Here is a 57,671-nt window from a genome sequence, read left to right on the forward strand (position 1 = left end):
GCCACTTCAACCCTGGACAACAGGCGCATGGCAAATTCGGCGACAGCAAGGCCCATCACATCGGTGACCTGCCCAGCCTTGACGCCGATACCCAAGGCGTGGCAACTATCGATTTTGTGAGCAAGGAGTTCAAACTGGACAGAGGCGGCAACGGCATTCTGGGTCGGTCGCTGATCGTGCACAACGATCCGGATGACTACACGACCCAGCCTACCGGCAATTCAGGCGCGCGCCTGGCTTGTGCCGTAATCGAGCGCGGCGCGTAAAGCCGTCGCTCTCGCATGGAAAGAGCCGCGAACGCGCGCCAGCAAGACAAGGTCTGATGGTCGACCAAGCCTTGATCGAGACACAGCGACAAACCTGGACGAGCTCGGCAAAGTCAATGGTTGTCGAGTCCTAGCCCCTCCTTCAGGGGCTTTTTGACGACCGTGAATTGCGGTCATGCCAGATCTTGCGCGCTTCCTCCAAGGCCTGCACGGTGTCCACATCGAGCACACAGCCTATGTCGTCGCAGTCCCAGCGTTGCAGACGCTGATTCTTTGCCGCATTGCGCACGATGGAGGCCGCGCCCTGATCGCCGCTCAGCAGGGCGAGTGCCTGAGCTGCCGCCCGGCTAAAAGCCACTGGATGGCCCTTCCGCCCCTGGTAGAAGGGTTGAATCACATGCAGCTCACGGCTATCCAGCCGCGTTAGCTGCAAGGCCAACTCGTGTAGCGTAGCGGCCTGAACCAAAGGCAAATCTGCTGGCAGGATCAGCCAGCCTTTGGCGCCGGCTGTGGCCTTGACGGCAGCCGCAATGCTGTCGCTCATGCCGGGATGCGGCCCGCATTCCAGATGCCATGGAAGGCCAGAGGCCTGCACTGCAGCCAGAGTAGTTTGCAAAACGGTTTGCTGGCCCAGCATGGCCTGGAGCTTGTGGCTGGAGCCGCCCGATGCGAGAAAACGCTCTCCCCTGCCCGCAGCGAGAACCAGCACACAAGGTCGCTCCGGATCAACCATGGGAGCGGGCAAAACTTCTTGATTCATATTGCTGTCGAGCATAACGCCGGCTTTGGCTGCGCGGCACAATGTGAACATGAGCAGCCTATCTTCATCCATTGCCGATCTGCGCAAAAGCTATGAACGCGCAGAGCTGAGCGAATCCGCTTCCAACCAGAATCCCCTGCAGCAGTTCGACCAATGGCTGCAGGAAGCCGTGAGAGCCCAGGTACCCGAGCCCAATGCCATGACTGTGGCGACCGTGAGCGGCGACCTGCGCCCCAGCACGCGCATCGTGCTGATCAAAGGCTATGACGCGCGTGGCATTGTCTGGTACACCAACTACGACAGCCGAAAAGGTCAGCAACTGGCGGGCAATCCATTCGCTGCCCTGCAATTTCACTGGGTGGAGCTGGAGCGTGTGGTGCGCATCGAAGGTCGTGTGGAAAAAGTCAGCGCCGAGGAAAGCGATGCCTACTTTGCCAGCCGCCCGCTGGATTCCAGGATCGGAGCATGGGCCAGTCCACAAAGCCAGGTCATCAGCGGTCGCAGCGTGCTGGTGGCCAATGCCGCCAAATACAGTGCGCAGTTTTTGCTCAATCCTCCCCGGCCTCCCCACTGGGGCGGTTATCGTCTGGTGCCCGAGCGCTGGGAATTCTGGCAGGGGCGCAAGAGCCGGCTGCATGACCGCCTGAGCTACCGCCAAGAAGGTCAGCACTGGATTCGTGAGCGACTGGCGCCCTGAGTTATCCGTCATGAAAATGTGAGGGCGCTGCGACAGAAAGCGCCCTCTTCGCTGTTTACTTCAGGCTTGTGGTTAAGTGAATATATTTTTGTGGGTAGCAATAACTAATTCATGTAAGTTACATTAAACTCATCACATGCAAGACAGAAACATTCCGGATCAGCAGCCTCCAGATCCATCCACACTGCCAACTGGAAGCCAGCTGTTTCGCGCCTGGCTCGAGCATGAGGGCAGCAAGAGCTGGGATGCGCTGGACACCTCTCCAGACGGTAACTATGAAAAGGTCTGGCAGGCCTGGTTGATGCATCTGTCCGGACAGGCTGCTATCGCAGGCAAGCAGCGCCCTGCCCGCAGGCCGCGTTCTTCAAAGTCCTGGCATCAGGCAACCGAGCTGGATGTGCAGAGTTTCTTGCAGATACGCGATGGCCAACGTGCGCACCACCACCCCGAGCGCAAGATCAGCCCGGTCACCCGCCGCCGCTACTGGCGGCTGCTGGAGCGTATCTACGACCATGCGATGGAGCACGGCTGGATCAGCACCAACCCCGCAACCGGTCTTGAACCAGCCGAACGCCCCCCCTCGGAAGACGGCAAGGGCCATTGCCTGCCTCCCCTGCTCTGGCAGTCACTGCCAAGGCACTTTCCCAGCGCCGACGGTTATCAGGACGCACGCGACCGCGCCATTGTGCTGCTGCTCTACGAGATGGCTCTGGCCCCCGAAGAGGTGCGCTGCCTGCTATGGAAGAACCTGCTTTCAAGCGCAAATCAGGTCTGGGTTGGCAGCTCGGAGAGCATTGCGAATGGAGAGTCGCCCCTGCCCCGCTATCTGCAGATAGAAGGCGGCAGAAATGCTCAGCAAAGGCTGCTTGAGCTGCCCGACTCTGTGGCCCAGGCCTTGCAAAGCTGGAGAAGATTCAGCGCCGCACAGCGCGGGCCGTCGGTGATCGACGGCGACCACATCGTCTTCTATTCGCGCCGTGGCGGCGAGTTGTCGGTACGCATGCTGTTCCATGTGGCCTCGCAGATCATTCAGCGCGCTCATAATGCCCAGCCCGAGGACAGCCAGAAATTTCCGCTGCAGCGCGTGGGGCCGCAGGTCTTGCGCAACACGGCCATCGTGCAATGGCTGCGCGCCGGCGTGCCCGAATCGGAAGTGATTGCCAGGATAGGCGTGGACAGCACTCGTTCCCTGCGCCATCTGCAGCACTATCTATAGCCATGGCATCCAGCCCAGGGCAAACCTGGGCAGGATGTCATTTAGCTCACAAAGAGCTGCTTCAGAAGTCCATTCTCAGACCGACCACCAGATTACGACCCGTCAAAGGTGCAGCACTCTTGATGAACGAGGTTGCAGCGTAGGCCAGACGGTTGGTGAGATTCTGGCCCTTGACATAGAACTGCCACTGGTTGCCACCACTCTTCCAGAGGTAGCTGGCGCCCAGGTTCAGCATGCCGTAGCCCGGCGTCTGGGTTTCGTACTGGGCCGTGCGATTCTGGCGCAGCACCTGGGTCCATTCAGCCATGGTGTCCCAGCCGGCCAGACGCGCGTTCACACGCAAGCCGGCACGCAATGCCGGAATGCGTGGCAGCGCAGAGCCGTCTTCCAGACGCGCACGCACGCCGTCGCCAAACACACTCAGGCTCAACTCGCGACTCAGGCGCTGGCTCAGCTGAGCCTCCCAACCCGTAAAGCGCGCATTGCCCTGGGTGTATTGCAGCAGCTGCAGCCCTTCGTGGGCATCCAGCGTGGCGCCGTAGATATAGCCCTTGATGCGGTAGTGATAGGCATTGAGCTTCCAGGTCGTATCACCGGCCGTCTTGGCCAGGCCCAGGTCCAGCGCCTGCGAGCGCTCGCGGGACAGATTGGGATTGCCGATCTCGTAGGTTGCCGTGGCCATGTGCAGACCGTTGGCAAACAGCTCTTCGGCCGTGGGCATGCGGCTGCCGCTGGTGAACGAAGCCGATGCACTGTAGCCGGGCTGGAACTTCCAGACCGTGCCCAGCGACGCCGAAGTCGCGCTATGGCTGCGACGCTCGTTGCTCAACTCTGCCTCCACACGCTGGCGGTCGTGACGCAAGGCCCCTTGAAAGCTCCAATCCTGCCAGCGGTATTCCTCCAGCAGATAGAGGCTGTGGCGCTGGGTGTCCGTGGGCTGCACATAGGCCTCTTCGCCCGTGGCGCTGAAGCGGCGCTTGAGGGTCTGCAGACCCAGCGTGCCACGCCAGCCGGCGATGGGTTCATGCTCCATCTCCAGGCGCAGGTCATGGGCCTTGTTTCTGAACTGGGTGGCCACGCTGCCGTCCTCGATCTCGTCGTGACGGTAATTGGTCAGGCCACCGCGCAGACGCAGCGCGGCAATGCCGGCGGTGGGCTTGCGCCATTCGCCACGCAGATCCCAGCGCTCGCTGGTCAGATCGACCACGGGCACGCTGCCGCTTTCCTCATGATCATGGTCGTGGTCGTGCCCGTCATGGGAGCCGCAATGCAGATGATCGCCATGTGCGTGGCAGCCTTCGAAGCTGTGCTGATGGCCGGGCAAGCCGTATTTGGCTTGCTGGCGCGTGTAGGCCAGGCCCAGATAGCCCTGATTGCCAACCCAGGAAAGACCCACGCTGCCCGTGTTGCCGCGGCTGAAGCTGCCCGGAACCTTGCTCTGGCCCCAGCCGCTGCCCACGCGATAGTCTCCCGCGTTGCGCGCCACGCCTTCGGCATGCAGCACCAACTGGCCGTTATCGTTCTTCAGCGGTGTGGCCGCGGTCAGGGAGAACGCACCTGCCGACATGCCTGCAGCTGTGCCAGCCTGCACCTCGGCCGAACCTTCCAGGCCCTTCTCGGGCGCCTGGGTCGGAATCTTGCCGTCCAGCACATTCACCACGCCACCCATGGCGCCAGGGCTGTAAAGCAAGGCCGAAGGGCCGCGCAGCACTTCGATCTGCCGGGCCAGCAAAGGCTCGGTGGTCACCGCATGGTCGGGGCTGACGGTCGATGCGTCGAGCAACTCCGAGCCATCGCTGAGCACGGAGACCCGTGCACCATCCATGCCGCGAATCACCGGGCGGCTGGCTCCCGCACCGAAATGGCTGGCATTGATGCCGGGCTCGGCCGCCAGGGTCTCGCCCAGGGTTGCAGCGCGGCGCAGGCGCAGCTCCTCTTCGCCGAGCACCTGAACGGGCGTAGCCATATCGCCGGCGGCCATGCCGGTCGCCGAAACGGTCACCTCAGCCAGGCTGGACTCCTGCTTGGCCGCATCGGACTGCGCAAAGGCCAGGGGTGAACAGGCCAGCAGGCCCAGGCCTGTGCCCAGGGCCAGTCCGCGCCCTGCCGGCTGCAGCGCCTCGATGGCGCGGGCCAGAGCCGACTTGGGAGAGCGGCGCAAGGAATGGGCGGAAGAATTCGAAAAACGTTGAGACATCTCAGTTCCACAAACAACCGTGCGCACGCAGACGATCAAAGAAAGTACGCACGGATATTCAATAAAAACAGCCTTAATCGCTTATCTATAAAGCGCTTATAGCTATCAATTCTGAAGTTTCTGGCCTGGGCGGCAAGCCATGCCGCAGTATGGCTCTTACCTAGGCCAGGGAGCTGAGAGACAGAGGGGGCGCGCGTGCAGCCAGCGGCGCTGCAATAAAGACGGATCTGGGCGCGGGAGCAAAAGGCCGGGGGATGAAGCTGTCCGGTGGCGGCGCACTGAAAGCAAGCACGGCCACAGGCCCGGCATAGCCGTGATTGGCCTGGTCCAGCAGCTGGCATTCTGCCGGTCCATGACCGGCAAACAGCGCATGCACCCAGGACAGGTCCGAGGCGCAGTTGCTGCGGTCGGCCTGGCAATCTCCCGCCACTTCGGCAGAGGCTGCCGATAGCGCGGGTGCCGCATGGCTGTGCGCCGCATAGATCTTGCCCCCGGGCGAGCTGCCCAGGTGAACAGCACGGTGCATCTGGCCCAGCGTCGGCCCCAGCACCATGGCCAGGGCCAGCAGGCCCATCAGCCAGCGCATCACCCAGATTTCGCGCAGACACAGACGACCGTCAGCAGGGGCTGAGCGGGTGGGTCGACGCAGATGGGAGTGAAGTGACACGTTATGGAGCTAGTTCAGCCTCGGACGGTGCGAAAGCGGCCAAGGGTTGCAGAGTGTATCTGCACTCCGGGCCATACGCTGACAGACTGGCTTAATCCTTGAGCCAGCGTGAAAACGCTTTCTGGAACTTCTGCACCTTGGGGCCCACCACGAAAGCGCAGTACCCCTGGCCGGGGTGCTGCAGAAAATAGTCCTGGTGATAGTCTTCGGCAGGCCAGTAATTGGTCAGGGGCTCGATCTGAGTGACCATGGGCGCATCAAATGCTTTTTCGTTCTGCATTTCCTGCAGCAATGCCTGTGCCTCGGCCGTTTGCTGCGCGTCGGTGGTGAAGATCGCGCTGCGGTACTGCGTGCCCACGTCGTTGCCCTGGCGGTTCAGTGTGGTCGGATCATGGGTGCCGAAGAAGATCAGCAACACATCGCGCAGGCTGATGACCGCGGGGTCGAACTCAAGCTTCACCACCTCGGCATGGCCGGTCTGTCCGGTACAGATATCGTCGTAGCTGGGATGATCCAGGTGGCCATTGGCATAGCCGCTCTGCACATCGACAATGCCGCGCACACGGTCGAATACGGCTTCAGTGCACCAGAAGCAACCTCCGCCCAGATAAATGGTTTCCGCTGCCATCACCGGCTCCTCGTTTTTAAGACGCGTCAAGCGTAGCTCAAATCAACTACCCATTTTCACCAATGACAGCGATTGCCGCCCCGCTATGCTGCAGGGCGCCCACTACACTGCTTGCTGCTTTGCAATACAAGCCGTTTACGGCGCACCTACCATGTGGCGCATAGAACAGAAAAACCTGCCTCAGAGGGATACACACCATGAAGCGTTCCGGCCGTTGGGCCTTGAGTCTGGCCCTCATCGGCTTGCTGGTCGTCCTAGGCTGGCGCGCAGTCGTCAATCTGCAGCATAAAAAACAGGCCGCGAACCATGCTGCGGCTCCGCAGGAGCTGCCCATACAACTGGCTGCCCAGGAGGTTCTGACGGCCCAGCCCCTTCAGCTTGCTTTGAGTGTTCCGCTCAACGGTGTGGTTCAGGCGGTGAACTCGGCCGTGGTCAAGGCTTATGTCGCGGGCGAGCTGCGCGGCCTGACGGTGCGCGAAGGCGATAGCGTTCGCAAGGGCGAGCAGCTGGCGCGCGTCGATGCCACGGAGGCCGAGGCACGCTGGCGCCAGGCCCAGCAGCAGGCCGACGCTTCCAGAGCCCAGCTGGCGATTGCCCAGCGCAATCAGGACAACAATGCAGCCCTGGTACAAAAAGGCTTTATCTCCACCACGGCGCTGCTGACCTCTCAGGCCAACCTGGATTCGGCCCGCGCCAATCTGGCCGCAGCCCAGGCCGCCGCCGATGCGGCCCGCAAGTCCGTCACCGACGCCGTCATCACCAGCCCCATGAACGGACAGATCGCCCAGCGCTTTGTCCAGAACGGCGAGCGCGTCGGTGTGGAAGCGCGCATCGTCGAAGTCGTCGACCCAGCCAAGCTGGAAATCATGGCCCAGCTCGCACCCGCAGATTCGGTACAGGTCCAGGTCGGCCAGATGGCCGAGCTGCAAGTGCCCGGAGCCCCCCAGGATATGACCGCCATCAGCGCCAAGGTGGCGCGCATCAATCCCAGCGCCCAGACCGGCTCGCGCACCGTGGCCGCCTATCTGGCGGTACAAGAGAATGAGGCCGCCAAGAACAATAACAGCCAGCGCGCGCCCCAGTTGCGCCCCGGCCTCTTCTTGCAGGGAAGCATAACGACCGGCAAGGACAGCCAGTTGGCCGTGCCTCTGGCCGCCGTGCGCACCGACAAGCCCCTGCCCTATGTGCAAGTGCTGCAAGCCGGCAAGCCGGCCGTGGCCGCAGTTGCACCGGAGCGTGCCCAGGATATGGCCGGCCGCACAGAGCTTCGCGTGATCCACAAGACCGTGGAACTGGGGCGCCAGTCCGCCCATGAAGGCGCAACCTGGGTGCAGATACTCAAGGGCCTGAATGCGGGCGACCGAGTACTGGCCGGCAGCACCGGCGGTCTGCGCGAAGGCACGCTGGTTGAAGCGTCAAGCCCGGCTGCGGTTGCTGCCCAAGGCGCCAAGGCGGCGGATGCAGATCGCCCCGGGAGCCCATAAATGTGGTTCACGCGCATCAGTCTGAAAAACCCGGTGCTGGCCACCATGCTCATGCTGGCCTTTGTGGTGCTGGGCGTTTTTTCCTACCAGCGGCTCAAGGTCGACCAGTTCCCGAACATCGAATTTCCCGTGGTAGTGGTCACGGTCGAGTATCCGGGAGCCTCGCCCGAAATCGTGGAGAGCGAGGTCACCAAGAAGATCGAGGAGGCCGTCAACTCGGTCGCCGGCATCAATGCTCTGACCTCACGCAGCTATGAAGGCACCAGCGTCGTCATCATCGAGTTCCAGCTGCATATAGACGGGCGCCGCGCTGCCGACGATGTGCGCGAGAAGGTCGCCTCGGTGCGCCCCACTCTGCGTGACGAGGTCAAGGAGCCGCGTGTCATCCGCTTCGACCCGGCCAGCACGGCGGTCTGGTCGCTGGCCGTGCTGCCAGACCCCCATGCCCTGCATGGCGAGACCGCCCCCGATGGCCAGAGCGTGACGCCGCCCGATGCGATTGCACTGACCAGCTGGGCAGATCAGGTGCTGAAAAAGCGGCTGGAGAACGTGCGAGGCGTGGGCGCCGTGAACATGGTGGGAGCCACCAAGCGGGAAGTCAATGTCTATCTGGACCCACGGGCGCTTGAGGCCTACTCCATCACCCCCGAGCAGGTTGCCCAGGCGGTGCGGGCCGAGAACCAGGATCTGCCTGTGGGTTCGATCCGCTCCAAGGCCCAGGAACGCGTGGTGCAGATCGATGCCCGCATTCAGCGCCCCGAGGAATTCGCCCGCATCATCGTGGCCCACCGCAATGGCGCTCCGATCCGCGTCGGCCAGCTGGCCCGCGTGCAGGACGATGCGCAGGAGCTGCAGACCCTGGCGCTGTACAACGGCAGCCGTACCCTGCTGATGTCCGTTCAAAAAGCCCAGGACGAAAACACCATCGAGGTGGTCGACGGCCTGAATGCAGCGATCAGGGCCATCGCCCCCGAGCTGCCGCCCGGCGTGCGCCTGCAGGCAATTGCCGACAACTCGCGCGCCATCCGCGTGGGCGTGGACAACGTGCGCCAGACACTGATCGAGGGTGCCTTGCTCACGGTGCTCATCGTGTTTCTGTTCCTGAACTCCTGGCGCTCCACGGTGATCACGGGACTGACACTGCCCATCGCGCTGATCGGCACCTTCCTTTTCATGTACTGGTTCGGCTTTTCCATCAATATGGTCACGCTGATGGCGCTCTCGCTGTGCGTGGGCCTGCTGATCGACGATGCCATCGTGGTGCGCGAGAACATCGTGCGCCATGTGCAGATGGGCAAGAACGCCTACCAGGCAGCCATGGAAGGCACGCAGGAGATCGGGCTGGCCGTGCTCGCCACCACGCTTTCCATCGTCGCCGTATTTCTGCCCATAGGCTTTATGGGCGGCATCATCGGGCAGTTCTTCCATGAGTTCGGCATCACCATCGTGGCAGCCGTGCTGATCTCCATGTTCGTCAGCTTCACGTTGGACCCCATGCTTTCCAGCGTCTGGCATGACCCGGCGATTCATGCCCATGGCGAGCATGGCAGCAAAAGCCTGTACGACCGCACGCTGGGGCGCGTGACGGCCTGGGTGGAGCGCATGAGCGATCGGCTCTCGGACTTCTATCAAGGCATTCTGCGCTGGTCGCTGGCTCACAAGCTGCTCACCCTGGCGCTGGCCTTCATTATTTTCATAGCAAGCATCGCTCTTGTTCCCTTGCTTGGTACCGAATTTGTACCCAAGGCGGACTTCTCGGAAACTTCGATCAGCTTCAACACCCCCGAAGGCTCCTCGATCGAAGCCACCGAAGCCAAGGCCAGGCAGGTGACGGACATATTGCGCGCCTTGCCCGAGGTGCGCTACACGCTGACCACCATCAACACCGGCAATGCCAACGGCAAGAACTACGCCAATATCTACGTGCGCCTGGTTGACCGCCACCAGCGCAGCCGCAATGTGGACGAGATTTCGGCCTATCTGCGCCCCAGACTGCAGGCGATCGCAGGCATCAAGCTCACCCATGTGGGCCTGCGCGAGGCCGTGGGCGGGCAAAAGCAGGTCGAGTTCTCGCTCATGGGCCCGGATCTGGACGAGCTGGCCCGCCTGAGCCAGATCGTGCAGGAGCGCATAACCGACATTCCGGGCCTGGTCGATCTGGACTCCAGCCTCAAGCCCAACAAGCCCATGGTCAATATCGAGGTCCATCGGGATGCCGCGGCCGATCTGGGCCTGTCGATAGGCAATATGGCCGGCGCGCTGCGCACCTGGGTGGCCGGCCAGACCGTGGGCAACTGGCGGGCCAGCGACGACCAGACCTATGACGTGAATGTGCGGCTCGAGCCCGAGGCGCGCACCACGCCGCAGGACCTGGAGCGGCTGCCGTTTGCACTGGCCACCGGAGATGGCGGCATGCGCATCGTGCGCCTCAACCAGGTTGCCAGCGTGGTGGACAGCACCGGCCCCAGCCAGATCAACCGCCGCAATCTCAACCGCGAGGTCGCCATCAACGCCAATGTCTATCTGCGCAGCACAGGCGAGGTCACGGCCGATATCAAGCAGGCGCTGGCCACCATTCCCATGCCGCCCGGCTACAGCTACCAGTTCAGCGGCGCGGCCAAGAACATGGCCGAATCCTTTGGCTACGCGATTTCCGCGCTGATGCTGGCGATCATCTTCATCTACATGATTCTGGCCAGCCAGTTCAAGAGCTTTCTCCAGCCCCTGGCTCTCATGACCTCGCTGCCCCTGACACTGATAGGCGTGGTGCTGGCCCTGATGATGTTCGGCTCGGCCCTGTCCATGTTCTCCATCATCGGCGTGGTCATGCTCATGGGGCTGGTGACCAAGAATGCCATTTTGCTGGTGGACTTTGCCATCCGCGCCCGCGAACCCCGCGTCAACGAGGTCAGCGGCCAGACCGAGCCGGGCCTGCCGCGCAACGAAGCGCTGCTGCTGGCGGCCCGCGTGCGCCTGCGCCCGATCCTGATGACCACGCTGGCCATGATCTTCGGCATGGTGCCGCTGGCGTTTGCCGTCACCGAAGGCTCCGAGCAGCGCGCCCCCATGGGTCAGGCCGTGATCGGCGGCGTCATCACTTCCTCGCTGCTGACCCTGGTCGTGGTGCCTGTGGTTTACTGCTATCTCGATGATTTTGCCAACTGGATACGCCGTAAATGGTCTGGCGCCCCCTCAAAAAGCGCTGAGCCGCCGCACGAAGCCTCCGAGGCTCGTAGAATCGATGGTTTGTCCTGATAAGTCTTTCCCCGGAGATACCATGGCCCTGCCAATGAATGCCCAAGTGGACCCGCGCGATGTGCACGCGCAGGCTCGTTTCAACATGATCGAACAGCAAATCCGTCCCTGGAATGTGCTGGACGAGTCCGTGCTGGAGCTGATGGGCAAGGTCCACCGTGAAGACTATGTGTCGCCCGAATACGCGAACATGGCCTATATGGACATTGAAGTCCCCCTGAAGGGCACTGCCGAAGAAGCTGCCGCCAAAGGCTGGCACATGCTGGCCCCCAGGATCGAAGCGCGCATGCTGCAAGACGTGAAGATCAAGCCCACCGACCGCGTGCTCGAGATCGGCACCGGCTCCGGCTACATGGCAGCCCTGCTGGCCGCCCAGGCCAAGGAAGTCGTGACGCTGGAGATCGACCCCGAGCTGGCCGAAATGGCCCGTGAGAATCTGCTCAGCGCCGGCGTCAAGAATGTCGAAGTCAAGCTGGCCAACGGTGCCACAGCTTCCCTGGCTCAGGGTGCGTTTGACGTGATCGTGCTCAGCGGCTCGGTGGCTCAGGTCCCCGACGCCCTTTACGCCCAGCTCAACGAAGGCGGCCGCATTGCAGCCATCGTCGGTCACATGCCCATGATGCGCTTCACGCTGGTGACCAAGAACGGCAACAACTTCGAAGTCCAGCAACCCTGGGATACCGCTGCCACACGCCTCGTGGGCTTTGAAGAGCCTTCGCGCTTCTCGTTCTAAACGCTTGTTGCGTTCGCCCTGCTTTATGCAACCGTCACTTCGGTGCATCCGGCAGGGCCTGTCTTTCAGTGTCAGGGCCGGCCCGCAGATTCGACGGCCGGCCGCCAGGAGTTTTTATGTTGACCCAGGTCTTGCCCGCCCAGTTCCAGCAATGGCTGGCTTCTCATGCCGCGAACGGCGTCAAGCCCGTAGTGCTGGATGTGCGCGAACCCTGGGAAGTCACCCTGGCCAGCATTCAGCCCGGTGAAGGCTTCGAGCTGCGTTGCATTCCCATGCACGATATCCCCGGCCGCCTGCAGGAGCTGGACCCCGACCACCCCGTCGCCTGCCTGTGCCACCATGGCGCACGCAGCATGAGCGTGGCCGCGTTTCTGCTCAACAACGGCTTTGAGGACGTCAGCAACATCACCGGCGGCATTGACGCCTGGTCGCTCAGCGCCGACCCGGGCGTTCCCCGTTATTGAAAGATTGCCGGGCCTATTGCTCGGACAATCCAGAGCTTTGTTGAGTTTTCCGTTGTGATCGAGACCGCCCAACCCTGACATCTATGACCAAGCTGCCCAGGCCCCTGCAAGCCCCCTCCGCCCACGCTCTGCGTGCCATTTCCTTGGGAGTTTTGCTGGCATGGGCCGGCGCTCAGACACAGGCCCAGACCTTGTCCGAGCTGGTAGCCCAGGCCCGCGGCTATGACGCTTCATGGCAGGCCCAACAAGCCGATGCGAGGGCTGCGGCCAGCCGCGCCGATCAGGCCCTGTCCGGGCTGCTGCCCAACGTGGGTCTGTCGGCGGGTGCCAACCGCACCCATGTGGACATCCATACCTCCGTGCCCCTACCCGGCATGGCCAGCAGCTTCAACAACACGCAGCAGAACGTGCAGCTCAGCGCCCAGCAGCCGCTGTACCGTCCTGCCAACAAGATTGCCTACGAGCAGGGGCAGCGCGGCGTGGATGTCGCCCAGGCTCAGCTGGATGCAGCTGCACAAAACCTGATCGTGCGTGTGGCCCAGGCTTATTTCGATGTACTGGCGGCCCAGGACAGCGTGCAGGTGGCTCAGTCGCAAAAGCAGGCCATCAGCACCCAGCTCGAGATGGCCAAGCGCAATTTCGAAGTCGGCACGGCCACCATCACCGATTCGCGCGAAGCCCAGTCCCGCTTCGATCTGGTCACGGCCCAGGAAATCGCTGCGCAAAATGACCTGCAGGTCAAGCGCGTGGCCCTGGATCAGCTCGTGGGCCGCGTCGGCATTCAGCCCACGCCGCTGGCTGCGCCGCTGACCTTGCCAAGGGTGGAGCCCGACAATATGCAAGTCTGGGTGGACAAGGCCCTGGCCGCCCAGCCCCAGTTGCGCCAGGCCCAACTGGCCCTGGACATCGCCCGACTGGACACGCAGAAGGCCGAGGCCGGCCACAAGCCCACCGTGGACCTGCAGGCCGGTTATGTGGTCAACCGTTATCCCAACGGCTCCATGACTCCATCCATTCCCCTGAGCTATCGCACCAACGCGGCCCAGATCGGCGTGGTCATGAACATGCCGCTGTTTGCGGGCTTTGCGGTTCAGAACCGCATCCGGGAAACCGTGGCGTTGGAGGAAAAAGCCCGTGCCCAACTCGACGATGCCCGCCGCAACGTGGAGCAGACTACGCGCACAGCCTTCCTCGGCGTGCAATCCGGCCAGGCCCAGGTCAAGGCGCTGGAAGCCGCGCTCGCTTCCAGCCAGAGTGCGCTGGAAGCCAACAAGATGGGTTATGAGGTTGGCGTGCGCATCAATATCGATGTGCTCAACGCCCAGAGTCAGGTCTACCAGACCGAGCGCGATCTGGCCAATGCGCGCTATCAGGTGTTACTTGGCCAGCTCAAGCTCAGGCAGGCTGCGGGCGTGCTGACAGATGATGATCTTCGCAGCATTGACAGCCTGACTTTGCCAGCGCCGGTCGTTCAAAAAGCCACGCCCCAAACACCCGCAGTACCTGCACAACCTGTAGCGCACCAACGCAAAGCACGTTAAGTAGCGAAACCGCCAGCTGGAACAACGGTGAAGCAATCGCTACTGAAACAATAGCTGTTAGCGCTTTATACAAACCATAATTTTGCTGTTTCTTATCTGAAATACTTGCTGAATCAGCGCAAGCAGCTCTTATTTCAGGAGTTCATCAGTCGCACAATCGCATCCGCCGTAGCACCGGCTGCGCCGCGATGCTGCGCCATGAAGTCATGTGCTTTGGCGCGGGCGGCTTCCAGGTCGGCACCGTTCTGAACCCAGGCCAGCGCATCCTGCACGGCCTGGGCCATATCGGCACTGCGAATGGCTGCACCGGCCTGCACGGCCAGCTCAGACGCCTGGCTGAAATTAAAGGTATGTGGCCCCAGAATCACAGGCGTGCCACAGGCCAGCGACTCAATCAGGTTCTGCCCGCCCAGAGGCTCAAAACTGCCGCCCATCAACGCCAGATGCGACATGGCGTAGTACAGCGGCATCTCGCCCAAGGAATCGCCCAGCCAGATAGCGTTGGCCAGCGCGGGTGGCTGCGCTCCCCACAGACTACGCCTTGATACCGCAAAGCCCGCATCCGCAATCTGCTGCGCCACTGCCTCAAAGCGCTGCGGATGGCGCGGCACGATCAGCCATTGCACAGCCTGCATTGCTTCCGGCTGACTTTTAAGCTGCCCCAGAAGCTGGGCTTCTTCACCCTCGCGGCTACTGGCAAAGAGCACGACGGGCTTGCTCAAGCGCTGCTTCCAGCTCGCAGCCAGACTCAGCAAATGCTCGTCGGGCTGCACATCAAATTTCAGATTGCCCAGCACGGCGCTGACCTGCGCGCCCACATTACGCAGGCGGCGCGCATCTTCCTCGCTCTGTGCCCAGACGGCTGCCAGTGCACCATAGGTTCGGCGCGAAATCGCCCCCATCTTGAGCGCCCCCGCTTCGGACTTGGCATTGAGCCGCGCGTTGGCCAGCACCAGGGGAATGCCTGCGTTGGCACAGCCTGCAATCAGATTGGGCCAGATCTCGGTTTCCATCAGCACACCCACGGCGGGGTGAAACTGCGCAATAAAGCGCTGCGTTGCACCCAGCGTGTCCCAAGGCAGCCAGACTTGAACATCGCCTGATTGGAGCAGCTTTGCGCCCTCTTCTCGCCCCGTCGCAGTGCTGTGCGTCAGCAGCAGACGCATAGCAGGCATGCGCTCGCGCAAGGCCTTGATCAGAATCGCGGCAGCTCGGGTCTCGCCCAGCGACACCGAATGAATCCACACCCATCGGCCGCGTCCATCGCGCCCCAGATCTGCGGGCTGGTAATGGCCGAAGCGTTCAGGCACGGCCACGCCGTAGCCTGGCTCAGCCAGCGCTCTGCGACGCAGCTTGCGCCGCAGCAGCGGCTGCACTGCCCAGGCCAACGCACTGAACAGCGCACGGGCAAAGCTCATGGGAGCCGGTTTGGCCATGCTTGAGGCTGCTTCGATCAGTGCGCAGAAGCGCCCACCTGGGCGTCAGGCTTGACGCGCTTGAGCAAAGCCAGCATCTGCGCTTCTATGCGCTGCAAGGCTTGCTGTGTATGGCCTTCAAAGCGCAGCACCAGCACCGGCGTGGTATTGCTGGCACGGATCAGACCAAAACCGTCAGCCCAGTCCACGCGCAGGCCGTCAATGGTGCTGACCCGGGCAGGTTCAGCAAACTCCGTGGCAGCGAGCGCCTGCAGCTCGGCCGCCAGACGATGGGGCTCGCCTTCGGCACAGGCCACATTGAGCTCTGGTGTAGAGAAGCTGGTGGGCAATGCGTTGAGCAGTGCGCTGGGGTCGGTTTCGCGGCTGACGATTTCGAGCAGACGGCAGCCGGCATAAGTGCCATCGTCAAAGCCGAACCAGCGCTCCTTGAAGAAGATATGGCCGCTCATCTCGCCACCCAGCGGCGCGCCCAGCTCCTTCATGCGAGCCTTGACCAGCGAATGGCCGGTCTTGTACATCACGGCCTTGCCGCCGGCAGCTTCGATCTCGGGGGCCAGACGCTGGGTGCACTTGACGTCGAACACGATGGAGCCGCCAGGCACGCGTGAAAGCACATCCTTGGCGAACAGCATCATCTGACGGTCGGGGAAGATGTTCTGGCCGTCCTTGGTCACAATGCCCAGGCGGTCGCCGTCACCGTCAAAGGCCAGACCCAGCTCGGCATCGCTTGTCTGCAGGGCCTGGATCACATCGCGCAGGTTCTCGGGCTTGCTGGGATCGGGATGATGATTGGGGAAGTTGCCGTCGACTTCGGAGAACAGCTCGATCACCTCGCAGCCCAGCTGACGGAAGATGGCGGGAGCCGATGCACCGGCCACGCCGTTGCCGCAGTCCACCACAATCTTCATGGGCCGCGCCAGCTTCACATCGCCCACGATGCGGGCGGTGTAATCGGCCAGCACATCGGCGCGGCTGATCTGTCCGGCACCGGTAATCGTCCAGTCCTCGGACTCCATGCGCGCGCGCAAGGCCTGGATTTCCTCGCCATAAATGGCTCGGCCTGCCAGCACCATCTTGAAGCCGTTGTAATCCTTGGGGTTGTGACTGCCCGTCACCTGAATGCCGCTGGTGCACAAGGTGGCGGCGGCAAAGTACAGCATGGGCGTGGTGGCCAGGCCGATGTCGATCACATTCACACCCACCTCGGTCAGGCCCTGCATCAACGCAGCCGACAACGCGGGACCCGACAGACGACCATCACGACCCACCGCCACGGCTTTTTCACCGGCAACCAGCGCTGCCATGCCGAATGCGCGGCCGATGCCACGGGCGACTTCTTCAGTCAGTGTCGACGGCACGATGCCGCGAATGTCGTAAGCCTTGAAGATGGAGGATGCAACTTGCACGACAGCTCTTTCTCGAAGTTTTTCTATTTCATAGCGCCAGGCAACGGACCGCGTGGCGTGATCGGGCGATTTTAGGCTGCAAACAGCAAGGCCTGCGCCTTGATGGTCGCAGGCCTTGAACTATCGATTCGCCGCAATCCCGACACGCCGCCCCTGCGGCGCTAGCTGCGGGAGTGAAGCTCCACAACAACCGTTGCGGAAGTTACAGCCGCTGTTGCACCTGGGCCAGGGCCGCCGGATCTTCCATGGTGCTCAGGTCACCGGGATCACGACCTTCGGCCACGGCCTGCAAGGCCCGGCGCAGCAGCTTGCCGCTGCGTGTCTTGGGCAGAGCCGTGACGAAAATCACACGAGACGGACGCGCAACCGCACCCAGACGCGAATCGACCAGCTTCATCACATCGGCTTCGAGGGCCTTGCTGGAGACCTCGTCTGCCACCAAGGCCGCGTCACGCACCACGGCAAAGGCCAGTGCAGCCTGGCCCTTGAGATTGTCGGCAACGCCAACCACGGCCACTTCGGCAATCTGGGCATGGGCAGAGATGCTCTCCTCGATCTCCCGCGTGCCCAGGCGATGACCCGCCACATTGATCACATCGTCGGTACGGCCGAGGATGAAGTAGTAGCCGTCCTCATCGCGGATGCCCCAGTCGAAGGTGCTGTAGATCAGCCGACCCGGAATGCTCTTCCAGTAGGTGTTGACAAAGCGGTTGTCGTCACGCCAGACCGTCTGCATGCAACCGGGCGGCAGCGGACCTTCGATCGCCAGCACGCCCTTCTGATTCGCCTGGGTCAACTCCTCGCCGCTGGCGTCATCGATGAGCTTGACGTTGTAGCCATAGACCGCCCGTCCCGGACTGCCAAAACGCGTGGCCTGCTTTTGCACGCCGTTGCACAGCGTCATGATGGGCCAGCCGGTCTCGGTCTGCCAGTAGTTGTCGATGATGGGCTTGCTGATGGCCTGGCTGATCCAGGTCGCCGTGGGCTCGTCCAGCGGCTCGCCGGCCAGCCACAGGGCCTTGAGGCTGGAGATGTCGTAGCGCTTGAGGTAATCCGCATCATGCTTTTTGAGCACGCGAATCGCCGTCGGCGCCGAGAACATGTGCGTGACCTTGTATTTCTCGACAATGCTCCACCAGATGCCGGCATCAGGGTTGACCGGCAGACCCTCGTACATCACCGTGGCCATGCCCGCAATCAGCGGCGCATAGATGATGTAGCTATGACCCACGACCCAGCCGATATCGCTGGTGCAGAAGAAGGTCTGCCCGGCCTGGGCATCGAAGATGTGCGGCATGCTGGCCGCCAGCGCCACGGTATAGCCGCCCGTATCGCGCTGCACGCCCTTGGGCTTGCCCGTGGTGCCGCTGGTATAGAGGGTGTAGCTGGGATGGGTTGATTCCACCCAGACGCAATCCACCTGCGCATCCATGTGTCGGGCACGCAAGGCCGACCAGTCATGGTCGCGGCCCGCCTTCATGGGCATTTCGGCCAGTCCGCGGTTGACCATCAGCACGGCAGCGGGCTGGTGACTGGACTGCCTGAGCGCTTCATCCAGCAAAGGCTTGTAGGCCACGACGCGGCCGCCGCGCGAGCCCGCATCGGCACTGATGATGACCTTGGGTTCGGCATCATCGATTCGCGACGCCAGCGCGCCCGAAGCAAAGCCGCCGAACACGACGGAGTGAACGGCACCCAGACGCACGCAGGCCAGCATGGCAAAGCAGGCCTCGGCAACCATGGGCATATAGATCTGCACGCGGTCGCCTTTTTGCACACCCAGCGACTGCAGCACGGCAGCCATGCGATTGACCTCCGCATGCAGCTCGCGATAGCTATAGACCTTTTCGGTGCGGGTTTCGGTGGAAATGGCGATCAACGCATTCTGATCGCCGCGCGCTGCCAGATGGCGGTCAATGGCGTTATGGCAAAGATTCGTTCTGCCGCCCACAAACCATTTGGCAAATGGCGGGTTGCTGTAGTCACAGATCTGCTGCGGCTTCTGCTGCCAATCGATCAGACCGGCCTGCTCTGCCCAGAAGCCGTCGCGGTCATCAATGGAACGCTGATAAAAATCTTCGAAATGCGTGGTCATGAATATGTCTCCTTGACTCTCCGTCTTTTGCAGAGAGCTTTCTGAATTCATAATTATTCATAACGCGCTTGCCGAAAACTGACAGCACTTGACTATCGCACCAACACCGCGTCAGAGCACAGGCCCCGAGCACGCTCAGTTCCTCGGTCCTCCTTGAAGCCCTCTTCCCGGATGTCGTGTCCGCCCCGCCATGGTGTAGAGCGTATGGCTCCTGGCTCCTCTGTGGACGCCCCATGAAGACGGAGTATCAAGCCGGGCCGCAACTCCCGGGACCTGAGTGCCACAAGCCGAAAATGTGACGGTCGATGCGCAGCCCAAAGAAAAAGCGCCCAGAAGGCGCTTGTTTCCTGAATGGCTACCGGCAATTACTTGACCAGAGCCAGCATCTCCTTGAAGGCAGGGTCTTCGCAGGTGCGCAGCCACTCGAACATCACCATCTCGGTGGTCACCAGCTCGGCGCCGGCACCTGCCAGACGGTCAAATGCTGCATCCCGGTTACGCTCGGTACGCGAGCCGCAGGCATCCGTCACCACCCACACATCGAACTCGTCTTCCAGCAGCTCCAGCGCCGTCTGCAACAGGCAGACATGGGTTTCGCAGCCGGCAATCACCACCATATTGCGCTCGGGCGCCTGCTGCTGGGGCTTTTGCAGATGCTTGGGCAGGCTGCGCGCATTGCCGCCCTGGGGCTTGGCGGGAGGACGCAGCCATTCGCCCAGCCCCTCCGGCACGGCGCTGAAATACATTTTCTCCAGTGTCTTCTGGCACAGAGCCTTGAGCTCCGCATTGTTGGCGCCAAGGCGCGAGGGGTTCTGCTCCGTCCCCCAGACAGGCACCTCCAGCAGCTGCGCCATCTTGGCCAGCTTGACCGCATTGGCCAGCGCTTGCGTGCCTTCGTGAATGACGGGCATCAGCTTGTCCTGGTAGTCCACCAGAACCAGTTGCGACTCGGAAGCTTCTAACAACATGGCAAATCTTTCTTAAAACTGTGTCAAGCCTGACGCAAAAAAGGCGCAGCGCTTGCGCAAGACCGTCGTGCGATGGGCTGAGGAAGCGCACCGCATCGGCTGCAATCGATGGCGCTATTGTCGCTGCAAGCGCATGTCGGGGCAGAAAGTCCGTCAATGCAACGCCTTTCGCATGTCAATACCATGAATTGGTGCATTCCCGACCCGCATTCACCAGAATGGGGAAATTACGTACTGTCATACGCTGCAAATTTGAGAGCACCTCACGCAATAAGCTTATGCCCGCAGCTCACTTGCTGTGCCGCATCAAAAACCAAGAGAAAAAATTGGAAATAGAGCCCCCATCCTACAAATGAACGTGTTACCCTCACGCCCCATGTCCCGATGGCTTATTGCACTTCTATTTGTCGGCGTTACCTCAGCGCACGCGGCGCCTAGCGAGCAGCGTGACGACGACATGGCCCAGTTGCTGGTCAACCGCGGCCTCATCACCCAGTTGCGTGAAGCTCGCCACTCCGTGGCCGAGAAGACGACTGACTTCGTGCGCGAAGCACGTCAGAACGTGGCCGAAAAAACCTCCGATCTGGTGGTGACGGCCATGGGCTTCCTTGGTGTTCCCTATCGCCTGGGTGGGACCAACGCCGAAACCGGCTTCGACTGCAGCGGTTTCGTGCGCGCCATCTACTCCCAGACCATGGGCAAGGTTCTGCCTCGCGTCTCTGCCGAACAGGCCAATGCCACCCAGCAGATCGACCGCAGCGACCTCAAGCCTGGTGATCTGGTGTTTTTCAACACCATGCGCCGCACATTCAGCCATGTGGGCATCTACGTGGGTGACGGCAAATTCATCCACGCACCGCGCACCGGTGCCAGCGTGCGCGTGGAAAGCATGCAGACCTCCTACTGGGCGCGCCGCTTCGACGGCGCCCGTCGCGTCGAAGGCGCTGACGCCTCGGCAACCACGGCTGCTGCATATAGCGCCCTGGGCCCATTGCAGCCCTGATTCCGAATCGGGGCTTGACCAAAACGCCTGCAGAAAGCAGGCGTTTTTGTTTCGCCCTTGGGCCCCGATGTAGCCCATGCCTCTGTGTGTTTTCACGCAAGAACCGCGCTCGCGCCTACATTCAGAATCGTCCGACAGAGTCGAACCGTCGGGCCGCGTAGAGTCACTTTCGTCAAAGCACCAACAGGGAACAGAATATGTCCATCATCGGAACCATCATCGTCGGCCTTATCGTCGGTTTGATTGCTCGGGCCATCAAGCCCGGCAATGACAGCATGGGCTGGATCATGACGATTCTTCTCGGTATCGTCGGCTCGTTTGTAGCTACCTATCTGGGCTCGGCCATGGGCTGGTACCAGCCCGGACAAACCGCAGGCTGGATTGCATCGGTCATTGGGGCCGTGATTCTTTTGTTTATTTATGGCATGGTGCGCGGTAAGGCCAACTGAATCTGAATTCCGACCAAAAGGGGCCGACAAGCCCCTTTTTCTATTTCCGTCATCTCCTTATCGAATATGTGGAAAAAAGACCCGAGCTTCAGAAACCTTAGTGCGACCAGAGCGGAGCGCAAAGACATTGCCCAAGCCGCTGAACGGGCCCGCAAATTACTGAGAAGACGGGCACTCGTCAGCGCTGCCGCCAGTGCCATCCCCATACCCGGTCTGGACTGGGCTGCAGATGCCGCCCTGCTCGCCCAGCTCTATCCGCGCATCAACCAGGAGTTCGGGTTGACGCCAGAGCAACTCGACCAACTCACGCCAGGAAAGCGCGAGCAAGTCCAGAAAGCCATCGCCATGGTTGGCTCCGTGCTGATCGGCAAGTTCATCACCCGCGACATGGTGCTGCGCCTCGGCAAAGCCATGGGTTTGCGCACGAGCACCAGGCAGGCCGCCAAATATGTGCCGCTACTGGGCCAGCTCGCAGCTGCGTCCATAGGCTACGCGACGCTGCGCTATCTGGGCGAGCGCCATATTCAGGACTGTATGCGGGTGGTGGAAGAAGCCGAACTGGACATTCCAGGCCGCTGGCTGGACACCCGAAATCTGCTGCAACGCAATAGCGATCTGGTGCGCAATTGGCAGCAGGATCGCGGTCCCTGGCAGCGTGGCCGTGAAGACTGAGACAGCTCCCCCCTCACAGACAATGCACCTATGAACGACAGCAGCCCCCAAGCCCATCGTTACTGGCTCATGAAGAACGAGCCCGACGAGTACTCCATCGACCATGCTCTGGCATCCCCCGAGCAGACCATTGCCTGGAATGGCGTGCGCAATTACCAGGCACGCAATTTCATGCGTGACGATATGCAGGTGGGTGACGGCGTGCTGTACTGGCATTCCAGTTGCGCCGAACCCGGGATTTACGGCATTGCCCGCATTGCTGGCAATCTGCGCGTGGACCCTTCCCAGTTCGACCCTGCGGACCCCTACTACGACCCAAAGTCACAGACAGACAAACCGCGCTGGCTTATGCTGGATGTGCAGGCGCTGAAAAAGATCCGCCCACTGCTGATGCCGGAACTACGCGAGCAACCTCAACTGGCGCAGATGCGCGTGCTGCAAAAAGGCAATCGTCTCTCCATTACCCCCGTGACCGAAGCCGAATGGCAATGCATTCAGTCTCTGCTGCAAGAGAGTTGAGGCTGAGCATGTGCATGCTCTTCCTGTCATAGCAAGCTGTGCTGATACTGGCGTGAAATTAATGCGATTTCCATCATAAGCAATCTCGAGAGTAACAAAATCCGATAATGCCGGCTTTGCGTTGCTGCCCGACCCAAGGCTCAGCGGAACCCAAGAACGGTGCCCTGCTTCAGGGTATGTCCTAACCATTAATAACACAGTGGCAACCAAGCTGAGACTCATCTCTGCGGCGCATTGCCACGCGCAGGCCGGTGCAGATTTTGTGCCGGCTCTCTTGTTCTTGTAGAAGATGACTGCACTGACTGATCGCCCTCCCTTGGCAGCCTCGACCACCTCCCCCGCTCGCCTGCAAAAGACTCTGCTGCTATGGCATGTGGTCATCATCGGCCTGGCCTACATCCAGCCGATGACATTGCTGGACACTTTCGGCATGGTCTCGCGCGATTCGCTGCAGCATGTGCCCACCTCCTACTTCGTTGCCTTGCTGGCAGTGCTGCTGACCTCGCTGAGCTACGGCCACATGATCCGGCGCTACCCCTCCTCGGGCTCGGCCTACACCTATGCGCAAAAGGCCATTCACCCCAATGTGGGCTTCATGGTGGGCTGGTCGTCGTTGTTGGACTACCTGCTCTCGCCCATGGTCAATATCTTGCTGGCAAGGATCTATCTGACCTCCATGTTCCCCGAGGTCAACCACTGGGTCTGGATCTTCGGCCTGACCGCGCTGATGGTCTGCGTGAATCTGCGCGGCATTCGCTTTGTCGCCCATTTCAACGGCTTGATCGTCTTCTTCCAACTGCTCATCATCGCCATCTTCACCTGCATGGTCTGGCGCGATCTGCATGCAGGCCGCAATGCCCTGGGCGCGATTGCCGAACATGGTGGCCAGGGCCTGTGGACGCTGTCGCCCTTCTGGAGCTCCCAGGCCGAAATCGGCGCACTGATTACGGGAGCCACCATTCTCTGTTTTTCGTTCACAGGCTTTGACTCACTGAGTTCACTGGCCGAAGAGACCCACGACACCCGAAACACCTTGCCCAAGGCCATTTTTCTGACGGCACTGATTTCCGGCCTGATCTTCATCGCGGCCACTTATTTTCTGCAGCTCTATTTCCCCGGCGACCCCAGTCGATACTTCGAGGCCGTGGACGAAACCCAACCCGAGATCCTCTATCTGGTGGGCGGAGCACTGTTCAAGTCTGTGGTGCTGTCCTTTGCCATCGTCACCGTCATGGCCTCGGGCATCGCGGCTCACGCGGGTGTATCGCGCCTGATGTATGTGATGGGCCGCGACGGCGTGATCCACAAGCGCTTCTTCGGCCATATCAGCCCCAAGTCCTTCACGCCTTCCTACAACATTGTGCTGGTGGGCGCGGTGGCCCTGACCGCTGGCTTTCTGAGCCTGGAATATGTGGTCGCCCTGATCAGCTTCGGCGCGCTGACGGCTTTCAGTTTTGTCAATCTGTCGGTGCTGGCTGAATACATGTGGCGCCAGGGCTGCTGGCACAGTCCAGGCGACCTGCTGCGCTATCTTGTCACCCCGGTGCTGGGCTTCATGAGCGTAGGCGCCATGTGGCTGGAGGTGGAGCCCAGCTCGCTGAGTTCGGGCCTTATCTGGGGCAGCATCGGCCTTGTCTATCTGGCCATCATCACCAGTGGCTTTCGCAAGACCCCACCCCAATACGACGACTCGGCGGACTGATCCGCCGGCCTGCATTTTCGGATGGCGTGGCGTATTTCCCACAAGGCAATCTCGCCGCGCCCTCTAACATCCTTGAATCGGAGTCTGATCGACCGCCATGCCAAGGAGTTTGAGATTGCGCTGGAGCACCCCGTTCATGCTGGCCTGGCGTCGTGCCAAGACCACTTTTCCATCGCGGGCCAGGCTGGCCCTGCGTGATGCGATTGCTGCAGCACTGGCCAGCATGCTGGCCTGGGTCATCGCCCAGCAGCTTTGGGGCCACCCCAAGCCCGCCTTCGCCGTGGTCACCGCCGTGATCTGCCTCGCCCCGGGACTGCCCAGCCATCTGAAACAGGCGCGCAGTCTGCTCATAGGCTGCACACTGGGCATCGTGATCGGCGATCTGCTGTGGCAGTTGCCCGAGCAGCATCTGTTGCTGCGCATGAGTCTTGGCGCATTCCTCTCCATCCTGCTCGGCGCCATCATCGGCCCCGCACCCGTGGTGCCTATTCAAGCCGGGGTCTCGGTGATTCTGGTGCTGGTGCTCGGCCCCAGCATGGCGGGCGGAGCGCGTCTGCTGGACGTCACGGTCGGTGCTGCGGTCGGGCTTATCTTCAGCCAGGTGCTGCTGACCTCCAATCCCATCAAGGATATGGGCCGGGCCGCCTCGATCTTTCTCAAGCAGCTTGCCAACGGTCTGGATCTGATTCTCAAGGCCTGCCAGCAGCAAAAAGCCGATGCAGCCGAAACCGCCCTCGGCCAGCTATCACTGGCCCATGAATCGCTGGCCGCCCTGCGCGCCGCCGTAGGCCAGGCCCATTCCTCACGCCGCTGGTCCTTGCGCGGACGACTCAATGCAGAGCGACTGGCTTTTGTCACCCGCCGCTATGACCGCCATGCCGTGCGCGTCTATGCCACGGCTCTGCTGCTGGCCGAAAGTCTGAACCGTGCCACCGCCCACACCGGGAAGCCGCCGCCTGCGGCGATGGCCGACTACTGCCGCTGGCTGACGCATGCCTGTCTCGATCTGGCCAATCAGCCAACCGTGGTCGCGCTCAAGGCCGATGATCCACTGGCGATCATGGACAGCTGCCCTGCATCAACTGCACCGACTGAAGTACTTCAGCCCGAATGGCTGCTGGTGCATGAAAACGCCCAGCAACTGGAGCGTGCATTGCGCGCCCTTATCGGCTCGCGCGATGCGTGAAAAACATTCACCCAGACGAACACCTATCAATCGCAAGCAGCCCTCAAATCAGAAGTTTGCCCCGTCGCGCTTGTAAACCGTGCGCCCTTCCTTGATGGTCTCCAGCACCTGAAGATTGGCAAGCTGATGAGACTCCACGGTCAGCGGGTTGTCCGAAAGCACGACCAGATCAGCCAGCTTGCCGACTTCGATGGAGCCCTTGCGGTCTTCCTCGAAATGCTGGTAGGCCGACCAGATGGTCTGCGCCTTGAGCGCCACCCAGGGCGAGACGCGATGCTCAGGCCCCAGCACGCGGCCCGAACGCGTGGTGCGATTGACGGTGGCATCGAGCACGCGCATCGATGACGGCAGAGCAACAGGTGCATCGTGGTGAGAAGTGAACACCATGCCCTCGCCCAGCACCCAGCCTGTCGGCGAAATGTTCTGCGCGCGCGGATCGCCGAGCACCGAATCATGGTGCCAATCGCCCCAGTAAAAGGTATGCATGGGAAACAGCGATGGGAAAATGCCCAGCTCCTTGAGCTGGCTCACCTGGTCCCGCCGCAGCGTCTGTCCGTGGATCAGCACAGGGCGAACGGCACGCGCCTGCTCCACCGGGCCGCTGGCACGTACAGCTGCGATGAACTGATCGATCGCCGCGTCACCGTTGCCATGCACCAGAATCTGCCAGCCGTTGTGAATGGCCTTGGCCACCTGCTCATTGGCCCTGACATCGCTGAGCACCCCGTAGCCACGATAGCCGGGCTGCTGGCCATCGGGCGGCACCAGATAGGGCTCGGTCAGCCAGGCGGTCTTGCCCTGGGGCGAGCCATCAAGCGTGAGCTTGACACCGCCAATGCGGAAGCGATTGGTATAGCTGCGACTGAACTTGAGCTTGTTGGCCAGCGCGCCGTCGCCCAGTTGCAGTATGTCGGGATAGGACACCACGTCGATGACCAGCCGACGCGACTCGGCAGCCGCCATGGCCGAGGCAATGGCGCCTGCGTCGGAGCGACCGTCCTGCACCGTGGTATAGCCGAACTCCAGATAGAGCTGCTGGGCTTTTTCCAGCCAGTCCATGGATTGCTCCAGCGTGAGCTTGGGCATGATCCTGCCCAGGCTGTGGAAGAAGGCGTTCTCCTCCAGCACCCCGTTGGGCACCGGGCTGCCGGCACGGCGGCGGATCACGCCGCCCTCTGGATTGGGTGTGCCGGGACCGATGCCAGCACGGGCCAGGGCCGCAGAATTGAGTGCACCGAAGTGCCCGGACTGGTGAATCACGGCAATCGGCAGATCCCGGGAGACGGCATCGAGGTCATCACGTGTGGGATGGCGCCGCTCCTGAAGCTGGGAATCGTCATAACCAAAGCCGAGCACGATACCCAGCTGTTTGACCTCGGGCGAAGTCTGGATGTATTCACGCAGCGTCTGCTGCAAGTCGGCGATAGAGGCGTTGCCGCCGTCGGGCGGGGGCAGCAGATTGGCCGAAATTGCCTGCAGCCCCACGCCGCCGATATGGCTGTGCGGGTCCACAAAACCCGGAATCAGCGTGCGCCCCTGCAAGTCCACCATGCGCGTGGCAGCGCCGCGCAAGGCCTCCAGCTCCTGAGCCGAGCCAATTGCAGTAATCATCCCGGCGCTAACGGCCACGGCCTCCACCTGAGGCTGTGCGTCATTCATGGTGAGAATCGGGCCGCCGTAATAGATCAGCTCGGCCGGCTTGACCGCCGTCTTGGTACGACGCGAGGCACAGCCCGCGAGCCAGGGCGTTGATGACAATGCCGTCAGCGAAGCTGCGGTGGCGAGAAACTGGCGCTTTTGCATCATGGACCTCCACAAGCCTGCAGCGTAACCGCAGTTCAGACTCGAATCATGCTTGAGCTGGCAATTGAGTCCTGTGCGCCAACTCAAAACGATGCATCAAATCGGGCTACCGCACCTATCCGGCAAGAACTGAAAGCTCACAAATACAGAGCATCATTCCCTGGTCTCAGGGCCTGAGGCGGCTCCAGCAACGGCCCACTCCCAGCGCCAGCAACCAGCCCAGCACGCACATGCTGCCCGTCACCATCCAGGTGAACTGCCAGCCGCCCATCTGCATGGCCACGGCCGCCACCAGCGGCGGACCTGCGAACTGCCCCACGCAAGACCATTGCTGCATGAAACCCACGGTGGTGGACACCGTGGCCTGGCTGGGCGCCAGATGCATGGCCGTTGTGAACAAGGTCGCCGGTATCAGGCCGCCCGTCGCCGAGAACAGCGCCACGGCCACAAAGCGCAGCCACAGAGGAGCCAGCGACTCGCCCCCGACCTGCGCATAGGCCAGCAGCGCCGTCAGGCCCATCAGCACATAGCCGGTCTGCAGGCAGCGCGCAGGACTCCAGCCGCGGTGCAACAACCGGCCTGCCGCCACATTGCCCAGCATATTGCTGGCAGCGACCACGGCCGTCAGCAGGCCTGCCAGCTTGGCACTGAGCCCTGCTTCCGAATAAAGCGTGGGCAGAAAGCCGACAATGCCCATCCACTGACCTGAATACACCATGAAGCCCAGTGAAACCAGCCAGGGGCCGGGGCTGCGCAATGTGAGCGCCAGACGCGGGCGCCATCCCTCATCGACAATGGCTGCGACGGCTGCAGTTGCAGCAGCATCCGCAGGCACCATGCGCCAGACGGCATAGGCCGCCAAGGCGGAGGTACAGCCCAGTGCAAGCCACCAGGTCTGCCAACTGGTCGCCTGCAGCACCCAAGGCCCAAGCAGCAAGCCCATGGCGCTGCCAATGGGCATATAAGAGCCCCACCAGCCCATGCGCGCCCCCAGCTCTGACGGCTTGACGCTGCGACGAATCAGCCCTGGAGCAGGCATGGCGACCAGCAAAAATCCCAGGCCTTCAAACGCGCGCAGCGCCAGCAGCCAGGCAAAGCCCGTGGCCGCAGCGCCCACCGCGCTGGACAGAGCCATCAGCACCAGCCCGGTCAGCAGGCTGCGACGCAGACCCCATTTGTCGGCGCCCAGGCCCACCACCAGGCCCAGCACCATGCCCGCCACCTGGACGGTGGAAAGCAAGAATCCCGCCTGCACCAGGGACACGCCCAGTTGCTGCTGCAGCAGGGGCACGGCGGGCGGCAGCTTGCCCACATGCAGCGAGGCACTGACGCCCGCAGCGACGATGATCCATGAGGGGTTCAGACCCCGGCTAGTCACAGGCTCCACCACGTTGTCTCTTTTTCTCAGCTAGGTGATATGTCAACTATCTAGCATATGACAAAACATGAGGCCGATCGACAAGCGGGCTCGCAAGTAATGTCAATGCAGGCAGCGCTTAGCCCGGATCGCGCCAGAACACGGCCTAGCATGGGGGAGCCGGAGGGATCTGCAAAACTGTCGAAGGTAAGAGTGCTGGTGGCCATGGCGACGCAGACGCCAGCGACCCGGGAGCAGGAGTGGGAGCGATGGGCATTGGTCTGGGGGCCGGACCGGGTTCTGGTCTGAATGCCGGCACGGGTAGGGGCGCCGCCAGTAACGCCACTCGACTGACGCTGGCGCCCTCCTTGCTCAGAGAATGTCCAGCGGCTGCTTGAAGCGCGGCGGGGGCGATGCAGCATCTATCAGTGCCAGCTCCTCGGCACTGAGCCTGAGCTGCAGTGCGCAGACGTTGTCTCGGATATGGTCTGCCGAGCCGCTCTCGGGAATTGGCAGCACATGGCCGCTGCGCAACGCCCAGGCCAGAGCCACCACACTGGCACTGACACCATGGCGACCACCAATTTCGGCCAGCAAACTCTGCTCGATCAGCTCACCATGTCCAAGCGGGCAATACGCCATCACGGTCACGCCGTTGTTCTGGCACCAGGGCAGCAAGTCATATTCGATGCCGCGGCTGAAAACGTTGTAGAGCACCTGATTGACCACGCAGTTGCTTCCGCCCGGAACTTGCCACAGCTCCTGCATATCGTCAGTGTCGAAATTGGAGACTCCCCAATGGCGAATCTTGCCCTGCGTCTTCAGGTCCTCAAACGCAGCTACCGTCTCGGCCAGCGGCGTGTTTCCGCGCCAGTGCAGCAAATAGAGGTCGATACACTCCACTCCCAGCTTGTAGGCACTCGCCTCAAACGCGCGCATCACTCCCTTGCGGCTGGCATGCATGGGTAGCACCTTGCTGACCAGAAAGGGCCGGGGCTTGGCGGATGGCCACTCACGCAGCACATCGCCAATCAGTTCCTCGGATAGGCCGTCGCCATACATCTCGGCGGTGTCGATCACGCTCAGGCCGAGCTGCGCCCCCGTGAGCAGGGCCGCTTTCTCCTCGTCCCGGCTGCGCCGCCCCTGGCCAAGATGCCAGCTGCCCATGCCCAGACCGGCATGTTCCTGCAAGAAAGCTATGGCACTGTGCATATGACCGATCTCCATGAAAAATCTTTAAAACATGCTTTTTGTCCGATATTACTGACGCTTTACGCTATCAATCCTGCTAATTTTGTCAGCTCAGTTTGAGCCGCGTTATGCTTCGCGTGCGAATCAACGACGATGATTCGAATGCGAATCTGAAACCAAGTTCGCTATTACCAATAGCAATCCTCAATAAATTCATAACACGGGAGTTCATTGAATGTTCAAGTCCATCGCGGCCGCCGTTCTCGGCCTGTCACTTTCTCTAGGCGTCTGGGCCAAGACGGAAGCCACTCAGGAGTTACCCCCTGAAATCAAGGCACTGCACTGGCAGGAAAGCGGCAAGGGAGAAATCGCTGACAAGGCCAGCGTCAAGATTCCATCGGGCTATGCCTTTCTCGGCGAGGCCGACACCTCCAAGCTGTTGCAGGCATTTGGCAACCCGCCCAGCAGCGATCACTTTCTGATAGCCCCCAAATCGCTGGACTGGTTTGCAGTGTTCTCCTATGACGAAACTGGTTACGTGAAGGATGACGAGAAGATCGATGCCGATGACTTGCTCAAATCCATGCAATCAGGCGACAAGGCCGGCAACGAGCAACGCAAGAAGCTGGGTCTTGAAGCGCTGTACACCGATGGCTGGCAGGTTCCCCCCCATTACGACACTGCCACCAAGCGACTGGAGTGGGGCCTGCGTCTGCGCGGAGAATCGGGCGAGAAAAATGTCAACTACACCTCGCGCATTCTGGGCCGCAGCGGCGTGATGACAGCCACCCTGGTATCCGACACCGCGACACTGGCCCAGAACACCGATGAGTTCAAAAAGGTACTTGCCGGCTTCGACTACAACAGCGGCCAGACCTATGCCGAGTTCAAGAACGGTGACAAGGTCGCCGCAATCGGCCTGGGTGCACTGGTACTCGGCGGCGCTGCCGCAGTGGCCACCAAGAAAGGCCTGTGGGGTGCGATTGCAGGCTTTCTGGCTGCAGGCTGGAAGATCATCGCCGCAGCAGCGGTCGCGCTGTTCGCTGGCATAGGCAAATTGCTTGGCCGCAAGAAAGCCGCTGAATAAAGCATTAGGTCGGCCGCAGATTCACCCCCTCTAACCCCACCCCGCGCATCGCTAAGATCGCGGGGTTTGTCTTGTCCCGAAAGCCGTCTTGTACTTCACGATCTCCACGCAGTTGCAGGTAGTTCTGGCCATCGTACTGTTCTATCTATATGACACGGCCTTGCTGCTCAAGCCAGAAGAGGGTTTGCTGCGCCCGCTAAGGTCGGGATGGCGGGCACAGCTGGCAAGCCGAGGCTTCGAGCTGCGTCAGAACCGCCTGCTATGGCTGCCTGTCTTTGCACTGCACCGGCCCGTCTACCGTCAGCACTGGAGCAGCACCCGGATTCATCTGCCCGGTGACGCGGCATTTTCAAAGGCGGTGGAGGCACATGCCCGCAGCTTCAAAGCGTTTGCGCTGCCGCTGTATCTGCTGGCCGCGCTGCTGTTTCTCGGTCTTCCCGCCGCCTTGCTGGTGCTGCATTCCGAATTGCTGCAGCTGATCGCACTCGCGCTGATCTATCTGAGCACCGCCTGCCTGAGCTGGCTGGCCCTGCGCCACGGCAAGCAGGGCCACAGCAATCGTTCCTTCGCGCGCTCCACTGCGTTTCAGATTCTGCTGTGCCCCCCATTTGCCCTCAATGTGGTGCGCAAGCTCTCGCTGTCATATGAAATACAAGCCGACTTGCTGCAGACGGCCCAGGCCCTCATGAGCGTCTCTCAGTGGCAGGACCTGGCAGCACAGGTGCAACAGCTGATGCAGCGTGAAATGGATGAAATTGCCGAGTTGCCCGAATATGCACCAACGCTTGCGCAGATGCAGCAGGCACTGCGGGTGCTGGAGCAAAACAAGGCCCGAAACTGAACGGGCCATCAGGCTGCCCCACAATAGCGGCTTCCATCACAGCGACCATCGCGAGCACACCATGGCCTTTGCCGACAACCTCAAGCAACTTCCCTCCATCGCCCATATCGCCGAGCTGCAGCTGATCGACTCCGACGGCAAGCTGGCCGCAAGCATTCCGAATGCGCCTGGCAAGGCCGGCTCGGTCACGGTCTACAACGCGCTCTACGCAAAACATGGCAGCATCGATGTCGCCGCTGCCGAAGAAGGCCTGCAGCTGTTTGCCGAGCACACCGAAGACGCCAAGGCACGCCCCGGTGCCCATCCCAATATCGATCGCCTTCTGGACGTGATTGCCAGCGGCAAGGGCTATGCCGTGACGGTGATTGCAGCCTGACAGCCCTCAGGCCCTTTCCCGGTTAGAAAGGCTTGATCTTCTTGCCTTGCTTTCTGGCGCCCGAGGCACAAGGTATTCGGGGTCCGCACGCTGAACGCGGTTGCGCCCGGCGCTCTTGCCCCGATAAAGAGCGACATCGGCCTGCTGCAGCGTGATGTCAAATGCCTGAGTAGAGATGAACGGATTGGAAATGCCAATCGTCGCCGTGCAAGTGACAGAGCCGTGCAGGCTGATGCCAGGTAGCGCGATTGCCGCAATCGCTGCACGTATTCTTTCGGCCAGTTGCAGAACTTCATCGCCCTTCAGGCCAGGGCAAAGGACCAGAAACTCCTCGCCGCCCAGACGACATTTCAGATCACTTCTGCGCGTGCTTTGCTGAATCGCTTCTGCCACGCGACACAGCACATTGTCGCCAAACTGGTGCCCATAGTTGTCGTTGATGCGCTTGAAATGGTCAATGTCCACGATCAAGAGGTGGACAGGTTCGGCTTTCCTGGCAGCGAAATGCGCCTCCAGTCCATCCAGCAAACCACGACGATTGAGCAGTTTGGTCAGCGGGTCCTGCGCTGCCATGCTGCCGAGTTCGTCGGTCAGGCGGCGCAACGCCAACCAGACAGCACCTGGCGGAATCACCGTGCCCAGGAAGGACATATAAATATAGAACACCATCTGGAAACGGCTGTTCATGTCCAAAGCCTGCAAGCCGCCCTGCAGGATCAGCACGAACTTCATGACATTGAGAATGCAGATGCCGCAGATCAGAATGGCAAACACCATCATCTCCACGGCCATATTCCTGGCAAAGCTGCGCGCTCCCCAGAGCAAAGTGATCGTCATGCAGAGAAACAGCAAAGCACATGCTGCGGCCAACATGGCATGACGCGCCTCCGGACCCAGCGTAGACTGCACCAGCATCTGAGCCGCGCTGTAGGCCAGCGCCAGAACCAGCAACGGACGCCATACCGGCGTCGGCCGATTGAAAAACCGCATCGCGCCCAGCACATACACTACCGGCGCACACAGCGTCAGCGTGTGATTGACGAGGCTCATCACACTCCAGCCAGGCTTGCCGCCCAGCAGCTGCAATATATACGCGCAGCCAAGCAGCAGATTGCCCAGAGCAAAGACTTCCATGCCCATTTTTCTGCGGGGCAGCCTGCGACTGATCAGCATGAACAGCACGCAAAAACACAACAGATGCACGCAGAGCATGCCAAGGATGACGGTCGCAACCATGAAATCGCTCATTTCCGATAAAGGTAGGCGCCGCTTGGCTCAGGCAATGAAAAAAGCCGGACCTGCGGGTCAAAGCAGGACTGGCACAGGCTTTACTCAAGCCTTATCAACCCGCACTCTTAATTAAGTGTTGGCAACTCTAATGCCTTGCGCCGAGCCGATAATGTCAACGCCAATCAGGGCCTGCCGGCGAATCTGAGCGAAGCCTGGCGTACCACCTCCGGCAACTGCTGCACCCGGGCATAGCTCTCGCGCAGCCAGCTCGCATCGTTGCCGCCCTGCAGCACCTGGGCCAGCTCCCGCAAAGCGCTCTTGCCTGATGCCGGCGCATGGCTGGTGATGCGTTCCAGCGTTTGTTCAATATGCTCGCGCAGCGGCAGTTGCTCGCTGGTGGCGGGGTCCACATAAGTGCCGTCCAAGCCGAAGCGACAGGCCTGGAAGCGGTTATAGGTATAGACCAGATAGTCGTCCTCGCTGGGCACGAAGGGCTGCTCGCTGAGGAACCAGGCGCCCAGCGCCTGAACATAGGCCGCCAGTTGCGCCGCGCGGTGGATGGACAGCGGCGTATCGAAGACACGTACTTCCACAGTGCCGAACTCCGGCTTGGGACGGATATCCCAGTAAAAATCCTTCATGCTGTGAATCACGCCCGTGGCCGCCATCTTGGCGAAGTAGCGCTCGAAGTCTTCCCAGTGCAGAGCAAACGGCGCACGACCCGAGAGCGGAAATGCGAACACCGAGTTCAGGCGCGCAGAGTCAAACGCCGTATCCTGCCCCTGCACAAAGGGGCTTGATGCCGACAGCGCGATGAAATGAGGGATATAGCGTGAAAGCCGGTGAAGCATCATCAACGCATCGTCGGCACTGGGACAGCCCACATGCACATGCTGACCAAAGATGGTGAACTGCTTGGTCAGATAGCCGTACAGCGCCGTCAGCTCCTTGAAGCGCGGCTTGTCGTAGATGCGCTGCTGGTGCCATTGCTGGAACGGGTGCGTGCCGCCACCGGCCAGCGCAATATTGAGTCGGTCGGCCGCCTTGACCAAGGCATCGCGCGTAACAGCCAGCTGCTCATAGGCGTCCTGTGCATCCTGACAGATGCCGGTCGAGATCTCGATCATGCTGGAGGTCACCTCCGGCACGATGGAGCCCGGCACCTTGGCATTCTTGAGCAAAGCCAGCATATCGGGCGCATATGGCGTCATATCGTAGTGATGGGTGTTGAGCAGCTGCAACTCCAGCTCCACGCCCAGCGTCAAAGCCTGTGATGGCGCAAATTCGCCCAGACCGCCGACCTCCGCCGCAGCCGGCTGACTTTGTTCTATCTCATGCGTCATGGCGCTTCCCCCCTCTTTGCAAGGCCGCTCGACCCACTCCGCGATGGGCATCGCCGCTGCGCCAGAGTGCGGTAGCAGCCAGCAACACGCCCAATACCTCGCACACTACAATCACCGGCAGGGCAATGGCAGCCACCTGCTGGGCCACGCTGGCGTTGAAGGCGGTCCATTGCAGCGCGATACCGGACAGCATCAGCAGAGCCAGACCCGACAAAGCCAATTGCCCGCAAGCCACAGGCCACTGCCTGCGCCAGCCTATCCCGGTCCCCAGGCCCAGCAGCAAGATGGAGCCGAACTTCCCCAGAATCCTCGCCAGGACGACGCTGGCGACCACCGAAACCATGGCCCAAGACAGGTTCACCTGAGAGGCCATGCTGGCCACCAGCACGAACATCAGCAGATTGAGCATGGCATGGGCAGCCTGAAAGGCCTGGGGCCAGACCAGGGGCATGGGGCTGAAATTGCGCAACATCAGCCCAGCAACCACGAAGCCGAGTGCGGCCGAGCCACCCCATTGTTCGGCCAGCAGACAGACCGCAGCCATGGCCGCCAGCAGATACAGGGCCGTGGTGTCGCTGCGCGATGACTGCCAGCGCAGCACCGGCCAGAAGGCAACCGTGACCAGCAAGGCCCAGAACAGAGTCAGAAGCAAGCTCAGCAGCAAGCGTCCAAGGCCCGCCGTCGAGAATTGCAGGCCTCCGCCCGCCGCTTCGGCGACCGGCACAAACACTACCGTCAGCACCAGCGCCCCCAGCAGCGCCAGCAAGGTACTGATGGTGGCAAGAAGCAGGCTGCGATCGGTCACCGCACCGCTGGCACGCAGATCATCGGCAATACGCAGCAGCACGGCCGGCGAGGCCGCCATGGAAATCACACCAACGCCCAGCGCCACGGCCCAGCCCCAGCCCAGCGCCAGCAAGGTCGCAGCCACCACGGCCAGCGTGACCAGGGACTCGCCAAGGCTTTGCAGCATCAACCAGGGCTGGCGCAGCAGCCAGGGCAAGGAGACCTGGGAGGCCGCCAGCAACAAGCTGGCGCCCACGGCCACCTCCAGCAGCAAGGCCGTGCTGCCCTGCAACGGCCAGGGCAGATCGCCAAATCCCACCCAGCCGGCCACGAGGCCGACCAGGGTGTAGCCCAGCATGCGCGGATAGCCGGAAAAACGGTGAACCATATGGCCAAGCAAGGCTGCAGCCGCTACCAGCACGCACCAGCTCAGCAGCGGCGGAAAACCGGCAGGCCAGATGCCCGCCTCCAATTTGCCAAACGGCATAAAGCGCCCTCCTGTATCAAGACCCGTACAGTGCGACAAAGTCACGGCACCAGGGTTGGTGCAGGCAGCGTTGCGAGAGATGCGGTCAGCGCCGCTTGAAAGCCCGGACATGCGCCGGAATGCAACACCTGCTATTGCGCGACCAGCTCTTCTCCAGAGGATCAAGGCGGTCGCCACGCACGCTCCGTGGCCTGCCTGGAACACAACAGGCACTATCGCGGAGCGCTACAAACATCATAGGGGCGCCAGGTCGAATGGCGTTACAGGGTGTCAGCCTTCCGACATTTCTGTGTCCGAATGCATTGCATGTTAGAGTTTTGCAAATTGTCCAAGTATGAAAAATGCCGGGCTCAACCTTGCGTTGCCCCGGCATTGATTCATGTGAAAAAGCCCTTCTGTCAGGCCGGCAGCTTGCCGCCCTTCAGCAGCGCGCCCACCAGTTCCACCCAATAACGCATGCCCAGCGGCAGATTGGCGTCATTGAAGTCGTACTTGGGGTTGTGCAGGGAAGCGCTGTCCTCGCCATTTCCCAGCCAGATATAGACACCCGGGCACTCCTGCGCCATGAAGGCAAAGTCTTCCGAGGCCATGCTGGGCACCATGTCCCGGCGGACCTTGCCTTCGCCCAGCACGTCGGTCAGCACTTCGGCGCAGACTTCGGCATGCTGGGGGTTATTGATGGTTGCAGGGTAGCTGACGCGGTAGTCGAGCTGGGCCTCCAGTCCGTGCAGCGCGCAGGTCGCGGCAATCGCATCGCGAAAACGTTGCTCGATGCGCGCGCGCTGAGCCATGTCGAAGCAGCGCACAGTGCCGCGCAGCTTGATGGCTTCGGGCATCACGTTATAGGTATCGCCGGCGTTGAAGCTGGTCACGCTCAGCACGGCCGGCTTGTGCACCTCCTGCTCACGCGCAATCAGCGCGGGCAGCTGCGTCACAAGCTGGCAGGCCGCCAGCAGTGCGTCTTTGCCCAGATGCGGCATGGCGGCATGGCAGCCCTTGCCGGTCAGCGTCAGATCGAAGATGTCAAAGGCCGCCATCACGGCCGTGGAATGCACTGCCGCCGTACCTACGGGCAGGCCCGGCCAGTTGTGCATGCTGTAGACCGCGTCCATGGGGAAGCGCTTGAACAGCCCTTCCTCGATCATGGCGCGCGCGCCACCTTCGTTTTCCTCGGCAGGCTGGAAGATGAAATGCACGATACCGGCAAAGTCGGGGGCCGAGGCCAAAGCCTGGGCCGCCCCCAGCAGCATGCTGGTGTGGCCGTCATGGCCGCAGGCGTGCATACGGCCAGCGTGCGTGGACGCATGCTCGCACTGGTTGAGCTCCGTCACATTCAGCGCATCCATATCGGCGCGCAGGCCGATGGAGGGACCCGCGCCCAGATTACCCTTGAGCACGGCAACCACGCCCGTACCGGCCAGGCCGGTGTGCACTTCCAGACCGAAGCTCTTGAGCAGCTCGGCCACGCGTGCGCTGGTTCGGTGCTCCTGAAACGCGGTTTCGGGATGACGATGAAAGTCATGGCGCCAGGCTTGCAGCTCCTGCTGACCGGGCCATTTGATGGTGTTCATCATGGTCTTGCTCCGTTTTTACAGCGTGTGGACAAAGGTCTGGGCGATCAGCGTCGCGGCCAGGAACACACCGGCATTGGCCAGCAGCGAAACCACAACGATGCGCCAGCCCAGACGGCGGAAGGCCGGGATGTCCTTGGCCAGTGACAGGCCCGCAAACGTCAGCATGGGCGTGATCATGGCCAGGAAGTTGACCTTGCCGGTCAAAGCTGCCACTTCGGCGGCATAAGGCGTGAGCGGGAAGGTCATGGCCATGGCGATGAACGAAATCCAGCACACGGCGGGCAGCATGCGGCGCGTGCCGACATAGATCAGGTCGCCGACAAACACGGCGGCAATGATGAGCAGCACGCCAGGCAGCGCATCCATCACGGGAACGCCATGGCCGATGCGGTTGCCGATCAGCACCATGGCGCCGACCAAAACCCAGGAAGCGAAGCGCATGCCCAGACCCAGCGCCGGAACCTGCGCCTGTTCTTCATCCTTGGCGGCAGACAGGTCTACCGCCTGCTCCACCACGGCCTGCTTGCGCTTGCGGCCCAGAATCGGCTCCAGCCATTGATAGGCACGCAAGGCCAGGGGCAGCGAGATGAACAGCGTCAGATAAGTGCCCACCGTCGTCGCAATCAGATTGGCGGCAGCAGCAAAGGTGGCAATCTGGTCGCTCATCTCGGGATGCTGGGCGGCAATCGCGCCCACGGCGGCTGCCGTCATGCTGCCCGAGCCCACACCGGCGCCCATGCCCAGGGCCAGGGGGTGGAAGATATTGAGGCTGGAGACAAAGCCTGCCATCAGCGAGATGAAGATGGCACCGATCAGCGTACCGGTAATGTACTCGGCCAGCACGCCGCGGCCTTCGGGCGAATCCATGCCGAAGCGCTCGCCGATGATGGCCAGACCCGGTTCACGACCGATGGAGAACGTCGCGCCAATCGCTTCGCGCTTGATGCCCAGCAGCAGCGCCACCGGCATGCCCAGGGCCACGCAACCGACCAGATTGCCCAACTCCTGCAGCACCAGCCCCCAGCCGACCTCCGCCAGCTTCGGCAGCGAGCCACCGACCAGCAGACCCAGCTTGGCAATGAACAGAAACAGCGCGCAAGACAACACGGCAGCGGCCAGATTCTGGCTGTACAGGCTCAGCTGCAGCGGGCCGGGCATGCGCTTGCGCAGCAGACCCAGCACCAGGCCAATGAGCAGCGCCCAGATCATGGGCAGCAGCACCACCTTGCCCACGCCCAGCGCAATGGGCAGCGGCCCCAGCCACTCGGACAATGCTGCAATCACCAGCGCCAGCGCAAATACCTGCACCACGCTGCCCACATTCAACGCGGCCTTGGCCGGCTGCACCTCTGTACGCATCAACTTTCCTTGCGCACGACGGCCGCTGCCGACGCGCTGAAATAGCTTTGAACCCTGAAAATGGGCACGGCCAGCCCAAGCTGGCGCTCACCCATGCGGGCGCTGAATATAACAATGCATTTATTGCATACGCATTCTTTTTCTGTTCTAAAAAAGTGAACATACGTATGAATACAGATGCAATTTGGCGACGACAATCGCCGCATGCCCGCCTTTCAAGACTCCCGCGCCCGCTATCTGTTTGAAGCCGTCTACTGCGGCTCTGTCCGTGCCGCAGCCGAAAAACTGGGCATCGTGCCCTCGGCCGTCAGCCGCCAGATCAGCCTGCTCGAAGAGGAACTGGGCGTTGCCCTGCTGGAGCGCCACCGCAGCGGCGTGGTGCCCACCGAAGCCGGCCAGCTGCTGCTGGACTATCACCGCGAACACACGGCCCACCGCCACGACATGCTGGCCAAGGTCGATGCGCTGCGCGGGCTGCACAGCGGCAGTGTCAGCGTGGTCAGTGGCGAGGGCTTTGCGCAGGAGCTGATCGACGGACCCATTCGCAATTTTCGCCAGCAATATCCGGGCGTCAGCATCTCGCTGGAAATCTACGGCACGACCGAGATCATGCGCCGCATTCGCGAGGACGCTGCCGAGATCGGCCTGGTCTACTACCCACCCGCCGACAGCCATATCACCGCGCGCGGTGCGGCGCGCCAGCCCATGCATGCCATCGTGCATGCACAGCACCCGCTGGCCAGCGCTGAGCAAACCTCGCTGCAGGAGCTCAGCCAATGGCCTGTTGCCATGCTTCAAGGCGTGTATGGCATTCGCCAGCTCGTGGAGTATGCAGAACACAAGGACAAGATCCACCTCAGCCCTGCTCTGACCAGCAATCTCATCAGCGTGCTGCTGGCCTTTGTCACCAGCGGCCAGGGCGTGACCTTGCTGCCGCCCTGCTCCGTCACGGCCGAGCTGGCAAGCGGGCGCCTGCGCGCCATTCCCATTCACAACCCTGCATTTCAGGACGCGGAGATGCAGCTCATCACCCGCACCGGCCGCCATCTATCCCCGGCCGCCAATCGCTTTCTGCTCTACTGCATGCAAGGCATGCAGGCGTTTCAGGAGCCATGAGCGACTTGCCGTCCATAAGGCCAAGACTCTGAGTCATGGCCGCCTGCGCACGCTCAGAACACCGCTGCACTTGCCTTAGACTGCAGGCAGCATGCAAACCAGTCTGGCTCTCACTCCTTCGCAACTGAGCGAATTCCTTCTCAACGTCGCCACCGTGCGCCCCGTGTTCATCTGGGGTCCACCCGGTATTGGCAAATCGGCACTGGTACAGAACTTTGCGCAAAGCGTGGGGCTTGATTGCGTGTCCCTGCTGGGCAGCCAGCTCGCACCAGAGGATCTGCTGGGCGTGCCGCAGATCATTGACGGCGTGACTCGCTTTTGCCCGCCCGCAATGATTGCGCGCGAGCAACCTTATTGCCTGTTCCTGGACGAGCTCAATGCCTGCAGCCAGGATGTGCAAAAAGCTTTCTACAGCCTGATCCTGGAGCGCCGCGTGGGCGAGTATGTGATGCCCGAGGGCTCCATCGTGATCGCGGCTGGCAACCGGGCTCAGGATTCCGCGATTGTGCGCACCATGTCCTCGGCCCTGGTCAACCGCATGATTCATGTGCAGCTCAAGGTCAGCGCCAGCGAGTGGCTGCAATGGGCGCAGCAGGCCCAGCTGCATACGCTGGTGCTCGAATACCTGGCCCAGCGTCCCGACCATCTGTGGAGCCAGCCGCCCAAGCATGAAGAGGCGTTTTCCACGCCGCGCTCCTGGCATATGCTGAGCGACGCCTTGCAGTCCTATGGCGATGCGCTGAACCTGCATACGCTCGAAGCCCTTGGCAGCGGCTGCCTCACGCCCCAGCATGCGGCGCAGTTCAAAGCCTTCTACAAGCTGGCCGAGGACCGCCACCGTCTGGATGCCATTTTCAAGGGCGACGCCAACTGGCCTCATGCGCCGCAGGACAGAGATGTGCTGTATTTCCTGGCCCAGGCCTTCCGCGCGCGTCTGCTCAAGATCCTGCCCGCCGACAAGCAGCAAAGCGGCGGCGAGTTGCAGCAAACCGTGCACCGCTCCAAGGCCATGCTCAAGGAGCTGGCCCAGATCAGCCTGGAAATGGCCCAGATCGTCGCCACCGAAAGCGACGGCCAGACCCTGCCCGCCTGGTATATGGTGGAAATCGTGCGTGACCTGCCACGCCTGGTGGAAGCGCGCGAATGTGGCCTGCGACTTTGTCATCAACGACTGGCTGATCCAGATGGACGTGGGTCAACCGCCGGGCATTGGCCTGCTCTACGACCCGGAGCTGCGCGGGCTGGCAGCTGAAGAGGTCTACGACCGCATCGCGAGCGATCTGCGCCGCATGCGCAAGCTGCGCACCCTGGCCGGTGGCCAGGGCGACATGCTGGAGCGCAATGTGCGAGGTCAGCGCAACGCGGGCGACTACACCGATATCGACGAGTTCTGCCGCACCCAACTGGGCAAAGGCCTGCTGCGCCACGAGCAAAGCGCACGCGGGCTGCTGCCCGCGGGATTGATCGAGGAAATCCGCGCTCTGCTGCAGCCGCCGATTGACTGGCAGGTGGAACTGGCACGCTGGTTCGATCACCACTTTCCGCCCATAGAGACGCGGCGCAGCTATGCCCGCATAAGCCGCCGTCAGAGCGCCACGCCCGATATACCCAGGCCCCGCATTCAGGCCGACAGCCGCTGGCTGGAAGGCCGCACCTTCGGCGTGGTGCTGGACACCTCGGGCTCCATGGAGCGCCATGTGCTTGCCAAAGCACTGGGGGCCATCGCCAGCTATGCCGAGGCCAAGGATGTGCCCGCTGCACGCCTGATCTGCTGCGACGCTGCCGCCTACGACCTGGGTTATCTTCCAGTCGCCGACATTGCCCAGCGCATTGCCCTCAAAGGTCGTGGCGGCACCGTGCTGCAACCGGGCGTGGATCTGCTGCTTGAGGCCGACGACTTTCCCAACGACGGCCCCATCCTCATCATCACCGATGGCCAGTGTGACCCACTGCGCGTGCCACGCGAGCATGCCTATCTGTTGCCTGCAGGACGCAGGCTGCCGTTTCGCACAGCTGCGCCCATCTTTGCGATGGGCTGAGATTCAAGATCAAGCAATAGCTGTCTCGTGCAGCGCATGCCACAGCACGCCGCCAGCTGCGACTTCCAGAATGGCCGTGGAATAGCGCGCATGGCTATGGCCGGCCAGCATATGTGCTTCGCGGTAGCGCAGCGCGATATGTGAGCCCGCCTGCCAGATGGTTGTCAGTTCATCCACCGCCATCTGCAAACCGGGCCTGCCGCCAGCAGCGCTCTCAAACATCTGCTGTACCTGGGCACGCGTCACGATCCGGCCGCCTGTGGTGACCATGCTGAAGCCTTCGGCAAACACCTGCATCAGCGCCTTGGTAGCGGCCTGGGCGGCATCGCCCTTTTGAGTAAAAACGGTCTGGATCAGCGCATGCACATCGTTAATGCTTTGTGCGGCGGCTTTGAGGTTCTGGTCGTTCATTCCTGGCTTTTTCTCAATGTGTGTAAACAGGTCAGCGGCAGCAGCCCAACCAGGGCGGCAACGGCAAAGCTTGCGTGATAGGCCGACAGCGCACCGGTATGCGGCTGCAGCAGGTTGAAGATCATCAGAAACAGGGCCGCGCCCACGCTGAATGCCATCTGCCGGTTGATGTTCCAGACCACGCTGGCCTGGGGCAGTTCCGAGCCGTGAAAATCCATCAACGCCGTGGTTTGTGCGGCATTGGCAGCCAGACCGCCGCCCAGGCCCATCAGGGCATAGGCGAGCACCAGGGTTAGCAGATCGCCCGCGCTGTTCACCGCCATCAGGCAGGCAATACCCAGGCTGTGCAGCAGCAGACTGACCACAAACAGCGGCCTCGCCCCCACGCGGTTGTAGATGCGGCCGCACATCAGCATGGCCAGCAGCGCGCCGCCGGCATAGACCAGCATGAACATGCCCGAGCGCTGGGCGCTCAGTGCCAGCAGGTCCTGCAGAAAAAACAGGCTCAGTAGATTGACGCCCGTAAACACGCCGGGCACGGCGTAGTACACGGCCATGGACACCCACAGGCGTGGGCTGCGCAGCAGGCGCAGCTCGACCACTGGGTCTGCCGCGTTGCGCCAGTGCCGCAAATAGAGCACGCTGGCTGCCAGACCGAGCGCAAGACACAGCAGCGCCCCAACCCGGCCACGGCCTGCACCGTACAGCGACATGCCCATGAGCACAGCAGTCAGTGCCGTGCTGATCAGCAGCAGTCCGTTCATATCCGGCTTGGCTGCGACCGACGGCTCGAATGACCCTGCCGAATCGCGCACCCAGCACCAGGCCAGCAGAGCGGCTGCCAGAGCCAACGGAATATTGGCAAAAAACACCCAGCGCCAGGAACTGCTGTCCACAATCAGCCCACCCAGTCCCGGTGACAAAGCCGGTGCAATCAGGGCCACGGCCATGACCAGGGTGGAGATGCGTGCACGCTCCGCCCCCTGAAACAAGGCAAAGGCCATGGCCTGCCCGACGGGAATCAACAGCCCGCCGGCCATCCCCTGCACGAAGCGCCAAACCACCACGGCCGTAAAGCTGCCCGCCATGCCGCAAGCGGCCACAGCCAGTGCAAACACCAGCATGGAAGCTGCCAGCAAACGCCGCGCGCCCCAGCGGCCGGCCAACCAGGTGCTGATGGGAATCACCAAGGTCAGGCCCAGGATGTAGGCATTGCCCACCCAGGCGGTGTCCAGGCTGGCTGTCTCGAACTCGGCAGCCAGACGCGGCAAGGCGACTGCGGGCATGAAGATATTGATGCAGTCTATAAAAAACCCGGTCAAAAACACCAGGGCAATGCGGTAACGGTAGCTCATGTCTGTCCTTTGAGCTGCGCATGGTAGGCAGCGCAGTTGCCCGAGTCGATACCGCTATGCTTGATACTTTGTTTGACCAAACTGAACAATGGCCGCCATCACAAGCACTGCCACCCACACCCAGCTTCACCGAGTGCAGACTTTTCTGGCCGTGGTGGAACTGGGCAGCTACACCAAGGCTGCCGACTACCTGAACATCAGCAAAGCCATGGCCAGCCTGCATGTAAAGGCGCTGGAAGAAGCCCTGTCCATTACCTTGCTGGTGCGCAGCACGCGGTCGGTGGCGTTGACGGAAAGCGGCCAGCAGTTCTATGACGAGTTCAAGCAGATCTTCGGCCATATCGAAGCTGCATTTGACAATGCCCAGCACGGCAGCCGCCGCCTGCGCGGACAGTTACGCATCAGCACCACGGCCGAGTTCGGCGAGCGCTATGTGCTGCCGCTGATCCCGCAGTTTGTGCAGCGCTACCCAGGCATTGCCATCAGCCACGATGCCAATTCCTCGCTCAGTGATCTGGTGGCCGAAAAGCTCGACCTGGTTGTGCGCCTGGGCAGCCTGGCCGATTCCAGCCTCAAAAGCCGCAAGCTGGCAGATTATGAAATCTGGCTGGTCGCATCGCCCCGGTTGACTGGTCTGCAAGCCGTGCAGCAGCCGCAAGACCTGGCCGATCTGCCCTGGATTGCCAACAGTAATCTGGACAGCCCCACGCACTGGGTGCTGGAAAGCGCCCAGGGCCAGCAAACCGAGGTGCAGGGCCGCGCCGCCCACCAGTCCAATTCATCGAGCGCGATTCGTGCGCTGGCGCTGGCGGGCCTGGGTGTAGCCGTGCTGCCCGACTGGCTGGTGCAGGACGATGTGCGCAGCGGCCAGCTGCAGCGCGTGCTGCCCGAGTACGCCCTGCCCAACCAGCCGATTCATCTGGTCTTCCCCGGCAGCCGCCACCTGCCGCGCAAGACACGGGTGTTCATCGACTTTCTGGCCGAGCATCTGGTGCGTTGATTTCCCACAAAAAACTCAAGACAAAACAAGCTCTGACGCTTACCCAGAAAGCGCCAGCAGCTATCAAAAAAACAAAATTCATGCCATGCGGCGGCGCCCTAGCCTCGGGCATGGTCGTCTTGCAATCCGCACCAATCCGGGACACTACTGTTTAGCAGCTAGGCTTGGTGCTTACTCTTTGAACGGAAGCGAATCCTTGAGCACAGCCACCCTCCCCTCTTGCCCCCAATGCGGTCTGGACAACACCTATCCCGATGGCGATCTGCTGATCTGCCCCGATTGCGCCCATGAATGGTCGGTCCATGCAGAAACCATTGCCGATGAAGACAACGGCCCCCGCATCATCAAGGATGCCAACGGCACGCCACTGGCCGACGGCGACAGCGTGCTGCTGGTCAAGGACCTGAAGGTCAAGGGTTCCTCTACCGTCATCAAAAAAGGCACCAAGATCAAAGGCATTCGCCTGGTCTATGACAACGGCGACCATGACGTGGACTGCAAGACGGATCAGGGTCCATTCATTCTCAAATCCGAGTTTCTGAAAAAGGCCTAACGCAGCCCTCCCCATCGCTGCCCACTGCGATGCCCTCCAACGCCCGGAGCCATGCCGGGCGTTCCTTCAAGCACCATGTGGCGGCTCAACAGTTCTGGCAACCCGCTGGTACAAATAGAAGCCCAACCGGTCCCGGCCCTGATATTCAAAGCGCTGGCCGTTATCAAAAAACAGACTCAGCCACATCAGCCATCCGCAAATGAAACGGCTGCCTGTCCCCGCGCAAGTACAAGCTCAGGGCAACATGGCTCTCAATGGCACACGCCATCGCCGCGCAAAACTGCCGCTTCTTCCACCGCCTCGCTGCGGCAAGGCCGACCCTAAGGCTTACCCTCGGATGTCATGATCTGGCAATTTAATTGCGGCATGCGTTAAGTCCATTCAGGGCACCGGCCCTACATTGCCCCTCGAACTCCTTGATTTCTGCCCCTGCAGAGGTCAAGACAGGCTGATGCATACCTCGTGCGCAGCCAGGTCCAGGCCATGAAGGGCAATAGCAGGAAATGAACCGGGAACTCGAAGGCAAGCAACCCAATCACTGGTCACAGTCACAGTCACAGTCACAGTCACCGCACTGGCCTGGAGAGATCCTGGCACAAAGACTTGGCAGCCTATGCCTCACAGGTTTGACGCTGTGGGCCTGCGCAGTTCCCCCCTGCATCAAGACAACAACTAAAAGCCCTGCCTAGCCCTAGCACTGCGGCTTGCAGCGTCTACGTCGTGATGCTTGCAACTCGTGCAGCAGGGATCCGCCCATCGCCCCATACCAACTTCCAAGAGACAAGCATGACCCCAAGCGCGACGACCATTTCGGGTGCAACGCCCAGGCAGGATACCAGCCATGACATCGATGCAGACAACGCGCTGTATGCCAAGGTCAGCTGGCGGCTGCTGCCCCTGCTGCTGATCTGCTACATGGTCGCCTACCTGGACCGCATCAACATCGGCTATGCCCAGATCCAGATGAAGCAGACGCTGGATTTCGGCGACGCTGCCTACGGCTTTGGCGCGGGTCTGTTCTTCATCGGCTACTTTCTGTTCGAAGTGCCCAGCAATCTGCTGCTGGAGAAGATAGGCACGCGCAAGACGCTGATGCGCATCATGCTGGTCTGGGGCGTCATCGCCACGGCCATGGCCTGGGTCTCCACTCCCATGCAGTTCTATGTGGCGCGTTTTCTGCTGGGCGCCTTCGAAGCCGGCTTCTTTCCCGGCGTCATTCTCTACTTCACCTACTGGTACCCCTCGGCCCGCCGTGGCCGTGTGATCTCCATCTTTCTCTCAGCCGTCATGGCCATGGCCATCGTGGCCGGACCGCTGTGCGGCGCCATCCTCAAATATATGGATGGCATCGACGGCCTGCATGGCTGGCAATGGCTGTTTCTCATCCAGGGCCCTCCCGCCTGCATGCTGGGCCTGATCCTCTACTTCTATCTCCAGGACAGGCCAGCCGACGCAAAATGGCTGACAGACGCCGAAAAAGCGCGCCTGCAACACAACATCGCCAACGACGGCGGCCAAGTTGCTCATCATGGCGGCCACGGGCACAAGGCGGCCCACAGCAGCGCCACTCTGGGCCAGCTGCTGCGCGACCCCAAGGTCTATGCCCTGTCACTGGTGTATTTCATGATGCACGGTGCCACCTATCTGTTTGTCTTCTGGATGCCTACCGTGATTCAGGGCCTGGGCGTGCAGGACGTGCTGCATGTCGGCATCTACTCGGCCATTCCCTTTGTCGCAGGCTTCTTCGGCATGATTGCCTTCGGTGCCAGCTCCGACCGGTTCCGCGACCGCCGCTGGCATCTGTTCATCGCCACCGGCATGGCCATTGCTGGCCTGCTCGTCACCCTGCAGATGCACGGCCATCTCGAAGGCTCGCTGATTGCACTGGCCTTCACGCTGATCGGCCTTGCGGCCCTTCCCCCGCTGTTCTTTGCCCTGGTCAGCGACTATCTGTCACCTGCCGTGGCCGCCGGCGGCATAGCGCTCATCAGCAGCCTGGGCAACTTGGGCTCGGCCGCCAGCCCCACGCTGGCCGGCCTGCTGACCCAGTACACAGGCAACAAGCACTACAGCATCTATCTGGTGCTGGTCATGCTGGTCCTCTCGGCACTGGTGCTGATGGTGGCAGTGCGCAGCGCCAAGACCAGGCGCGCCTGACCCATGCCGGGCGCGCTTGCCGGGCTGCGCCCCGCCTGTACCTCCCGCCAGTCTATCTGGCTGGCTGTTTCGATGCGGAACGCAGAAAATTTCAGTAAAAACGACCGCTAACGCTTTCCTGCAAATCGTTAGTAGCTATCAAAATCATTCTTCCAGCTGCACTTCGGCCAAGGGATTCGCCTTGTAACTCAGCCAGCCTGCCGCCACAGACTTGCCTCCAGAAGCGCCTGCGCGGCGGTCATTGGGATGCGAGCGTCCCTCACTCACCACCACTTCGGCAAAGTCAAACGGGCTCATGCCTTCAATACAAGCCACATTCACTCCGTACTGATGCGGCGACGAGCGCCGCTGGTGAAAGGTATAGATGCCGCAGTGCTTGCAGAAGAAGTGCCTGGCCTGCCCGGTGTTGAACTGGTAGAGCGTCAGCGCGTCCTGCCCTTGCAGCACCTCGATTCCGCTCAAATCAGCCGACACCGCCACGGCCCCGCGCATGCGGCAAAACGAGCAATTGCAGCGCCGCGCGGTGTTCAGTCCGTCGCTTAGCAGAACGGTAAAACGCACTGCACCGCAGTGGCAGGCAGCTTGGAGCGGACGGGAAAAATCAAGGCTGGTACTGAGCATGGTTGTCTCCATCAAGTGGCAGTTTTGTGGCGAGCACTGAAATCAATGGCATCCAATATCGGCCAAATCAGACTCAAGCGCTTATTTATCAGGCGCAAGCAGCTATGAAGTTTTTAAATTTCCCGATCAGGAAATTTTTCGACTTGTTGCAGCTGATCTAAATACATATTTCCCGTTCGGGAAATTTAATTGATATCGCCGCTTTCCGTTTTAGAGTGAAATCACCCGCGCGTTCAGACCAAACGCCGCAGCGTCAAGGTGCAGCGCTGCTCAATCAATTGCACGATCTGCTCCACCACGGCATTGCCCACAAAGCCATGCGGTGGCGCGGCCTGCAGCTTGCGGGCGGCGGTGGGTAGCTCATTCGCCAACTGCTGCAAACGCTTGCGCGTCGCAGCCTTGGCTAGACCTGCTTCTTCGGCAAACTGCTCCCAGTGCCTGGCCTCCAGCTCGCGGAACTTGTATTTGCTGCCCAGCTTCATAGCCATCTTGGGCGTCAGCTGGGGGTAGACCGCTGTAGCCAGCAGGTCGTAGAACGGTGCCAGCACAGAACTCCTACCCCGTACAGCAGCGAAAGACTCTTGCCATGCACATCATGGTTGCCAATCAGCGCATTGAAGCTCAGCAGGCATAGAAAATATAAAAATCAGATATGCCTCCAGCGCTTGCCAATTCAGCGCAAGCAGCCATCAAAGTAAAAAAGGCAGCCCGAAGGCTGCCTTTGCTTTGATCAAGCGATAACGCTTGATCGCTGCGCTTACTTACGCACTGGTGGCACGTCCGTGCAGGAACCATGCGCCACTTCCGCAGCCATGCCGATGCTTTCGCCCAGCGTGGGATGGGGGTGGATGGTCTTGCCGATATCCACGGTGTCTGCGCCCATTTCGATGGCCAGGGCGATCTCACCGATCATGTCGCCAGCGTGCGTGCCGACCATGCCGCCGCCCAGGATGCGGCCGTGGCCGTGGGCTTCGGGGGAGTCATCAAACAGCAGCTTGGTGAAGCCTTCGTCGCGGCCGTTGGCGATTGCGCGCCCGGACGCAGCCCAGGGGAACAGGCCCTTCTTGACCTTGATGCCTTGTGCCTTGGCCTGGTCTTCGGTCAGACCCACCCACGCCACTTCGGGGTCGGTATAGGCGACCGAAGGAATCACGCGGGCGTTGAAGGCAGCGGAAGCCAGTTCCTTGTTGCCTTGCAACTCGCCTGCGATGACTTCAGCGGCCACGTGCGCTTCGTGCACGGCCTTGTGCGCCAGCATGGGCTGACCCACGATGTCGCCGATCGCGAAGATGTTGGGCACGTTGGTGCGCATCTGGATGTCGACGTCGATAAAGCCGCGGTCTGTCACGGCCACGCCAGCCTTTTCGGCGCTGATCTTCTTGCCATTGGGCGTGCGGCCCACGGCTTGCAGAACCAGGTCGTAGGTCTGGGGTTCGGGCACGGTGACGCCGTCCTTGGCAGGAGCAAACGTGACCTTGATGCCTTCGGGCGTGGCTTCGGCACCCACGGTCTTGGTGTTGACCATGATGTTGTCGAAACGTGGCGCGTTCATCTTTTGCCAGACCTTAACCAGATCGCGGTCAGCACCCTGCATCAGACCGTCCATCATTTCCACCACGTCCAGGCGCGCGCCCAGCGTGCTGTAGACGGTGCCCATTTCCAGGCCGATGATGCCGCCACCCAGAATCAGCATGCGCTTTGGCACTTCCTTCAGGTCCAGGGCGCCGGTGGAGTCAACCACGCGGGGGTCTTTGGGCATGAAGGGCAGGTGCACGGCTTGCGAGCCTGCGGCAATGATGGCGTTCTTGAACTGAACAACCTTCTTGCTGCCGGTCTTTTCCTGGCCGGAACCGGTGGTTTCTTCGACTTCGATGTGGTTAGCCGACACGAAGTTGCCGTAGCCGCGCACGACGGTGACCTTGCGCATCTTGGCCATCTGGCCCAGACCGCCGGTCAGCTTGCCGATGACCTTTTCCTTGTGGCCGCGCAGCTGGTCGATGTTCACTTCGGGAGCAGCAAACTTCACGCCAGCCACTTCCAGGTGCTTGACTTCGTCCATCACGGCAGCCACGTGCAGCAGCGCCTTGGATGGGATGCAACCCACGTTCAGGCAGACGCCGCCCAGAGTGGCGTAGCGCTCGACCAACACGACCTTCAGACCCAGGTCGGCAGCGCGGAAGGCTGCGGAGTAACCGCCGGGGCCACCGCCCAGAACGACGACGTCGCAGTCCATGTCCACGGTGCCGGCAAAGTTGCTGGCCACGGGAGCAGGAGCAGCAGCCACGGGGGCTGCCACAGGTGTTGGAGCGGCTGCGGCAGGCGCAGGGGCTGCTGCCTGAGCAGGTGCGGCGGCGCCGGCTGCGGCTTCCAAAGTCAGCACCAGCGAGCCTTCGGCAACCTTGTCGCCGACCTTGACCTTGATTTCCTTCACGACGCCGGCATGGCTGGAAGGAATCTCCATGGAGGCCTTGTCGCTCTCCACGGTAATGAGGGACTGGTCCACGGCCACGGTGTCGCCGGGGTTGACCAGCAGTTCGATCACGCCCACTTCGGCGAAGTCGCCGATATTGGGCACCTTGATATCGATGAGGCTCATATGCGCTCCTATCTTGGTTTTTGTCTCTGCGCCGCCTGATCGCTCAGGCCGCTCAAACGGTTTATTCGGTCTTTGAAACTGAGCCTTCAGCTCCAGTCAAAGGTCTGCAGCACGGTGCGGCTTTGGGGTTCGTAGAACAACAGAATTTCGCAGTCGCTACCGGTGAATTCACTGGCATAGGTGCTGGTAATGAATTCAAAGGGCGCGCCGGTTTCCGGGTGGATGGGGTGAATGCCATCGTCGGTGCCGGTGTCGCTGAGCAGCTCGTTGGTGAGGTTGCTCCAGTTACCGCCCCACGCGGGCCCGCCCAGTACGCCGAGCAGATAACGGCCACTCGTCGAGTCATAGCAGTCTGTGCCCGGCTCGTACAAAGGCAGCTTGGCGACTTCAGCAGCGTCGTCCCAGGGCTTGGCTGCGTTCCAGCCGTGGGTCAGAAAGTCTTGCCTGGCCTGCTCATAGATCGCATGCTGAAGCGCGTAATGCAACTCCATGACGTCGTTCCACGAGTATTTGGCTTCGTGATGCAGCTCAAACGGGGGCTGTGCGCCCAGTTTGACCAGCTCACGGTGCATGTCCCTAACCTCGCGCCAACTGGAATTTTTTTCCGCCCACTCCGCACGGTGTTGCTCGAGCATGAAGTAGCGCCAATCGCCCAGCAGCTCGTACTTGCCTGCGTCGTTCAGCTTGAAAGCCAGCCAGTCGGGCTTGAGCAGCGCATTTCCAAACTCCTCACCTCCCCACTCCCCCACGCGCCCGTCATAGGGCTCACAAGGTGCCAGAAGATGAATCGGCCCACTCCAGCTATCGTCAAGCAGCGCCAGATCGATGGTGACGAGCGGCAGAAGGTGCCGCGCGTATTTCTCGACCGGCTCTGCGAAGACGTCAGCAGCTTCCGGAAAAGGCCGGATGCCGGGGATGACGCCACGCAGATGCTCAATGGGGTGCTGTCGAAGGTTCTTCATCTCGCTCGTGTCACTCACAGACTGGCAAGGTGGGCTCGCAAGGTGAAGCGCAAGAGCATCAAAAAAGATAGCTTCTCGCGCAATTCAGATAAGCGCTGCAGGCCGATTTCATTCAAAACCGACCTGCCCTGTGACTACCTTACAGCAGGATGCGACGGTAGTCGGCCAGCACGGCACCCAGATAGGCGTTGAAACGCGCGGCAGCTGCGCCGTCGATGACACGGTGGTCGTACGACAGGCTCAGAGGCAGCATCAGGCGCGGCACGAACTGCTTGCCGTCCCACACGGGCTTCATGGCGCCCTTGGACAGACCCAGGATGGCGACTTCAGGCGCATTGATGATGGGCGTGAAGTTGGTGCCGCCGATGCCGCCCAAAGACGAAATCGAGAAGCAGCCGCCTTGCATGTCTGCAGCGCCCAGCTTTCCGTCACGGGCCTTCTTGGCCAGCTCGCCCATTTCCTGGCTGATCTGCAAAATGCCCTTCTTGTCGGCGTCCTTGAGCACAGGAACGACCAGGCCGTTCGGCGTGTCGGCGGCAAAACCGATGTTGAAGTACTGCTTGTAGACCAGAGTGTCGCCGTCCAGAGAGGCATTGAACTCGGGGAACTTCTTGAGCGCAGCCACCACGGCCTTGATCACGAAAGCCAGCATCGTCACCTTGACATCACTCTTGGCCTTGGCGCTTTCGGCATTGGTCGAAACGCGGAAGGCTTCCAGCTCGGTGATGTCGGCCTCGTCATTGTTGGTGACGTGAGGGATGACCACCCAGTTGCGGTGCAGGTTGGCGCCTGAGATCTTCTTGATGCGCGACAGTTCCTTGCGCTCGACAGCGCCAAACTTGGCGAAGTCGACCTTGGGCCAGGCCAGCACTTCCAGACCGCCGACGTTGCCGCCGGAAGACTTGGGAGCCACAGCCTGCTGAGCCAGGGTCTGCACGGCACCGGCCATCACCGACTTGGTGAAGGACTGGATGTCTTCTGCCGTGATGCGGCCCTTGTTGCCTGAACCCTTGACTTCTGCCAGAGGAACGCCCAGTTCACGAGCGAACTTGCGCACCGAAGGTGATGCGTGGGGCAGCTGACCCGAGGGAGCCACGGTGGGATTGTGCGCAGGAGCAGCCACAGAAGCCGATGCCACGGGGGCGGAGGCAACAGGAGCAGCTGCCACAGGTGCAGCGGCCTGAGCGGGTGCAGCCACGGGGGCAGCAGCTTGCACAGGAGCGGCTGCGGGCGCAGCGCCCTGCACCGTGATCTGACCGACCACGTCACCGATGTTGACGGTGTCGCCGAGCTTGATGCTCAGCGCGGTAATGGTGCCGGCTGTGGGCGATGGAATTTCCATCGAAGCCTTGTCGGACTCGACAGTGAACAGCGATTGCTCGACGGCCACGGTGTCGCCCACCTTGACCAGCATTTCAATCACGGCCACGTCCTTGAAGTCACCGATATCGGGGATCTTCAGGTCCACGGTCGACGAGGCAGCAGGCGCGGATGCAACAGAAGCAACCGGTGCAGCAGCCACAGGAGCGGCGGCCACGGGCGCAGGTGCTGCAGCCACGGGAGCTGGAGCAGCCGCTGTCGGTGCGGGGGCCGCGTCAGCGGTTTCCAGCACCACGATCACGGAGCCTTCCTTGACCTTGTCGCCCAGAGCGACCTTGATCTCTTTGACCACGCCAGCGTGGCTGGAAGGGATCTCCATGGAAGCCTTGTCGGACTCCACGGTCAGCAGGGACTGCTCGACCTTGATGGTGTCACCCACCTGGACCAGCACTTCGATCACGCCAACTTCGGAGAAGTCGCCGATGTCGGGGACTTTGATGTCTGTCAATGCCATGTTCGATATCTCCCGTTCTTAGGCGTACAGCGGGTTGATCTTGTCGGTGTTGATACCGTACTTCTTGATCGCTTCGGCCACTGTCGTGGCGTTGATCTTGCCTTCATCAGCCAGGCCGCGCAGTGCAGCCACGACGATGTAGTGACGGTTGACTTCGAAGTGCTCGCGCAGCTTGGAGCGGAAGTCCGAACGGCCGAAGCCGTCGGTACCCAGCACCTTGTAGGTACGGCCCTTGGGCATGAAAGGACGGATCTGCTCGGCGTAGGCCTTCATGTAGTCGGTCGATGCGACCACCGGACCTGCATGACCAGCCAGCTGTTGCGTCACGAAAGGAACCTTGGCGGCTTCCAGGGGGTGCAGCATGTTGAAGCGCTCCACGTCCTGTCCTTCGCGGGTCAGTTCGTTGAACGATGGGCAGCTCCAGACGTCGGCAGCAACGCCCCAGTCCTGCTCCAGCAGCTCTTGCGCCGCAAACGATTCGCGCAGGATGGTGCCCGAACCCAGCAGTTGCACGCGCAGACCGCTCTCGGGAACCTTCTGACCAGGCTTGACCATGTACATGCCCTTGAGAATCTGCTCTTCCGTGCCGGCTTCCAGGCCAGGCATGGGATAGTTCTCGTTCAGCAGGGTGATGTAGTAGAAGATGTTTTCCTGGTTCTGCACCATGCGGCGCAGGCCGTCTTGCATGATGACTGCCACTTCGTGAGCGAAGGTGGGGTCATAGGACACGCAGTTGGGGATGGTGTTGGCCAGGATGTGGCTGTGACCGTCTTCGTGCTGCAGACCTTCGCCGTTCAGCGTGGTACGACCGGAAGTGCCGCCCAGCAGGAAGCCGCGCGCTTGCAGGTCGCCCGCTGCCCAGGCCAGATCGCCAATGCGCTGGAAGCCGAACATCGAGTAGTACACATAGAACGGGATCATGACCCGGTTGCTATGGCTGTAGCTGGTGGCGGCAGCGATCCAGCTGGACATGCCGCCGGCTTCGTTGATGCCTTCCTGCAGGATCTGACCGGCCTTGTCTTCGCGGTAGTACATCACCTGGTCCTTGTCGACCGGCGTGTATTGCTGACCAGCGGGGTTGTAGATACCGATCTGACGGAACAGGCCTTCCATACCGAAGGTACGGGCTTCGTCCACCAGGATTGGCACCACGCGGGGGCCGATGTTCTTGTCGCGCAGCAGCTGCGTCAGGAAACGCACATAAGCCTGGGTCGTGGAGATTTCACGGCCTTCGGGTGTGGGCTCCAGAATCGCCTTGAAGGTGTCCAGCGAAGGAGCAGTGAACTTCTCGTCGGCTTCCTGACGGCGGTGTGGCAGGTAGCCCCCCAGAGCCTTGCGGCGCTCGTGCAGGTACTTCATTTCCGGCGTATCGTCGGCCGGCTTGTAGAAGGGGATGTCAGCGATCTGGCTGTCAGGAATTGGGATGTTGAAACGGTCGCGGAAGGCCTTGATGTCCTCGTCGCTCAGCTTCTTGGTCTGGTGAACGTTGTTCTTGCCTTCACCAATCTTGCCCATGCCAAAGCCCTTGACGGTCTTGACCAGCAGCACGGTAGGCTGACCTTGGGCAGTGTTGGCAGCGGCGAAAGCAGCGTAGACCTTCTGCGAATCGTGGCCACCGCGGCGCAGATTCCAGATTTCGTCGTCGGACATGTGCTCAACCAGCTTCAGAGCGCGGGGATCGCGGCCGAAGAAATGCTTGCGCACGTAGGCACCATCGTTGGCCTTCATGGCCTGATAGTCACCGTCGTTGCACTCCATCATGATCTTCTTGAGCACGCCGTCCTTGTCCTTGGCCAGCAGCTCGTCCCAGCCCTTGCCCCAGATCAGCTTGATCACGTTCCAGCCGGAACCGCGGAATTCGCCTTCCAGTTCCTGGATGATCTTGCCGTTGCCGCGCACAGGGCCGTCCAAGCGCTGCAGGTTGCAGTTGATGACGAAGACCAGGTTGTCCAGCTTTTCACGAGCGGCCAGACCGATCGCGCCCAGGGATTCCACTTCGTCCATTTCGCCGTCGCCGCAGAACACCCAGACCTTGCGGTTTTCGGTGTTGGCAATGCCGCGGGCGTGCAGGTACTTCAGGAAGCGAGCCTGGTAGATGGCCATCAGCGGGCCCAAGCCCATGGACACCGTGGGGAACTGCCAGAAGTCTGGCATCAGCTTGGGGTGGGGGTAGCTCGACAGACCCTTGCCGTCCACTTCCTGGCGGAAATTCAGCAGTTGCTCTTCGGAGATACGGCCTTCCAGGTAAGCGCGGGCGTAGATGCCGGGCGAGACGTGACCCTGGATGTACAGGCAGTCGCCGCCGTGGTTTTCGTTCTCGGCGTGCCAGAAATGGTTGAAGCCGGCCGCAAACATATTGGCCAGCGATGCGAAGGAGCCGATGTGACCACCCAGGTCGCCACCGTCAGCGGGGTGCAAGCGGTTGGCCTTGACCACCATCGCCATGGCGTTCCAGCGCATGTAGGCGCGCAGACGGCCTTCGATTTCGAGGTTGCCAGGGCACTTGGCTTCCTGGTCAGCCTCGATGGTGTTCACGTAGCCGGTATTGGCCGAGAAAGGCATGTCCACGCTGTTCTGGCGAGCGTGTTCAAGCAGATCCTCAATCAGCTTGTGGGCATAGTCCGCACCTTCGCGGTCGATCACCGCAGAGAGGGCGTCCATCCACTCGCGCGATTCTTGTTGGTCCAGGCCGGCAGGCAAGCCAGCGCCTTTGGGATCAGTCTGAGCTGTCATTGTGAGTGTCTCCTTCGAGAGGGGGTAGCTTTATCACGAAGCAGTGAGTGCAGCGTCAACCGGGTGCGGCAAGCGCCACACCGCATAACGCGTGGCACAGCACCTTCGGGTGCTCCCCGGATTAAACCGATTCACTGTGTCGATCGCTGGCAAGTTTCGCACATTTTTTTTGAATTTCAAATTGTGCTTTGTGATTTCACTATATAAAAAAATGCTGCAAATGCACATACAGTGAAGCCTCTATAGATTGTCTTTTACGCGACAGAAATAGTCGCAGATTCCACTGGGTCTCTCCCCTACACTGGAGGCATGCAAACAAGCAATAACGAACGAGAAAAAGAGGATGCAAAAAGCGCGCAATCCGTTGCATCCCCTGTGCGCTGGTGGCGTAGCTGGTGGCGTAGCCTGTCGCCGACTCGGCAGGATCGCTATGCCGCGCTCGCGCCGTTGGCATCCGTGCTGATGTTCATGGCTGCAATCATTGCGTCGTTCTGGTATTTGCGCACGGAAGAAGTGGATCGCGAGCAGGAGGCGCTGCGCCGCGATGTGGAATACGCCCAGCAGCGCGTGCGGCTGCGACTGCTGGAGCGCCAGGAGCAGCTGATGCGCATGGCCCGCGACATCGGCACCCGCGAAATGCGCAAGGCCGACTTCGACGGCCGCACCGAAGCGCTGATCAGCCAGTACCCCGAGCTGCAATCCATCACCTGGATCAACGACAAGCGTCAGGTTTTGTACAGCCAGTCCGCCCCGACAGTGGCCACGGATCAGTTGCGTGCCGTCGGCGAAGGCCTGCATCAGGGCGAAACCCTGCAAGCCTATGAGCAGGCCCGTGAAATGCTGCAGCCCATTTACGTGCAAGAAAGAGCCCAGCCCAACGAGTTGCCTCCGCTGCTGCAGCTGCATGTCCCCATCAGCTCCAACAGCCGCTACCAGGGCGAGTTGTTGGCCGAATTTTCGGTGGACAGTCTGCTGCGCTATGGCACGCCCACGGAAGTGATGGCCCGTTACGCCATCACCATGCGCGACGCCGACAACCATGTGCTGGCCGGCACTCCGCTGGCACCGCGCAAGACGCCCACCGAGCTGCTGCACTGGCGTGCCATTGCAAATGAATACGAAGTGCCAGTCTCCCCTGTGGGCACGGCGCTGATGATGCGCGCCCAGGCCTATCAGACCTCGCTGGGCGTAGTCGGCAGCGGCCTGTTCTGGCTGGTGGGCACCTTGTCGGCCATGACGGCCTGGCTGCTGCTGGCCACCTGGCGCCACACGCGCCGCCGTCAGCGTGCCCAGGAGGCCCTGGTGGCCGAGACCAACTTCCGCCGTGCCATGGAAAATTCCGTGCTGACCGGCATGCGAGCACTGGATCTGCACGGCCGCATCACCTATGTGAACGCGGCCTTCTGCCAGATGACGGGCTGGAGCGAGAAGGATCTGGTCGGCCAGGTTCCCCCCTATTCCTACTGGCCCGACAATGACTACGACAATCTGCATTCGCAGCTGCGCGAAGAGCTGT

General features: G+C 61.4%; 48 protein-coding genes (2 of these 48 cut by a window edge). 24 read left to right on the forward strand and 24 right to left on the reverse strand.

Annotation, left to right across the window (positions count from 1 at the left end):
- On the forward strand, positions 1-266 hold the end of the coding sequence (locus CTATCC11996_RS18780; protein WP_003079167.1) for a superoxide dismutase family protein. 346 nt of this gene lie to the left of the window's left edge; only the last 266 of its 612 coding nucleotides appear in the window; its start codon lies beyond the left edge, outside the window; it ends in the stop codon at positions 264-266.
- Positions 267-408: 142 nt separating this feature from the next.
- On the opposite strand, the gene CTATCC11996_RS18785 is transcribed toward CTATCC11996_RS18780, so the two are convergent.
- A complete protein-coding gene (locus tag CTATCC11996_RS18785; protein WP_042438040.1) occupies positions 409-1,041 on the reverse strand; it encodes a nucleotidyltransferase family protein in 633 nt (210 codons plus the stop codon).
- 34 nt (positions 1,042-1,075) lie between these two features.
- On the opposite strand from CTATCC11996_RS18785, the gene pdxH reads away from it, so the two are divergent.
- Both pdxH and CTATCC11996_RS18795 read left to right on the forward strand, forming a co-directional pair.
- A complete protein-coding gene (pdxH, locus tag CTATCC11996_RS18790) occupies positions 1,076-1,723 on the forward strand; it encodes a pyridoxamine 5'-phosphate oxidase (protein ID WP_003079171.1) in 648 nt (215 codons plus the stop codon).
- 136 nt (positions 1,724-1,859) lie between these two features.
- Positions 1,860-2,939: a tyrosine-type recombinase/integrase gene (locus CTATCC11996_RS18795; RefSeq protein WP_003079173.1), complete on the forward strand. Its 1,080-nt coding sequence runs from the start codon at positions 1,860-1,862 to the stop codon at positions 2,937-2,939.
- 61 nt (positions 2,940-3,000) lie between these two features.
- Here CTATCC11996_RS18795 and CTATCC11996_RS18800 read toward each other — a convergent pair whose 3' ends face one another.
- From CTATCC11996_RS18800 to msrA, 3 genes are all read right to left on the reverse strand, one after another.
- Positions 3,001-5,136, reverse strand: coding sequence for a TonB-dependent receptor domain-containing protein (locus CTATCC11996_RS18800; protein ID WP_003079176.1), 2,136 nt, complete (start codon positions 5,134-5,136; stop codon positions 3,001-3,003).
- Between the two features lie 160 nt (positions 5,137-5,296).
- Entirely contained in the window at positions 5,297-5,722 is a 426-nt protein-coding gene (locus CTATCC11996_RS18805) for a hypothetical protein (protein ID WP_003079178.1), read from the reverse strand.
- Between the two features lie 172 nt (positions 5,723-5,894).
- Entirely contained in the window at positions 5,895-6,431 is a 537-nt protein-coding gene (gene msrA / locus CTATCC11996_RS18810; RefSeq protein ID WP_003079180.1) for a peptide-methionine (S)-S-oxide reductase MsrA, read from the reverse strand.
- Positions 6,432-6,628: 197 nt separating this feature from the next.
- Here msrA and CTATCC11996_RS18815 point away from each other — a divergent pair, with 197 nt between their 5' ends.
- The 5 genes from CTATCC11996_RS18815 to CTATCC11996_RS18835 all read left to right on the forward strand — a co-directional run bounded on the left by CTATCC11996_RS18815 (position 6,629) and on the right by CTATCC11996_RS18835 (position 13,908).
- A complete protein-coding gene (locus CTATCC11996_RS18815; RefSeq protein WP_003079182.1) occupies positions 6,629-7,915 on the forward strand; it encodes an efflux RND transporter periplasmic adaptor subunit in 1,287 nt (428 codons plus the stop codon).
- Positions 7,916-11,170 carry an efflux RND transporter permease subunit gene (locus CTATCC11996_RS18820; RefSeq protein WP_003079183.1) on the forward strand — a complete coding sequence of 1,085 codons (3,255 nt, stop codon included), beginning with the start codon at positions 7,916-7,918 and terminating at the stop codon, positions 11,168-11,170.
- A 22-nt stretch (positions 11,171-11,192) separates the two neighbouring features.
- A complete protein-coding gene (locus tag CTATCC11996_RS18825; protein WP_034349621.1) occupies positions 11,193-11,903 on the forward strand; it encodes a protein-L-isoaspartate O-methyltransferase family protein in 711 nt (236 codons plus the stop codon).
- Positions 11,904-12,019: 116 nt separating this feature from the next.
- Positions 12,020-12,367, forward strand: a complete 348-nt coding sequence (locus CTATCC11996_RS18830) for a rhodanese-like domain-containing protein (protein WP_003079187.1) — start codon at positions 12,020-12,022, stop codon at positions 12,365-12,367.
- Between the two features lie 83 nt (positions 12,368-12,450).
- Positions 12,451-13,908, forward strand: coding sequence for a TolC family outer membrane protein (locus tag CTATCC11996_RS18835; protein ID WP_003079189.1), 1,458 nt, complete (start codon positions 12,451-12,453; stop codon positions 13,906-13,908).
- 134 nt (positions 13,909-14,042) lie between these two features.
- Here CTATCC11996_RS18835 and CTATCC11996_RS18840 read toward each other — a convergent pair whose 3' ends face one another.
- The 4 genes from CTATCC11996_RS18840 to CTATCC11996_RS18855 form a co-directional block, all read right to left on the reverse strand.
- Positions 14,043-15,344, reverse strand: a complete 1,302-nt coding sequence (locus tag CTATCC11996_RS18840; RefSeq protein WP_003079191.1) for a 3-deoxy-D-manno-octulosonic acid transferase — start codon at positions 15,342-15,344, stop codon at positions 14,043-14,045.
- 17 nt (positions 15,345-15,361) lie between these two features.
- Positions 15,362-16,750: a phosphomannomutase/phosphoglucomutase gene (locus CTATCC11996_RS18845; RefSeq protein ID WP_003079192.1), complete on the reverse strand. Its 1,389-nt coding sequence runs from the start codon at positions 16,748-16,750 to the stop codon at positions 15,362-15,364.
- Between the two features lie 202 nt (positions 16,751-16,952).
- Positions 16,953-18,845 carry a propionate--CoA ligase gene (locus CTATCC11996_RS18850; protein WP_003079194.1) on the reverse strand — a complete coding sequence of 631 codons (1,893 nt, stop codon included), beginning with the start codon at positions 18,843-18,845 and terminating at the stop codon, positions 16,953-16,955.
- A gap of 365 nt (positions 18,846-19,210) precedes the next feature.
- The gene (locus tag CTATCC11996_RS18855) at positions 19,211-19,813 is read right to left on the reverse strand and encodes an isochorismatase family protein (protein ID WP_003079196.1); all 603 of its coding nucleotides are present in this window, start codon (positions 19,811-19,813) and stop codon (positions 19,211-19,213) included.
- A 376-nt stretch (positions 19,814-20,189) separates the two neighbouring features.
- Here CTATCC11996_RS18855 and CTATCC11996_RS18860 point away from each other — a divergent pair, with 376 nt between their 5' ends.
- The 6 genes from CTATCC11996_RS18860 (at position 20,190) to CTATCC11996_RS18885 (ending at position 25,344) form a co-directional block, all read left to right on the forward strand.
- Entirely contained in the window at positions 20,190-20,816 is a 627-nt protein-coding gene (locus tag CTATCC11996_RS18860) for a C40 family peptidase (RefSeq protein ID WP_034349623.1), read from the forward strand.
- A 197-nt stretch (positions 20,817-21,013) separates the two neighbouring features.
- Entirely contained in the window at positions 21,014-21,265 is a 252-nt protein-coding gene (locus CTATCC11996_RS18865) for a GlsB/YeaQ/YmgE family stress response membrane protein (RefSeq protein WP_003079200.1), read from the forward strand.
- A 66-nt stretch (positions 21,266-21,331) separates the two neighbouring features.
- On the forward strand, positions 21,332-21,937 hold the full coding sequence (locus CTATCC11996_RS18870; protein WP_034349624.1) for a hypothetical protein: 606 nt from the start codon (positions 21,332-21,334) through the stop codon (positions 21,935-21,937).
- A 30-nt stretch (positions 21,938-21,967) separates the two neighbouring features.
- Positions 21,968-22,456: an EVE domain-containing protein gene (locus CTATCC11996_RS18875; protein WP_003079203.1), complete on the forward strand. Its 489-nt coding sequence runs from the start codon at positions 21,968-21,970 to the stop codon at positions 22,454-22,456.
- 289 nt (positions 22,457-22,745) lie between these two features.
- Positions 22,746-24,158: an APC family permease gene (locus tag CTATCC11996_RS18880; RefSeq protein ID WP_003079205.1), complete on the forward strand. Its 1,413-nt coding sequence runs from the start codon at positions 22,746-22,748 to the stop codon at positions 24,156-24,158.
- A gap of 115 nt (positions 24,159-24,273) precedes the next feature.
- Complete coding sequence (locus CTATCC11996_RS18885) at positions 24,274-25,344, forward strand: FUSC family protein (protein WP_003079207.1); 1,071 nt, start codon at positions 24,274-24,276, stop codon at positions 25,342-25,344.
- A gap of 48 nt (positions 25,345-25,392) precedes the next feature.
- Here the strand turns inward: CTATCC11996_RS18885 and CTATCC11996_RS18890 are convergent, their stop codons facing one another.
- The 3 genes from CTATCC11996_RS18890 to CTATCC11996_RS18905 all read right to left on the reverse strand — a co-directional run bounded on the left by CTATCC11996_RS18890 (position 25,393) and on the right by CTATCC11996_RS18905 (position 29,731).
- Complete coding sequence (locus CTATCC11996_RS18890; protein WP_003079209.1) at positions 25,393-27,147, reverse strand: amidohydrolase; 1,755 nt, start codon at positions 27,145-27,147, stop codon at positions 25,393-25,395.
- A gap of 166 nt (positions 27,148-27,313) precedes the next feature.
- Positions 27,314-28,534: an MFS transporter gene (locus CTATCC11996_RS18895; protein WP_003079212.1), complete on the reverse strand. Its 1,221-nt coding sequence runs from the start codon at positions 28,532-28,534 to the stop codon at positions 27,314-27,316.
- 342 nt (positions 28,535-28,876) lie between these two features.
- On the reverse strand, positions 28,877-29,731 hold the full coding sequence (locus tag CTATCC11996_RS18905; RefSeq protein ID WP_003079215.1) for an aldo/keto reductase: 855 nt from the start codon (positions 29,729-29,731) through the stop codon (positions 28,877-28,879).
- Positions 29,732-29,930: 199 nt separating this feature from the next.
- On the opposite strand from CTATCC11996_RS18905, the gene CTATCC11996_RS18910 reads away from it, so the two are divergent.
- The 3 genes from CTATCC11996_RS18910 to CTATCC11996_RS18920 all read left to right on the forward strand — a co-directional run bounded on the left by CTATCC11996_RS18910 (position 29,931) and on the right by CTATCC11996_RS18920 (position 31,999).
- Positions 29,931-30,782 (forward strand): DUF2167 domain-containing protein, encoded by an 852-nt coding sequence (locus CTATCC11996_RS18910; protein ID WP_003079217.1) that lies wholly within the window; start codon positions 29,931-29,933, stop codon positions 30,780-30,782.
- Positions 30,783-30,870: 88 nt separating this feature from the next.
- Positions 30,871-31,623: a hypothetical protein gene (locus CTATCC11996_RS18915; RefSeq protein WP_003079219.1), complete on the forward strand. Its 753-nt coding sequence runs from the start codon at positions 30,871-30,873 to the stop codon at positions 31,621-31,623.
- Positions 31,624-31,684: 61 nt separating this feature from the next.
- The gene (locus CTATCC11996_RS18920; protein ID WP_003079220.1) at positions 31,685-31,999 is read left to right on the forward strand and encodes a DUF2322 family protein; all 315 of its coding nucleotides are present in this window, start codon (positions 31,685-31,687) and stop codon (positions 31,997-31,999) included.
- 6 nt (positions 32,000-32,005) lie between these two features.
- Here CTATCC11996_RS18920 and CTATCC11996_RS18925 read toward each other — a convergent pair whose 3' ends face one another.
- From CTATCC11996_RS18925 to CTATCC11996_RS18945, 5 genes are all read right to left on the reverse strand, one after another.
- Entirely contained in the window at positions 32,006-33,235 is a 1,230-nt protein-coding gene (locus CTATCC11996_RS18925; protein ID WP_003079222.1) for a GGDEF domain-containing protein, read from the reverse strand.
- A 176-nt stretch (positions 33,236-33,411) separates the two neighbouring features.
- Positions 33,412-34,572 (reverse strand): YbdK family carboxylate-amine ligase, encoded by a 1,161-nt coding sequence (locus CTATCC11996_RS18930; protein WP_003079224.1) that lies wholly within the window; start codon positions 34,570-34,572, stop codon positions 33,412-33,414.
- Positions 34,562-35,845 (reverse strand): cation:proton antiporter domain-containing protein, encoded by a 1,284-nt coding sequence (locus CTATCC11996_RS18935; RefSeq protein ID WP_003079225.1) that lies wholly within the window; start codon positions 35,843-35,845, stop codon positions 34,562-34,564. The genes CTATCC11996_RS18930 and CTATCC11996_RS18935 overlap by 11 nt, the downstream gene beginning before the upstream one ends.
- Positions 35,846-36,243: 398 nt before the next feature.
- Entirely contained in the window at positions 36,244-37,419 is a 1,176-nt protein-coding gene (locus CTATCC11996_RS18940) for a M20 aminoacylase family protein (RefSeq protein ID WP_003079227.1), read from the reverse strand.
- Between the two features lie 15 nt (positions 37,420-37,434).
- Entirely contained in the window at positions 37,435-38,778 is a 1,344-nt protein-coding gene (locus CTATCC11996_RS18945) for a DUF3100 domain-containing protein (protein ID WP_003079229.1), read from the reverse strand.
- Between the two features lie 177 nt (positions 38,779-38,955).
- Here CTATCC11996_RS18945 and CTATCC11996_RS18950 point away from each other — a divergent pair, with 177 nt between their 5' ends.
- The 3 genes from CTATCC11996_RS18950 (at position 38,956) to CTATCC11996_RS18960 (ending at position 41,933) form a co-directional block, all read left to right on the forward strand.
- Complete coding sequence (locus CTATCC11996_RS18950) at positions 38,956-39,894, forward strand: LysR family transcriptional regulator (RefSeq protein ID WP_003079231.1); 939 nt, start codon at positions 38,956-38,958, stop codon at positions 39,892-39,894.
- 91 nt (positions 39,895-39,985) lie between these two features.
- The gene (locus tag CTATCC11996_RS18955; protein ID WP_003079233.1) at positions 39,986-41,146 is read left to right on the forward strand and encodes an AAA family ATPase; all 1,161 of its coding nucleotides are present in this window, start codon (positions 39,986-39,988) and stop codon (positions 41,144-41,146) included.
- On the forward strand, positions 41,079-41,933 hold the full coding sequence (locus CTATCC11996_RS18960; protein ID WP_003079235.1) for a vWA domain-containing protein: 855 nt from the start codon (positions 41,079-41,081) through the stop codon (positions 41,931-41,933). The genes CTATCC11996_RS18955 and CTATCC11996_RS18960 overlap by 68 nt, the downstream gene beginning before the upstream one ends.
- Before the next feature lie 9 nt (positions 41,934-41,942).
- Here the strand turns inward: CTATCC11996_RS18960 and CTATCC11996_RS18965 are convergent, their stop codons facing one another.
- Positions 41,943-42,344: a hypothetical protein gene (locus CTATCC11996_RS18965; RefSeq protein WP_003079237.1), complete on the reverse strand. Its 402-nt coding sequence runs from the start codon at positions 42,342-42,344 to the stop codon at positions 41,943-41,945.
- Positions 42,341-43,699 (reverse strand): MFS transporter, encoded by a 1,359-nt coding sequence (locus CTATCC11996_RS18970; protein ID WP_003079239.1) that lies wholly within the window; start codon positions 43,697-43,699, stop codon positions 42,341-42,343. The genes CTATCC11996_RS18965 and CTATCC11996_RS18970 overlap by 4 nt, the downstream gene beginning before the upstream one ends.
- 88 nt (positions 43,700-43,787) lie before the next feature.
- On the opposite strand from CTATCC11996_RS18970, the gene CTATCC11996_RS18975 reads away from it, so the two are divergent.
- From CTATCC11996_RS18975 to CTATCC11996_RS18985, 3 genes are all read left to right on the forward strand, one after another.
- Positions 43,788-44,699 (forward strand): LysR family transcriptional regulator, encoded by a 912-nt coding sequence (locus tag CTATCC11996_RS18975; RefSeq protein WP_003079241.1) that lies wholly within the window; start codon positions 43,788-43,790, stop codon positions 44,697-44,699.
- Positions 44,700-44,895: 196 nt separating this feature from the next.
- The gene (locus CTATCC11996_RS18980) at positions 44,896-45,252 is read left to right on the forward strand and encodes a zinc ribbon domain-containing protein YjdM (RefSeq protein ID WP_003079243.1); all 357 of its coding nucleotides are present in this window, start codon (positions 44,896-44,898) and stop codon (positions 45,250-45,252) included.
- Between the two features lie 786 nt (positions 45,253-46,038).
- On the forward strand, positions 46,039-47,409 hold the full coding sequence (locus CTATCC11996_RS18985; protein WP_003079245.1) for an MFS transporter: 1,371 nt from the start codon (positions 46,039-46,041) through the stop codon (positions 47,407-47,409).
- Positions 47,410-47,553: 144 nt separating this feature from the next.
- Here the strand turns inward: CTATCC11996_RS18985 and CTATCC11996_RS18990 are convergent, their stop codons facing one another.
- From CTATCC11996_RS18990 to aceE, 6 genes are all read right to left on the reverse strand, one after another.
- A complete protein-coding gene (locus CTATCC11996_RS18990; RefSeq protein ID WP_080569917.1) occupies positions 47,554-48,030 on the reverse strand; it encodes a GFA family protein in 477 nt (158 codons plus the stop codon).
- Positions 48,031-48,263: 233 nt separating this feature from the next.
- Positions 48,264-48,578, reverse strand: a complete 315-nt coding sequence (locus CTATCC11996_RS18995) for a HipA domain-containing protein (protein WP_003079249.1) — start codon at positions 48,576-48,578, stop codon at positions 48,264-48,266.
- Positions 48,579-48,787: 209 nt separating this feature from the next.
- Positions 48,788-50,626 carry a dihydrolipoyl dehydrogenase gene (gene lpdA / locus CTATCC11996_RS19000; protein WP_003079252.1) on the reverse strand — a complete coding sequence of 613 codons (1,839 nt, stop codon included), beginning with the start codon at positions 50,624-50,626 and terminating at the stop codon, positions 48,788-48,790.
- 86 nt (positions 50,627-50,712) lie between these two features.
- Entirely contained in the window at positions 50,713-51,588 is an 876-nt protein-coding gene (locus tag CTATCC11996_RS19005; protein ID WP_003079256.1) for a hypothetical protein, read from the reverse strand.
- A 139-nt stretch (positions 51,589-51,727) separates the two neighbouring features.
- Positions 51,728-53,422, reverse strand: coding sequence for a dihydrolipoyllysine-residue acetyltransferase (gene aceF, locus CTATCC11996_RS19010; protein ID WP_003079258.1), 1,695 nt, complete (start codon positions 53,420-53,422; stop codon positions 51,728-51,730).
- 18 nt (positions 53,423-53,440) lie between these two features.
- Entirely contained in the window at positions 53,441-56,155 is a 2,715-nt protein-coding gene (gene aceE, locus CTATCC11996_RS19015) for a pyruvate dehydrogenase (acetyl-transferring), homodimeric type (RefSeq protein ID WP_003079261.1), read from the reverse strand.
- Positions 56,156-56,464: 309 nt separating this feature from the next.
- On the opposite strand from aceE, the gene CTATCC11996_RS19020 reads away from it, so the two are divergent.
- Positions 56,465-57,671 carry the 5' end (the start) of a PAS domain-containing sensor histidine kinase gene (locus tag CTATCC11996_RS19020; RefSeq protein WP_034349628.1) on the forward strand. The gene runs 1,361 nt beyond the window's last position, so the window shows 1,207 of its 2,568 coding nt (coding positions 1-1,207); the start codon lies at positions 56,465-56,467; the stop codon falls past the right edge of the window.

The sequence above is a fragment of the Comamonas testosteroni ATCC 11996 genome (assembly GCF_000241525.1).
Classification (GTDB): domain Bacteria; phylum Pseudomonadota; class Gammaproteobacteria; order Burkholderiales; family Burkholderiaceae_C; genus Comamonas; species Comamonas testosteroni.

What these genes read in the sequence shown, in the direction of transcription:
- CTATCC11996_RS18850 (WP_003079194.1), bottom strand. Translation starts at nt 18,845, where the DNA reads ATGACCACGCATTTCGAAGATTTTTATCAGCGTTCCATTGATGACCGC.
- CTATCC11996_RS18970 (WP_003079239.1), bottom strand. Translation starts at nt 43,699, where the DNA reads ATGAGCTACCGTTACCGCATTGCCCTGGTGTTTTTGACCGGGTTTTTT.
- CTATCC11996_RS18920 (WP_003079220.1), top strand. Translation starts at nt 31,685, where the DNA reads ATGGCCTTTGCCGACAACCTCAAGCAACTTCCCTCCATCGCCCATATC.
- CTATCC11996_RS18835 (WP_003079189.1), top strand. Translation starts at nt 12,451, where the DNA reads ATGACCAAGCTGCCCAGGCCCCTGCAAGCCCCCTCCGCCCACGCTCTG.
- CTATCC11996_RS18905 (WP_003079215.1), bottom strand. Translation starts at nt 29,731, where the DNA reads ATGGAGATCGGTCATATGCACAGTGCCATAGCTTTCTTGCAGGAACAT.
- CTATCC11996_RS18935 (WP_003079225.1), bottom strand. Translation starts at nt 35,845, where the DNA reads ATGCCGTTTGGCAAATTGGAGGCGGGCATCTGGCCTGCCGGTTTTCCG.
- pdxH (WP_003079171.1), top strand. Translation starts at nt 1,076, where the DNA reads ATGAGCAGCCTATCTTCATCCATTGCCGATCTGCGCAAAAGCTATGAA.
- CTATCC11996_RS18985 (WP_003079245.1), top strand. Translation starts at nt 46,039, where the DNA reads ATGACCCCAAGCGCGACGACCATTTCGGGTGCAACGCCCAGGCAGGAT.
- lpdA (WP_003079252.1), bottom strand. Translation starts at nt 50,626, where the DNA reads ATGAGCCTCATCGATATCAAGGTGCCCAATATCGGCGACTTCGCCGAA.
- CTATCC11996_RS18855 (WP_003079196.1), bottom strand. Translation starts at nt 19,813, where the DNA reads ATGTTGTTAGAAGCTTCCGAGTCGCAACTGGTTCTGGTGGACTACCAG.
- CTATCC11996_RS19005 (WP_003079256.1), bottom strand. Translation starts at nt 51,588, where the DNA reads ATGAAGAACCTTCGACAGCACCCCATTGAGCATCTGCGTGGCGTCATC.
- CTATCC11996_RS18875 (WP_003079203.1), top strand. Translation starts at nt 21,968, where the DNA reads ATGAACGACAGCAGCCCCCAAGCCCATCGTTACTGGCTCATGAAGAAC.
- CTATCC11996_RS18825 (WP_034349621.1), top strand. Translation starts at nt 11,193, where the DNA reads ATGGCCCTGCCAATGAATGCCCAAGTGGACCCGCGCGATGTGCACGCG.
- CTATCC11996_RS18870 (WP_034349624.1), top strand. Translation starts at nt 21,332, where the DNA reads ATGTGGAAAAAAGACCCGAGCTTCAGAAACCTTAGTGCGACCAGAGCG.
- aceF (WP_003079258.1), bottom strand. Translation starts at nt 53,422, where the DNA reads ATGGCATTGACAGACATCAAAGTCCCCGACATCGGCGACTTCTCCGAA.
- CTATCC11996_RS18965 (WP_003079237.1), bottom strand. Translation starts at nt 42,344, where the DNA reads ATGAACGACCAGAACCTCAAAGCCGCCGCACAAAGCATTAACGATGTG.
- CTATCC11996_RS18945 (WP_003079229.1), bottom strand. Translation starts at nt 38,778, where the DNA reads ATGCGTACAGAGGTGCAGCCGGCCAAGGCCGCGTTGAATGTGGGCAGC.
- aceE (WP_003079261.1), bottom strand. Translation starts at nt 56,155, where the DNA reads ATGACAGCTCAGACTGATCCCAAAGGCGCTGGCTTGCCTGCCGGCCTG.
- CTATCC11996_RS18960 (WP_003079235.1), top strand. Translation starts at nt 41,079, where the DNA reads ATGGACGTGGGTCAACCGCCGGGCATTGGCCTGCTCTACGACCCGGAG.
- CTATCC11996_RS18800 (WP_003079176.1), bottom strand. Translation starts at nt 5,136, where the DNA reads ATGTCTCAACGTTTTTCGAATTCTTCCGCCCATTCCTTGCGCCGCTCT.
- CTATCC11996_RS18940 (WP_003079227.1), bottom strand. Translation starts at nt 37,419, where the DNA reads ATGATGAACACCATCAAATGGCCCGGTCAGCAGGAGCTGCAAGCCTGG.
- CTATCC11996_RS18950 (WP_003079231.1), top strand. Translation starts at nt 38,956, where the DNA reads ATGCAATTTGGCGACGACAATCGCCGCATGCCCGCCTTTCAAGACTCC.
- CTATCC11996_RS18860 (WP_034349623.1), top strand. Translation starts at nt 20,190, where the DNA reads ATGTCCCGATGGCTTATTGCACTTCTATTTGTCGGCGTTACCTCAGCG.
- CTATCC11996_RS18925 (WP_003079222.1), bottom strand. Translation starts at nt 33,235, where the DNA reads ATGGTTGCGACCGTCATCCTTGGCATGCTCTGCGTGCATCTGTTGTGT.
- CTATCC11996_RS18930 (WP_003079224.1), bottom strand. Translation starts at nt 34,572, where the DNA reads ATGACGCATGAGATAGAACAAAGTCAGCCGGCTGCGGCGGAGGTCGGC.
- CTATCC11996_RS18990 (WP_080569917.1), bottom strand. Translation starts at nt 48,030, where the DNA reads ATGCTCAGTACCAGCCTTGATTTTTCCCGTCCGCTCCAAGCTGCCTGC.
- CTATCC11996_RS18955 (WP_003079233.1), top strand. Translation starts at nt 39,986, where the DNA reads ATGCAAACCAGTCTGGCTCTCACTCCTTCGCAACTGAGCGAATTCCTT.
- CTATCC11996_RS18815 (WP_003079182.1), top strand. Translation starts at nt 6,629, where the DNA reads ATGAAGCGTTCCGGCCGTTGGGCCTTGAGTCTGGCCCTCATCGGCTTG.
- CTATCC11996_RS18830 (WP_003079187.1), top strand. Translation starts at nt 12,020, where the DNA reads ATGTTGACCCAGGTCTTGCCCGCCCAGTTCCAGCAATGGCTGGCTTCT.
- CTATCC11996_RS18795 (WP_003079173.1), top strand. Translation starts at nt 1,860, where the DNA reads ATGCAAGACAGAAACATTCCGGATCAGCAGCCTCCAGATCCATCCACA.
- CTATCC11996_RS18785 (WP_042438040.1), bottom strand. Translation starts at nt 1,041, where the DNA reads ATGCTCGACAGCAATATGAATCAAGAAGTTTTGCCCGCTCCCATGGTT.
- CTATCC11996_RS18820 (WP_003079183.1), top strand. Translation starts at nt 7,916, where the DNA reads ATGTGGTTCACGCGCATCAGTCTGAAAAACCCGGTGCTGGCCACCATG.
- CTATCC11996_RS18975 (WP_003079241.1), top strand. Translation starts at nt 43,788, where the DNA reads ATGGCCGCCATCACAAGCACTGCCACCCACACCCAGCTTCACCGAGTG.
- CTATCC11996_RS18910 (WP_003079217.1), top strand. Translation starts at nt 29,931, where the DNA reads ATGTTCAAGTCCATCGCGGCCGCCGTTCTCGGCCTGTCACTTTCTCTA.
- msrA (WP_003079180.1), bottom strand. Translation starts at nt 6,431, where the DNA reads ATGGCAGCGGAAACCATTTATCTGGGCGGAGGTTGCTTCTGGTGCACT.
- CTATCC11996_RS18890 (WP_003079209.1), bottom strand. Translation starts at nt 27,147, where the DNA reads ATGCAAAAGCGCCAGTTTCTCGCCACCGCAGCTTCGCTGACGGCATTG.
- CTATCC11996_RS18840 (WP_003079191.1), bottom strand. Translation starts at nt 15,344, where the DNA reads ATGGCCAAACCGGCTCCCATGAGCTTTGCCCGTGCGCTGTTCAGTGCG.
- CTATCC11996_RS18805 (WP_003079178.1), bottom strand. Translation starts at nt 5,722, where the DNA reads ATGCGCTGGCTGATGGGCCTGCTGGCCCTGGCCATGGTGCTGGGGCCG.
- CTATCC11996_RS18880 (WP_003079205.1), top strand. Translation starts at nt 22,746, where the DNA reads ATGACTGCACTGACTGATCGCCCTCCCTTGGCAGCCTCGACCACCTCC.
- CTATCC11996_RS18865 (WP_003079200.1), top strand. Translation starts at nt 21,014, where the DNA reads ATGTCCATCATCGGAACCATCATCGTCGGCCTTATCGTCGGTTTGATT.